Source organism: Vreelandella nanhaiensis (genome assembly GCF_003990185.1).
GTDB lineage: Bacteria > Pseudomonadota > Gammaproteobacteria > Pseudomonadales > Halomonadaceae > Vreelandella > Vreelandella nanhaiensis.
Genome location: NZ_RZHF01000005.1, coordinates 57,672 through 115,342 on the forward strand (window position 1 = coordinate 57,672; position 57,671 = coordinate 115,342).

Annotated in this window: 53 protein-coding genes, 2 tRNA genes and 1 riboswitch (2 of these 56 cut by a window edge); of the genes, 17 read left to right on the forward strand and 38 right to left on the reverse strand. The window is 53.5% G+C overall.

Annotation, left to right across the window (positions count from 1 at the left end; translation table 11 throughout):
• Nucleotides 1-167 carry the 5' portion of a GlsB/YeaQ/YmgE family stress response membrane protein gene (locus ELY38_RS03860; RefSeq protein ID WP_126951338.1) on the reverse strand. Its footprint begins 76 nt before the window's first position, so 167 of the gene's 243 nt are visible here — the first part of the coding sequence; it begins with the start codon at nt 165-167; the stop codon falls past the left edge of the window.
• Nucleotides 168-285: 118 nt separating this feature from the next.
• On the opposite strand from ELY38_RS03860, the gene ELY38_RS03865 reads away from it, so the two are divergent.
• The 3 genes from ELY38_RS03865 (at nt 286) to ELY38_RS03875 (ending at nt 3,740) form a co-directional block, all read left to right on the forward strand.
• Nucleotides 286-1,155, forward strand: a complete 870-nt coding sequence (locus tag ELY38_RS03865) for a D-hexose-6-phosphate mutarotase (RefSeq protein WP_127060192.1) — start codon at nt 286-288, stop codon at nt 1,153-1,155.
• Nucleotides 1,156-1,308: 153 nt separating this feature from the next.
• Nucleotides 1,309-2,697 carry a YcjX family GTP-binding protein gene (locus tag ELY38_RS03870; protein WP_127060193.1) on the forward strand — a complete coding sequence of 463 codons (1,389 nt, stop codon included), beginning with the start codon at nt 1,309-1,311 and terminating at the stop codon, nt 2,695-2,697.
• On the forward strand, nt 2,694-3,740 hold the full coding sequence (locus ELY38_RS03875) for a YcjF family protein (protein ID WP_127060194.1): 1,047 nt from the start codon (nt 2,694-2,696) through the stop codon (nt 3,738-3,740). The genes ELY38_RS03870 and ELY38_RS03875 overlap by 4 nt, the downstream gene beginning before the upstream one ends.
• Nucleotide 3,741: 1 nt before the next feature.
• Here ELY38_RS03875 and ELY38_RS03880 read toward each other — a convergent pair whose 3' ends face one another.
• Nucleotides 3,742-4,560, reverse strand: coding sequence for an HAD family hydrolase (locus ELY38_RS03880; protein ID WP_127060195.1), 819 nt, complete (start codon nt 4,558-4,560; stop codon nt 3,742-3,744).
• Between the two features lie 160 nt (nt 4,561-4,720).
• Between ELY38_RS03880 and ELY38_RS03885 the strand changes: the two genes are divergently transcribed.
• Nucleotides 4,721-6,661 carry an exoribonuclease II gene (locus ELY38_RS03885; protein ID WP_127060453.1) on the forward strand — a complete coding sequence of 647 codons (1,941 nt, stop codon included), beginning with the start codon at nt 4,721-4,723 and terminating at the stop codon, nt 6,659-6,661.
• 63 nt (nt 6,662-6,724) lie between these two features.
• Here ELY38_RS03885 and ELY38_RS03890 read toward each other — a convergent pair whose 3' ends face one another.
• The 3 genes from ELY38_RS03890 to ELY38_RS03900 form a co-directional block, all read right to left on the reverse strand.
• A complete protein-coding gene (locus ELY38_RS03890; RefSeq protein WP_127060196.1) occupies nt 6,725-8,350 on the reverse strand; it encodes a methyl-accepting chemotaxis protein in 1,626 nt (541 codons plus the stop codon).
• 184 nt (nt 8,351-8,534) lie between these two features.
• On the reverse strand, nt 8,535-9,752 hold the full coding sequence (locus ELY38_RS03895; RefSeq protein ID WP_127060197.1) for an extracellular catalytic domain type 1 short-chain-length polyhydroxyalkanoate depolymerase: 1,218 nt from the start codon (nt 9,750-9,752) through the stop codon (nt 8,535-8,537).
• A gap of 24 nt (nt 9,753-9,776) precedes the next feature.
• Nucleotides 9,777-10,193, reverse strand: coding sequence for a CopG family transcriptional regulator (locus ELY38_RS03900; protein WP_127060198.1), 417 nt, complete (start codon nt 10,191-10,193; stop codon nt 9,777-9,779).
• A 369-nt stretch (nt 10,194-10,562) separates the two neighbouring features.
• Here ELY38_RS03900 and ELY38_RS03905 point away from each other — a divergent pair, with 369 nt between their 5' ends.
• Both ELY38_RS03905 and ELY38_RS03910 read left to right on the forward strand, forming a co-directional pair.
• The gene (locus ELY38_RS03905) at nt 10,563-11,681 is read left to right on the forward strand and encodes an N-acetylglucosaminyl phosphatidylglycerol synthase (RefSeq protein WP_127060199.1); all 1,119 of its coding nucleotides are present in this window, start codon (nt 10,563-10,565) and stop codon (nt 11,679-11,681) included.
• Complete coding sequence (locus tag ELY38_RS03910; protein WP_127060200.1) at nt 11,665-12,711, forward strand: glucosaminyl phosphatidylglycerol flippase; 1,047 nt, start codon at nt 11,665-11,667, stop codon at nt 12,709-12,711. Before ELY38_RS03905 ends, ELY38_RS03910 begins: the two co-directional genes overlap by 17 nt.
• Before the next feature lie 107 nt (nt 12,712-12,818).
• Here ELY38_RS03910 and sucD read toward each other — a convergent pair whose 3' ends face one another.
• The 9 genes from sucD to sdhC form a co-directional block, all read right to left on the reverse strand.
• Entirely contained in the window at nt 12,819-13,691 is an 873-nt protein-coding gene (sucD, locus tag ELY38_RS03915; RefSeq protein ID WP_087106259.1) for a succinate--CoA ligase subunit alpha, read from the reverse strand.
• Nucleotides 13,691-14,857, reverse strand: a complete 1,167-nt coding sequence (gene sucC, locus ELY38_RS03920; protein ID WP_106373464.1) for an ADP-forming succinate--CoA ligase subunit beta — start codon at nt 14,855-14,857, stop codon at nt 13,691-13,693. Before sucC ends, sucD begins: the two co-directional genes overlap by 1 nt.
• Before the next feature lie 146 nt (nt 14,858-15,003).
• The gene (lpdA, locus tag ELY38_RS03925; RefSeq protein WP_127060201.1) at nt 15,004-16,440 is read right to left on the reverse strand and encodes a dihydrolipoyl dehydrogenase; all 1,437 of its coding nucleotides are present in this window, start codon (nt 16,438-16,440) and stop codon (nt 15,004-15,006) included.
• Between the two features lie 126 nt (nt 16,441-16,566).
• The gene (gene odhB / locus ELY38_RS03930) at nt 16,567-18,132 is read right to left on the reverse strand and encodes a 2-oxoglutarate dehydrogenase complex dihydrolipoyllysine-residue succinyltransferase (RefSeq protein ID WP_127060202.1); all 1,566 of its coding nucleotides are present in this window, start codon (nt 18,130-18,132) and stop codon (nt 16,567-16,569) included.
• A gap of 39 nt (nt 18,133-18,171) precedes the next feature.
• Nucleotides 18,172-21,003 (reverse strand): 2-oxoglutarate dehydrogenase E1 component, encoded by a 2,832-nt coding sequence (locus ELY38_RS03935; protein ID WP_127060454.1) that lies wholly within the window; start codon nt 21,001-21,003, stop codon nt 18,172-18,174.
• Nucleotides 21,004-21,325: 322 nt separating this feature from the next.
• Nucleotides 21,326-22,036 carry a succinate dehydrogenase iron-sulfur subunit gene (locus tag ELY38_RS03940; protein ID WP_127060203.1) on the reverse strand — a complete coding sequence of 237 codons (711 nt, stop codon included), beginning with the start codon at nt 22,034-22,036 and terminating at the stop codon, nt 21,326-21,328.
• 27 nt (nt 22,037-22,063) lie between these two features.
• Nucleotides 22,064-23,836: a succinate dehydrogenase flavoprotein subunit gene (gene sdhA / locus ELY38_RS03945; RefSeq protein WP_127060204.1), complete on the reverse strand. Its 1,773-nt coding sequence runs from the start codon at nt 23,834-23,836 to the stop codon at nt 22,064-22,066.
• Between the two features lie 3 nt (nt 23,837-23,839).
• Nucleotides 23,840-24,187: a succinate dehydrogenase, hydrophobic membrane anchor protein gene (gene sdhD, locus ELY38_RS03950; RefSeq protein WP_106373469.1), complete on the reverse strand. Its 348-nt coding sequence runs from the start codon at nt 24,185-24,187 to the stop codon at nt 23,840-23,842.
• On the reverse strand, nt 24,181-24,558 hold the full coding sequence (gene sdhC / locus ELY38_RS03955; RefSeq protein ID WP_127060205.1) for a succinate dehydrogenase, cytochrome b556 subunit: 378 nt from the start codon (nt 24,556-24,558) through the stop codon (nt 24,181-24,183). The genes sdhD and sdhC overlap by 7 nt, the downstream gene beginning before the upstream one ends.
• A gap of 500 nt (nt 24,559-25,058) precedes the next feature.
• On the opposite strand from sdhC, the gene gltA reads away from it, so the two are divergent.
• Nucleotides 25,059-26,345, forward strand: coding sequence for a citrate synthase (gltA, locus tag ELY38_RS03960; protein ID WP_127060206.1), 1,287 nt, complete (start codon nt 25,059-25,061; stop codon nt 26,343-26,345).
• 606 nt (nt 26,346-26,951) lie between these two features.
• Here the strand turns inward: gltA and ELY38_RS03965 are convergent.
• The 3 genes from ELY38_RS03965 to gltX form a co-directional block, all read right to left on the reverse strand.
• Nucleotides 26,952-27,027 (reverse strand) — tRNA-Glu (locus ELY38_RS03965).
• Between the two features lie 74 nt (nt 27,028-27,101).
• Nucleotides 27,102-27,177 (reverse strand) — tRNA-Ala (locus tag ELY38_RS03970).
• Nucleotides 27,178-27,306: 129 nt separating this feature from the next.
• Nucleotides 27,307-28,785, reverse strand: coding sequence for a glutamate--tRNA ligase (gene gltX / locus ELY38_RS03975; RefSeq protein WP_127060207.1), 1,479 nt, complete (start codon nt 28,783-28,785; stop codon nt 27,307-27,309).
• A 287-nt stretch (nt 28,786-29,072) separates the two neighbouring features.
• Between gltX and ELY38_RS03980 the strand changes: the two genes are divergently transcribed.
• Nucleotides 29,073-29,597 carry a helix-turn-helix domain-containing protein gene (locus ELY38_RS03980; protein WP_127060208.1) on the forward strand — a complete coding sequence of 175 codons (525 nt, stop codon included), beginning with the start codon at nt 29,073-29,075 and terminating at the stop codon, nt 29,595-29,597.
• 19 nt (nt 29,598-29,616) lie between these two features.
• Here ELY38_RS03980 and ELY38_RS03985 read toward each other — a convergent pair whose 3' ends face one another.
• The 3 genes from ELY38_RS03985 to ELY38_RS03995 form a co-directional block, all read right to left on the reverse strand.
• On the reverse strand, nt 29,617-30,189 hold the full coding sequence (locus ELY38_RS03985; protein WP_127060209.1) for a hypothetical protein: 573 nt from the start codon (nt 30,187-30,189) through the stop codon (nt 29,617-29,619).
• A gap of 127 nt (nt 30,190-30,316) precedes the next feature.
• Nucleotides 30,317-31,048 (reverse strand): oxygen-insensitive NADPH nitroreductase, encoded by a 732-nt coding sequence (gene nfsA, locus ELY38_RS03990; RefSeq protein ID WP_127060210.1) that lies wholly within the window; start codon nt 31,046-31,048, stop codon nt 30,317-30,319.
• 78 nt (nt 31,049-31,126) lie between these two features.
• Complete coding sequence (locus tag ELY38_RS03995; protein ID WP_127060211.1) at nt 31,127-31,393, reverse strand: DksA/TraR family C4-type zinc finger protein; 267 nt, start codon at nt 31,391-31,393, stop codon at nt 31,127-31,129.
• 341 nt (nt 31,394-31,734) lie between these two features.
• Here ELY38_RS03995 and ELY38_RS04000 point away from each other — a divergent pair, with 341 nt between their 5' ends.
• Nucleotides 31,735-32,502, forward strand: a complete 768-nt coding sequence (locus ELY38_RS04000; protein ID WP_127060212.1) for a class I SAM-dependent methyltransferase — start codon at nt 31,735-31,737, stop codon at nt 32,500-32,502.
• 70 nt (nt 32,503-32,572) lie between these two features.
• Here the strand turns inward: ELY38_RS04000 and ELY38_RS04005 are convergent, their stop codons facing one another.
• Complete coding sequence (locus ELY38_RS04005; protein WP_127060213.1) at nt 32,573-34,255, reverse strand: methyl-accepting chemotaxis protein; 1,683 nt, start codon at nt 34,253-34,255, stop codon at nt 32,573-32,575.
• A 160-nt stretch (nt 34,256-34,415) separates the two neighbouring features.
• A complete protein-coding gene (locus ELY38_RS04010) occupies nt 34,416-35,477 on the reverse strand; it encodes an NAD(P)-dependent alcohol dehydrogenase (protein WP_127060214.1) in 1,062 nt (353 codons plus the stop codon).
• 204 nt (nt 35,478-35,681) lie between these two features.
• Here ELY38_RS04010 and ELY38_RS04015 point away from each other — a divergent pair, with 204 nt between their 5' ends.
• A complete protein-coding gene (locus ELY38_RS04015; protein WP_127060215.1) occupies nt 35,682-36,575 on the forward strand; it encodes an AraC family transcriptional regulator in 894 nt (297 codons plus the stop codon).
• 33 nt (nt 36,576-36,608) lie between these two features.
• On the opposite strand, the gene ELY38_RS04020 is transcribed toward ELY38_RS04015, so the two are convergent.
• Nucleotides 36,609-37,034, reverse strand: a complete 426-nt coding sequence (locus ELY38_RS04020; RefSeq protein WP_127060216.1) for a VOC family protein — start codon at nt 37,032-37,034, stop codon at nt 36,609-36,611.
• A 130-nt stretch (nt 37,035-37,164) separates the two neighbouring features.
• Between ELY38_RS04020 and ELY38_RS04025 the strand changes: the two genes are divergently transcribed.
• Nucleotides 37,165-38,040, forward strand: a complete 876-nt coding sequence (locus ELY38_RS04025; protein ID WP_127060217.1) for a LysR family transcriptional regulator — start codon at nt 37,165-37,167, stop codon at nt 38,038-38,040.
• 92 nt (nt 38,041-38,132) lie between these two features.
• Here ELY38_RS04025 and mqo read toward each other — a convergent pair whose 3' ends face one another.
• Nucleotides 38,133-39,836: a malate dehydrogenase (quinone) gene (mqo, locus tag ELY38_RS04030; protein WP_127060218.1), complete on the reverse strand. Its 1,704-nt coding sequence runs from the start codon at nt 39,834-39,836 to the stop codon at nt 38,133-38,135.
• Nucleotides 39,837-39,978: 142 nt separating this feature from the next.
• Between mqo and ELY38_RS04035 the strand changes: the two genes are divergently transcribed.
• On the forward strand, nt 39,979-40,197 hold the full coding sequence (locus ELY38_RS04035; RefSeq protein ID WP_127060219.1) for a DUF3820 family protein: 219 nt from the start codon (nt 39,979-39,981) through the stop codon (nt 40,195-40,197).
• A 3-nt stretch (nt 40,198-40,200) separates the two neighbouring features.
• On the opposite strand, the gene ELY38_RS04040 is transcribed toward ELY38_RS04035, so the two are convergent.
• The 7 genes from ELY38_RS04040 to ELY38_RS04070 form a co-directional block, all read right to left on the reverse strand.
• Entirely contained in the window at nt 40,201-40,542 is a 342-nt protein-coding gene (locus ELY38_RS04040; RefSeq protein WP_127060220.1) for a hypothetical protein, read from the reverse strand.
• A 153-nt stretch (nt 40,543-40,695) separates the two neighbouring features.
• The gene (locus tag ELY38_RS04045) at nt 40,696-41,058 is read right to left on the reverse strand and encodes a ribbon-helix-helix domain-containing protein (protein ID WP_127060221.1); all 363 of its coding nucleotides are present in this window, start codon (nt 41,056-41,058) and stop codon (nt 40,696-40,698) included.
• A gap of 112 nt (nt 41,059-41,170) precedes the next feature.
• A complete protein-coding gene (locus ELY38_RS04050; RefSeq protein WP_127060222.1) occupies nt 41,171-41,740 on the reverse strand; it encodes a DJ-1/PfpI family protein in 570 nt (189 codons plus the stop codon).
• A gap of 125 nt (nt 41,741-41,865) precedes the next feature.
• Nucleotides 41,866-42,357, reverse strand: coding sequence for a metallophosphoesterase family protein (locus ELY38_RS04055; protein ID WP_127060223.1), 492 nt, complete (start codon nt 42,355-42,357; stop codon nt 41,866-41,868).
• Between the two features lie 12 nt (nt 42,358-42,369).
• A complete protein-coding gene (locus tag ELY38_RS04060) occupies nt 42,370-42,999 on the reverse strand; it encodes an SDR family oxidoreductase (protein ID WP_127060224.1) in 630 nt (209 codons plus the stop codon).
• Nucleotides 43,000-43,137: 138 nt separating this feature from the next.
• Nucleotides 43,138-45,243, reverse strand: coding sequence for a methyl-accepting chemotaxis protein (locus ELY38_RS04065; RefSeq protein WP_127060225.1), 2,106 nt, complete (start codon nt 45,241-45,243; stop codon nt 43,138-43,140).
• Between the two features lie 311 nt (nt 45,244-45,554).
• The gene (locus ELY38_RS04070) at nt 45,555-46,169 is read right to left on the reverse strand and encodes a flavin reductase family protein (RefSeq protein ID WP_127060226.1); all 615 of its coding nucleotides are present in this window, start codon (nt 46,167-46,169) and stop codon (nt 45,555-45,557) included.
• Nucleotides 46,170-46,271: 102 nt separating this feature from the next.
• Here ELY38_RS04070 and ELY38_RS04075 point away from each other — a divergent pair, with 102 nt between their 5' ends.
• Together ELY38_RS04075 and arfB are read left to right on the forward strand one after the other, a co-directional pair.
• Nucleotides 46,272-47,219, forward strand: coding sequence for a D-2-hydroxyacid dehydrogenase family protein (locus tag ELY38_RS04075; RefSeq protein ID WP_127060227.1), 948 nt, complete (start codon nt 46,272-46,274; stop codon nt 47,217-47,219).
• 70 nt (nt 47,220-47,289) lie between these two features.
• The gene (gene arfB / locus ELY38_RS04080) at nt 47,290-47,718 is read left to right on the forward strand and encodes an alternative ribosome rescue aminoacyl-tRNA hydrolase ArfB (RefSeq protein ID WP_127060228.1); all 429 of its coding nucleotides are present in this window, start codon (nt 47,290-47,292) and stop codon (nt 47,716-47,718) included.
• 7 nt (nt 47,719-47,725) lie between these two features.
• Here arfB and ELY38_RS04085 read toward each other — a convergent pair whose 3' ends face one another.
• The 6 genes from ELY38_RS04085 to ELY38_RS04105 all read right to left on the reverse strand — a co-directional run bounded on the left by ELY38_RS04085 (nt 47,726) and on the right by ELY38_RS04105 (nt 53,423).
• Nucleotides 47,726-48,778: a proline racemase family protein gene (locus ELY38_RS04085; RefSeq protein WP_127060229.1), complete on the reverse strand. Its 1,053-nt coding sequence runs from the start codon at nt 48,776-48,778 to the stop codon at nt 47,726-47,728.
• Nucleotides 48,775-49,956, reverse strand: coding sequence for an alcohol dehydrogenase catalytic domain-containing protein (locus ELY38_RS04090; RefSeq protein ID WP_127060230.1), 1,182 nt, complete (start codon nt 49,954-49,956; stop codon nt 48,775-48,777). The genes ELY38_RS04085 and ELY38_RS04090 overlap by 4 nt, the downstream gene beginning before the upstream one ends.
• A 167-nt stretch (nt 49,957-50,123) precedes the next feature.
• A complete protein-coding gene (corA, locus tag ELY38_RS04095; RefSeq protein WP_127060231.1) occupies nt 50,124-51,092 on the reverse strand; it encodes a magnesium/cobalt transporter CorA in 969 nt (322 codons plus the stop codon).
• A gap of 33 nt (nt 51,093-51,125) precedes the next feature.
• Complete coding sequence (locus ELY38_RS19310) at nt 51,126-51,278, reverse strand: diguanylate cyclase domain-containing protein (RefSeq protein ID WP_246009064.1); 153 nt, start codon at nt 51,276-51,278, stop codon at nt 51,126-51,128.
• Nucleotides 51,271-51,903 (reverse strand): GGDEF domain-containing protein, encoded by a 633-nt coding sequence (locus ELY38_RS04100; RefSeq protein ID WP_246009065.1) that lies wholly within the window; start codon nt 51,901-51,903, stop codon nt 51,271-51,273. The genes ELY38_RS19310 and ELY38_RS04100 overlap by 8 nt, the downstream gene beginning before the upstream one ends.
• 134 nt (nt 51,904-52,037) lie before the next feature.
• A complete protein-coding gene (locus ELY38_RS04105; protein ID WP_127060232.1) occupies nt 52,038-53,423 on the reverse strand; it encodes an SLC5/6 family protein in 1,386 nt (461 codons plus the stop codon).
• A riboswitch (TPP riboswitch) is annotated at nt 53,413-53,516 on the reverse strand. It overlaps the preceding gene by 11 nt.
• A 269-nt stretch (nt 53,517-53,785) precedes the next feature.
• On the opposite strand from ELY38_RS04105, the gene ELY38_RS04110 reads away from it, so the two are divergent.
• On the forward strand, nt 53,786-54,484 hold the full coding sequence (locus ELY38_RS04110; RefSeq protein WP_127060233.1) for a hypothetical protein: 699 nt from the start codon (nt 53,786-53,788) through the stop codon (nt 54,482-54,484).
• A gap of 82 nt (nt 54,485-54,566) precedes the next feature.
• Here the strand turns inward: ELY38_RS04110 and ELY38_RS04115 are convergent, their stop codons facing one another.
• A complete protein-coding gene (locus tag ELY38_RS04115) occupies nt 54,567-56,066 on the reverse strand; it encodes a CoA-acylating methylmalonate-semialdehyde dehydrogenase (protein ID WP_127060234.1) in 1,500 nt (499 codons plus the stop codon).
• A gap of 225 nt (nt 56,067-56,291) precedes the next feature.
• On the opposite strand from ELY38_RS04115, the gene ELY38_RS04120 reads away from it, so the two are divergent.
• On the forward strand, nt 56,292-56,681 hold the full coding sequence (locus ELY38_RS04120; protein WP_127060235.1) for a hypothetical protein: 390 nt from the start codon (nt 56,292-56,294) through the stop codon (nt 56,679-56,681).
• An 88-nt stretch (nt 56,682-56,769) separates the two neighbouring features.
• Nucleotides 56,770-57,671, forward strand: the 5' portion of a protein-coding gene (locus ELY38_RS04125; RefSeq protein ID WP_127060236.1) for a potassium/proton antiporter. 838 nt of this gene lie beyond the right edge of the window; only the first 902 of its 1,740 coding nucleotides appear in the window; its start codon is at nt 56,770-56,772; the stop codon falls past the right edge of the window.

Here is a 57,671-nt window from a genome sequence, read left to right on the forward strand (position 1 = left end):
AAACCACCAGCCTGAAGGCCTAATAGGCTGAACATGAAACCGCCCAGCAGCGCACCGACAATACCTACGCCGATGTTGCCCAAAATGCCAAAACCGCCGCCGCGCATGATGTTGCCAGCGATCCAGCCAGCCAAACCACCAATGATCAACCATGCAATAAAGCCCATAGTGCCTCCTTGATATCCACTTTAGTCAGGGTTTTACCTATTCGTCTTGCTTGTCCTACCATAGCACACAGCGCGACAATTCTGCCTAATTTGATGTCATCCCTTTTAAGGAAAACCCATGATTCCTGATTCTCTTGCCAACCTCATCGACCACACAGAAGGCCAGCAGACGGCTAACTGGGAAGGACGCGAGGTAGTGCTTTTCAATATGCCCTGGGGTGAGCTTGCGATCAGCCTGCAAGGTGCTCAGGTACTCCATTTCAAGCCCCAAAACGACACTGACTGGCTGTGGGTAACACCGACACCAGAAGCCCTGCCAGGCACCATACGCGGTGGCATCCCGCTATGCTGGCCCTGGTTTGCCGATGAGCGTTATGCTGATGAAAGTGTCGAGCGCAACGGCCCGTTCCATGGGCTGGCGCGCCAGGCAACCTGGCGTCTGGACGCAGTCGATGAACATGCCGAAGGCATCGAAGTACATCTTTCCCCTGCCCAACCCTTGCACAGCCAGCTTACCGCGCGCGTGGTCATCCAGGCCAATGCGCAGCGCTTGAATGTCGAGCTTATCAGCGAAAATATTGGCGATACCCCGGTAAAAACCAGCGGCGCACTACATACCTACCTTGCCGTTGACGAGGTCCACCAATGCCGCCTGGAAGGACTGGCCGGAGCGCGCTACCTGGATAAACTGCGTGATTTTGCCGAAGCCGAACAGCAGGGTACGCTTACCATACGCGGCGGTATTGATCGCATTTACCACAGTAACGAAGCGGTTTTACTTAACGATGGCGTGCGCAGCCTGCGTATTGGCAAGCAGTCAAGTGACTCCACTGTGGTATGGCATCCGGATACCCATCTGCCAAGCGATACTCCGGCCGATGCCGCGCGACATTTTTTATGCGTTGAGTCCGCTAACACACGCCTTGACCCGGTATGGCTGGTCCCTGGTGCCCAGCACCTTTTGGGAACCACTCTCAGCTGCGGTTAATGCACGGTTCATGAACTGTTGGTTATGCTGTTCGCGCTTCAGGCCGTCGTTAACGTCGGCCTGGAGGGGAACAGGTATAGCGGATTTGAATCCCGAGTATTAAAAAGCGCTTAACCGCTTATGGCTCTATGATGAGCAAAAAGGAGTGCCAGGATGCGCCAGCCGTTGAGCCGAGAAATAAGTAATTTATTGGAGCGAGGCCGAGATCGCCAGCTGCGTCTGGCCGTAACGGGGTTATCGCAAGCGGGTAAAACGGCATTTTTAACCTCGCTGGTGAATCAGCTACGCCATGCGGGAGTCGAGGCACAGCTGGATCTTTTACCCGCCGCTCGTGACGGCCGCCTGTTAGGCGCCCAGCGGCTGAATCAGCCGGACCTGGGCGTGCCGCGTTTTCCCTATGACCCAGGCATGGCCGCGCTGCGCGATACGCCACCGCGCTGGCCCGAGCCTACGAAAGGAATTAGCGAACTACGCCTTCAGCTACGCTACCGCCCTGCTCAAAGTGGCTGGTTTGCGCCGGATATCGCCCACCTGACGCTTGATCTGTTTGACTATCCTGGCGAATGGCTGCTCGACTTGCCGCTGTTGCAGCACGACTTTTACAGCTGGTGTCAGGCGCAACTACTGCTTGAAGGCGAGCAGCGGCGTGCGCTGTTTAGCGAATGGCTCGACGCGGTCGCATCTCTTGACCCCGCTTCCGAAGCCGACGAAGCACAATTGGCGCAGCTGGCAGAGATGTATGCACAGGGATTACGCCGCGCCAAACAGGCCGGCTTTTCTGATCTTCAGCCAGGGCGTTTTTTATTGCCCGGCGAGCTTTCGGGCGCCCCCGTGCTGCAGTTTTTCCCCCTACCGCACCTGGTTGCTCCAAAAGAAATGCTCGACGCCCTGCCCGACAGCAGTCTTTACGCTACGCTTGCTGCACGTTTTCGCTACTATCAGCAGCAGGTGGTGCGCCCTTTTTATCGCGATCATTTCAGGCGTTTTGACCGCCAGATTGTACTGGTCGATGTACTGGGCGCGCTTAATGCCGGGCCTGAGCGCTTTGAAGACCTGTCCCGCGCCCTGCGCCAGCTGATGCAGAGCTTTGATTATGGCAAGCGCAGCCTGCTGTCGCGGCTGTTTGCGCCCAAGATTGACCGCCTGGCCATCGCCGCCACCAAGGCAGATCATGTAACACCCGACCAGCACGGCCAGGTCGTGCAGTTGCTTGAAGCGCTTCTGGCCGAACCACTCAAAGACCTGCGCTTTGCCAATGTGCCGGTAAAAGCGCTCTCGCTTGCGGCCATTCGCGCCACTGAGGCGCGGGAGGTACTGCATAACGGCAAGCGCTCCCCGGCACTGCGAGGCACTACCCTTGAGGGGGAGGACGTTCTGGTCTATCCAGGTGATGTGCCGAGCCGCTTGCCTAACGCCGGCTTCTGGCAGCATCAGGGCTTTGACTTCCCAAGCTTTAGACCGATGCTGCCCTCCTCTGAGGCACTTTCGCATATCCGCATGGACGCTGCCATTGACTGGCTGATAGGAGATAAACTCGCATGACCGACCCGCAGCCACGGCGTAATTTCAACCTGGATGATACGCCAAAAGCCAGCGCTGAACATGAAGCTACTCTGCGCCAGCGTGAGATCTTCGCTGCTACCGATGACCATCAGTCATTGGTAACCACCGCTGAAGAACAGGCCCTGCCTGACGTCAGTCTGGGCACCCCACGCAAACGCCGCTGGGGGCTGATGTTTGCTTTGGCGGGGGGCGCTACGCTTGGCACCATCGAGCTTGCCACCGGTATTCCTGAGGCGCTTTCTCAATCCCAGTGGATGAGTATGGCCTGGCAGCTGTTTGGCATCAGCCTGATTGGTCTGGGCGGGATGTCACTACTCAAGGAATTGGGAAGGCTTAGCCGGTTGAAACGTCATGATCAACTGCGCAGCGACCTGGCTGAGCTGCCCCAGCGCTCGCCCCGCCAGGCAAAAAAAATGGCTGAACAGCTGCGCCAACAGCTTAAGCTGTCTGAAGATGACCCGCACTGGCAGGCTTTTCAGCGCGCCTGCCAGCCACATCATAACGGTGAAGAAATACAGGCGCTGTTGCGCCACCACCTGCTGGCCCCACGGGACCGCGAAGCTCAGCGTTTGGTGACACGAATGTCCGGGGAGACCGCCGTCATGGTGGCCATCAGCCCGCTAACGCTGGTCGATATGGCGCTAGTCGCCTGGCGTAGCCTAGCCATGGTGGACAGGCTATGCCGTTTGTACGGCCTGGAACTTGGCTACGCCAGCCGCCTGCGACTGTTTCGCAACGTACTACGCAACATGGCATTTGCGGGTGTCAGTGAATTGGCCGCCGACGCCAGCATGGATATGCTTTCCCTGCATCTTGCTGGCCGGATTTCCACCCGGGCAAGCCAAGGCCTGGCCACCGGGCTGCTTAGCGCCCGCCTGGGACTACGAGCTCAACGGCTTTGCCGGCCGGTCGCGTTTACACCTGAAGAGCAGCCCAAAATGGCCGATTTACGTCAGGACCTTTGGCGGCAAATCAAACGGCTGGATAAAGAGCCTGCTCCACGCTCTGGCCAGCAACGTTAGCCTAAGATTCAGTAGCAGCAGACACCAGACCAAACCGCTCACGCAGCAGTTGGGCCACGGCCGCTTCGCCATGATGACCTATCTGCTTCGCGGCACTTAAGCGCCCCGCCATCTCTGGATGCGAGTTAATCATGAAGTGCGCTTCGCCGACCAGGCTGAGCATTTCCACATCGTTCAGGTTATCGCCAAAGGCTAGGCAGTTTTCAGGCGCGATGGCAATTCGCTTGAGAAGTGCCGACAGCGCAGTGCCCTTATTGACGCCCCCGGCCATGATCTCCAGCGAATCACTGGTTGAGTAAGTAACATGCAATGAATCATCGCTAAATTCCCGAATCAGTGCCTCTATCTTGGCAAGCTCATCAGGGGCACCGCCATAAAGAATCTTGCCGATTCCCTGAGTCGGCATCTGCTCAGGCGGTACCACCTGATAGGCAAAGCCCGTGGCGGCGTGCATTTCCAGGTAGCTGGGCGCTTCGGCATCGATGTACCAAGCGTTATCCATGTAAAGACTTAGCCGCACACTATCGGGACGCAGTAGCTTAATCAGTGCCGCGGCTTGCTGGGGAGCTATGTGGTTGGCGTCCAGCAACAGGTCGTCGGGGACATGCGTATAGGCGCCGTTACTGCTGATCAGATGCGCGGGCACATCGAGCTGGTCTCTAAAAACACGCATATCGGCATAGTGCCTACCTGAAGCCAGCACCAGGTGATGCCCCAGCTTCACCAGTGTTCTTAATACGTCGATGGTATCTGCGTGTAAGCGATGGTCGCGCCCCAACAGCGTGCCGTCCAGATCAGAAACAATCAGCCGCGGTGTCATAGCATGCTCTCCAGAAGTGAAATAGCAGCTTAACCGATTCCCTCAGGGCGATGTAAGCTCTTGGAAAAGCACGCCTGCCAAGAACTTCCACGGCGGATAATTGGCGCAGCCTTCGGGAATCCGTATAGTGGCAAGCTACTCTCGCCAACTGATTGACCTCATGCTTCAGAATAATTCCCTGCTTGCTCAGCTCAAGCAACAGATTCGTGATACCACCCCGCGCGCCGAAGGGGTGATTAAAGCTACCGAGAAAGGTTTTGGCTTTCTCGAAACCGATAACGGTGAATCCTATTTCGTGCCGCCGCCCGCCATGAAACAGGTGCTGCACGGCGACCGCGTGGAAGCGGTGATTCACGAAAACGGTGACAAAAAGTCGGTTGAGCCCGAAAAGCTAATCGAAGCAGGCCTTGACCGCTTTGTCGCCCGGGTTCAAAAGCGTGAAGGCCGTCTGGCCGTGGTGCCCGATCACCCTTCCATCCGCAATGTGCTTAAGTCGCGGATCAAGAACACTCTGGATGAAGCCAGCATCAGTGACGGCGACTGGGTTGTGGCCCGCCTGGTCCGCCACCCACTTAAAGAGAACGATCGCGGCTTTTTTGCCCAGATTGATGAGCTGGTGGCCAAGGCTGATAACCCTACTGTGCCGTGGCGCGTGACCCTTGCCCGCCACGCGCTGGAGCAGGATTGCCCCGATGCCGGCAGCGACTGGCCACTACGTGATGAAGGCCTGACCCGTGAAGACTTGACCGCTCAGCCATTCTTTACGATAGACGGCGAAAAAACTCGCGATATGGATGATGCGCTGTATGTAAGCCCGCGCGCTGAAGGCGGCTGGCAGTTGAGCGTCGCTATCGCCGACCCCACGGCCTACGTGGAAGAGGGTCACGCCGCTGATCTGGAAGCCCGCACCCGCGCCTTTACGGTCTATCTGCCGGGGCAGAACGTGACCATGCTGCCCGAGCAGCTGGCCGACGACTTGTGCTCGCTGTTAGAAGATCAGGAGCGCCCGGCGCTGGCCTGCACACTGGACGTTAATGCCGACGGCAGCCTGGGTGACTACCGCTTTTTCGCGGCTAACGTTAAGTCCCATGCCAAACTCGTTTATGACAACGTCTCTGATTGGATCGAAGGCCAGGGCGACTGGGCACCTGCCGACAACATTGCCGAACAGCTGACAGCCCTGCGCGAGCTGACTGAAGCGCGTACCGCATGGCGTAATGAGCATGCCCTGGTCTTCAAGGACCGCCCCGACTACGTGTTTGAGCTTGATGAAGCGGGTAACGTACTGGCGATCAACACCGAAGAGCGACGCATTGCCAACCGCATGATCGAAGAGTCAATGATTGCGGCCAATGCCTGCTGCGCGGACTTCCTGGCAAGCCATATCGGTCACGGTATCTTTAACGTGCACCGTGCGTTTGAACCGGAAAAGGCCGAAGCCGCTCAGGAGTTTCTGGCAAGCCAGGATATCGCCGTTGAGCGTGAAGCACTAACCGATCTTGCCCACTACAAGGAGCTCAAGCGTGCTCTAGAGAGCCGCGATGACGCCTGGCTGGATGCCCGCCTGCGTCGCTTCCAGGGCTTTACCAGCATGTCTGCCCAGCCTGGCCCGCACTTTGGTCTTGGCTTGGCCGCCTACGCTACCTGGACGTCGCCGATTCGTAAGTATGGCGATATGGTCAACCACCGTTTGATCAAACGCGTACTGAAAAGTGAACAGGCCCCGGCTGAAGCAAGCCAGGCATTAACCGAGCAGCTCACGGAGCGCCGCCGTTTGAATCGTATGGCCGAGCGCGATGTAAAAGATTGGCTCTACGTGCGCTTTTTGACCCCAGCAGCCCAGAATCAGGATACGTTTGAGGCCGATATCATGGCGATCAACCGCGGCGGTATGCGCGTGCGCCTGATTGAGAATGGCGCCACAGCGTTCGTGCCTGCCCCCTTGATGCACAGCGATCGCGACAAAGTCGTTATCGATGACAAGGAAGGACGCATTCAGATCGAAGGTGAAGAGCGTTATAAGCTGGGCGGCAGCCTGCGCGTCGCGCTGGTTGAAGCTCGCGAGGAGACTCGCTCCCTGGTGGCCAAGCCAGCCGATTAAGGCGAGACCAAGCCATCAAGCAATAAAAGAGCGGCGCCCTTGGGGCGCCGCTGCTTAAGGGGCCTAGAATGGTCCCTGCTGTTCTATTGGGGATAAAGCCAATACCGGTTGATATCCTAGGCTCTTTTGTGCAGTAGCCTCATCTATCTGAAAGGCAGCCACCAGCTCGCGAAGTCGTCCGGCCTGCTCTTCCAGAGAAAATGCCGCATTTGTAGACTGCTGAACCAGCGCGCTGTTCTGCTGAGTAGTAGAGTCCATTTCGGTAATAGTCGTATTGATCTGCTCAATGCCACTGCTTTGCTCCCGCGTGGCAGAGGACACCTCGGCCATCAGCATGGCAAGGCGCTGGATCACCGCTTCCGTTTCACCAATGGTCATGGCTCCCCGTTCTGCCTGCTCGGAACATTGCTGTATTTTACTTCGCGTATCATCCAGCATGCTGCGAATTTCCCCCGCTGAAGCGGCACTTCGACTTGCCAGCGCACGAACTTCTGTCGCCACTACCGCAAATCCTCTGCCCTTATCACCTGCCCGGGCCGCTTCCACGGAGGCATTCAGGGCAAGGATATTGGTCTGAAATGCAATGGCATCAATAGTTTCGACGATCTTGTTCATACTGAGCGATGCGGCCGCCACTTCGCGCATCAATTCCACACTACGCGCCACTTCTTCGCCACCACTTTGCATCTGCTGGGAAGCGTTACAAGCCAGCGTATCAGCCTCTTTGGTTGAATCGCTGTTCTGGCGAACCGTTGCCGTCATTTCCTCCATACTCGAAGCCGTCTCCTGCAAGGCAGCAGCTTGCTGCTCAGTACGCGCGGCGAGCTCCTGCCCACCTTGCGCGATCTCATTGGCTCCGTTCAGCACACTTTCGCTCGAATCACGCAGTGAAGTGACCAAGGTATTGAGCTCTTTGCTCATTTTAGCCATAGAAATTAATAGCCGTGTCGTTTCATCACGTCCGGTGGCGACGATATCGTGCCGTAAATCTCCCTCCGCCACGCGTTGGGCAACCTCAACCGCTCGCCGTAAAGGCAGAACAATACTGCGCGTGATTGCAACTGCCAGTGCCACTGCTATCAGTAATGCCACCCCTGCAAAGAGACAGAGCTGCCAAAGAGCCAAGCGGTACTTGGCATCGATTGCCTCGTTTGCAGATTTGACCCCTGCATCAGCCATCGCACTGATTTCATCGGCCAGCTCCTCAAGCAGGTAAATACTCTCTTTATGCTCGCTAAAAACCCGGTTGGCCTGAGCAGTGTCGGTAATAGCGCCTTGCTCAATCTGGCGGTAAACCGTCAAGAAGCCTTCTGCATATCCCTTCAGGGCGCTCTGTGCTTGTTGATACAAGGTGTTTACGCTATTTTTATCAGCAATTTGGTCTCCGGCTTGGAATGCAGCCTCAATTTCCTCGACTGTCGCCGACCAGCTCTGTAAGTAGGCTGCTACCCGTTCACGGCTCTCGATATTAATAAAGATATCTTTTTCATAGCGTCGTGCCTGAAGGGCAAGGCGCTGAATTTCCGCCGCATTGTTGACCAATGCCACGTCCGTTTTCAAAGTTCTTTGAGCCGTTTCTTTGGTAACAGTAATTCCTACTACCCCGGCTATTAAAGTGCCTAGCAGAAACAGGGAGACAAGGCCAAAAGCCAGTGCCAAGCGCGTACCAATCTTGAACCGTGAAAGCATGAAAACTTCCTAAAAAGTGAAGAGTGGTATGGTTGTCGGCCTAATCGCCTTAAACTTTAGTTCTGTATAAACATAAGTTATTAATAATACTTATGTTTAAGAAACCATATGCTAATTTCAGTAAGACTTGGTGGCCGGTGATAGCGCTGTTTTGTATCGACTATTGGACTTCCTCGCCCTTATCTCAGCTTTTATTAGGCTGGCAGTGCTGCAAGAAAAAGCGCAGCATTTCTTTCGTTGCATCAGGCCCTTTGGGGTCGGTATAGCTTCCTTTTGTGCTTCCTCCGGACCAAGCATGGCCTGCGCCGTGTATGCGCCACTGCTCCAGGCACGCTTTGCCTTCTGGGCTGTGATGGATGGTACGCGTATAGGTATGCCCATTGGCTACCCGCCCCTGCTCTATATTGATACCGGCAGGTCTTGCATCCGCCCTGGCGGTCTTGCTCACTGATTGCGAAGCCGTGTACTGAGCGGCCACGCGCTCAGCATTGCTTGGGTGTACAGTCGTGTCACGGTCACCATGAAAGATAATGGCTGGCACCGCTGATGAAAAGCCACTCTCCCGCCTCCCAAACGCTGGCGTACCCCCTTGCATTGCGCCTAATGCATCGGGCAAGCTCTTGGCCACGCCATGGGGCAGCCCCGAGTGAACCCCCACTGCTGCAAAGAGCTCTGGGTAAGTCATCGCCAGGGTTGTCGCCATGGCGGCCCCTGCTGAGAGCCCCGCCACATACACCCGTGAGGCATCAAGCCTATGGGTTTGTATAATCTGCCGGGCCATGCCTGCCAGAATCTCCGGTTCCCCCCCTTCACGCTGCTGGTCTTCAGCCTTGAACCAGTTCCAGCATTTGGAGCTGTTGGCACTTATCGGCTGGGCCGGATAAAGCACGCAAAATGACTGTTCCTCAGCCAATTGATTCATATTGGTCCCAGCCGCGAAGTCATCAGGGTTCTGCGTACAGCCATGCAGCATGATCACCAGAGGTATCGCCTGGCCTTGATAGTTACTCGGCATATACAGCTTGTAATCTCGCGAGCCCGCTCGATTGCTGAAACTACCTGCGGTAAAGGCACCGGGCCTTGCTTCTTCAGAGTGGCCAGGCGTATGGCTAGGCTGCGCCATGCCTTGAAAGCTGGACCATTTACCGCGCCAGGCAGGTGCCTGTTGGGTACACCCAAAGGGGGAAGATGCTGTCTCAGGTTTCACGGTTGAAACTTCTTCCTCCACAACCTGGCAGGTACTTTCATACACATCACCTGCCCAGGAAGAGGCTTTAGATGCCTGCTGGCTTTTAATGTCATCCCCACCGCCCTGAAGCAGCGCCATAGCCTCAATCAATTTTCCGGCGCGGGTAAGCCGCGTTGCTTCTTCCATTCGTTTGGTCATAGTGGCATCGATCATTATCAAGGCCCCCTCTTCAATACATCAGTGGATACGATCTGCCAGGGCGGCCTTAACCGCGGGGCTGGCATGCAGGGCGCCTAGCACTACCACCGACTCAATGGTGGCAAGGGCAAGCTCGGGTGATACGTCATTAGCAATACTGGCCATGCCCAACACCTGAATTTGCAACGATTCTCCCGCTGCCTGCAGAGCTTCCAGGTTCTCGCGGCTGTAGTGTTCAAGCCCCAGCACAAAAGCCTTGCGGGTTACGGTTTCTTTAACGACCTCAGAATGGGTAGCCAGCTGATTACGAATGGCCGTACGAATCAAATCGGTTCGATTGGAATAGAACCCTTCCTGAACCAGTAGATCAATCTGCCCCAGGTCAATGACCCCCAGATTGATAGTAATCTTCTCGCTGGAGTCGCCAGACTTACGTCGCATTTCATGCACACTCATACTTACTTCCTCATTTTCAGTAGCGGCTCGCTTTCTGGTGAAAATCTTAAGCAGCCTCAACAACCATCAAAACAACATCCACAAACCATCCCAACACCATCCATATGGATGTTAATAATAGACTGTGCATATCAGGCGTCAAGATAAGAAAAAACTCTATTAATTGCGCAGGCATTAAAAGAGATTAAATAGAGAGGAAAAAATGGAAGGAAACAGGAAAAACAGTATCTAAAACTATAAATTACATAAACTTCACTGACGCTTTTAAAGTCAGTTCAACCGCGCTAATCGTTGTTAGTACTTGTCGTATTACTGACTTATTTCTACTTTATGATAAACCCATGACACCTTTATGGCTTGGAGGTTACTTTGCACATCGCCGATGTGACCATGTTTCATGCGCCCTCTAGTGGTGGCGTGCGCACCTATCTTCAGGCCAAGCATCGCGTTATGAGTCGGTATCCCGACTTTCGTGCCAGCCTGCTGGTTCCTGGCGCCGAACGCGATAGTCTGGGCGATCTTCATACCTTGCCTGCTCCAAGGCTTCCGCTTGGCCAGGGGTATCGTTTCCCCGTGCGTCGTGCACCTTGGCATCAAACGCTGGTAGATTTGAAGCCGGACCTTATTGAAGCGGGCGATCCCTATGTAACGGCATGGGCAGCCCTTTCAGCGGGCCAGCAGTTGGGTGTACCGGTGGTGGGGTTTTATCACTCTGATTTACCACGCCTGATGGGCGACCGCTTTGGCAAACAGGTATGTAAGCGGCTTGAACGTTACGTCGTGGACCTTTACTCACGCTTTGATAGTGTCCTAGCCCCATCTCAAGCCCTGGCTAACCAACTAATCGAATGGGGCGTTGTTAATGTGCGCGTGCAGCCGCTGGGCGTTGACCTTGAGCGCTTCCATCCCAGTGCCCATGACCCTCTCCTGCGAAGCTCGTTAGGTATCGCCCCCGATAAGCGCCTGCTGATCTTTGTAGGCCGCTATTCGCGCGAAAAGAATATCGATGTGCTACTGGCTACCATGCGTCAACTGGGTGACGACTATCACCTTTTACTGATAGGCCCAGGCATGCCACGCCAGGTACCTGACAACGTAACGGTCATTAATCGCTGCTGTAACGCTCATGAGGTCGCCCGGGCACTTTCCAGCAGTGATGCCTTCTTGCACGCAGGTACTCGTGAAACGTTTGGCTTGGTGGCCCAAGAAGCGATGGCCTGCGGCATTCCCGTTATTGCAGCCAATACCGGCGCCTTGGCTGAAAACGTTCCCTTGGGAGGTGGTATTCTTTGCGAGCCTCTTGACCCCAGCGCTATGGCGGACGCTTGTCGCGCTCTCTTCCGTCGAGATATTGCTGCCAGCGGCCATTATGCTCGCCGTCATGTCGAGCGTAATTTTAACTGGGATAAGGTGATCCGCGATCTGATGGATCATTATCAGGTGCTCCACCAGCCCGAGACACTAACTCATCATGCAAAAATCGGTTAAGCAGCGCCAGTGGCAACGATGGCCGCTGCATTTACTTTTCATTGTTCTGGCGCTGGCGGCGCCACTGTTGCTTACTCACTGGATAGGGGGAGATGCTGCCTGGAGTGCGCTGTCATCGTTTCCCTTTTCTATCTTATTGGCCATGCTTGCCCTGGCGGCACTGTGTTGGAACCTAAACGCCTTGCGGCTGCGGCTTCTGCTGAACGGGCGTGCAGGCCCTCTGAACCAGCGAAGCGCCCTAGGCATCGAGCTCGCCTCCAAATGTGCACTCTGCGCAACGCCAGGCGGTAGCGGTGGGCCTGCCGTTTTGCTCGCCCTTCTGGCACGCCGGGATCTCTCTCCTTCCAAAGGGGCCGGCGTCTTTTTGATCGATCAGGGGTTCGACTCACTATTTTTTATTGGCTTATTAAGCGGGCTGGTCGTATATACCCTGGCGGTTGATACGGGCTGGCCCTACCAAGCTTTGGTCCAGTGGTCGTTAGCGGGATTGCTGGCGGCAATTGTTCTGGTGTCGCTTTGCCTTTGGACATTGCCTCGCTGGCGCATCAGACCGTCTGGACGTAGGTCTCTCTTTGGACACACGTGGCAACGTAAATTGTTTCGCCGTTATTTACGGGCTCGGCAGACGTTCTTACGTACGCTCAAGCTTCCCAAACGGGTGCTCGGAACGGTATTAGTGCTGACGATGATGCATTGGTGCGCTCGCTACAGCCTGCTGTACTTAGCGGTAATGGGCGTTGGCGGGAATATCGATTGGCTCTGGACATTCTTCACCCAAATGCTGGGCATGGCGGCCAGCCAGTTTAGCTTCTTGCCTGGTGGGGCAGGTACCGCAGAGATTGGCGTGAGTGCCTTATTAATGCCATTTTTGACAACAGCCCAGGTTGGCGCTGCGGTGTTGATCTGGCGGCTGGTTTCTTATCATCTGTATATCCTGGCGGGCGCCCCGGTACTGCTATGGTTCGGTTTCAGAAGCCTGCGGCAGCGCTCTTTAGCGCTTGAATCAGGCCTTGGCCGCCCCGGCAACTAATAATTACCTAGCATGGCTGGCTGGCTGACTGGCGAAGAATACAAACGCGCAGGCATAAAAAAAGCACCCCGAAGGGTGCTTTTTGACGTGCTAGGCAGAATCGTAACTTACCAGCCAGTTACTTCTTTCAGCGCGTCGCCGATTTCCGCCAAAGAACGCACGGTTTTAACACCGGCATCTTCCAGGGCAGCAAACTTCTCGTCAGCGGTACCTTTACCACCAGAGATGATGGCACCGGCGTGACCCATACGCTTGCCAGGAGGTGCAGTTACACCGGCAATGTAGGAAACCACTGGCTTGGAAACGTGATCCTTGATGTAGGCCGCCGCTTCTTCTTCAGCCGTACCACCGATTTCACCGATCATGACGATCGCTTCGGTTTTCGGATCCTTCTCGAACATTTCCAGAATGTCGATGAAGTTGGAACCCGGAATCGGGTCGCCACCGATGCCCACACAGGTAGACTGACCGAAACCGTGGTCAGTGGTCTGCTTAACGGCTTCGTAGGTCAGGGTGCCCGAACGGGAAACGATACCTACGCGGCCCGGCTGGTGAATGTGACCCGGCATGATACCGATTTTACATTCACCGGGAGTGATAACACCCGGGCAGTTCGGACCAATCAGGCGAACGCCCAGCTCGTCGCATTTTACTTTTGCTTCGAGCATATCAAGGGTAGCGATGCCTTCGGTGATGCACACGATCAGCTTGATGCCAGCGTTAGCGGCTTCAAGGATAGAGTCTTTACAGAACGGTGCCGGCACGTAGATAACGCTGGCTTCCGCGCCCGTTTTCTCAACCGCTTCTTTAACGGTGTTGAAAACCGGCAGGCCCAAGTGCTCCTGGCCGCCTTTGCCCGGCGTAACACCGCCGACCATTTGCGTACCGTAGGCAATCGCCTGTTCGGAGTGGAACGTGCCCTGGCCACCGGTGAAACCCTGGCAGATGACCTTGGTGTTCTTATCGATCAGGATGCTCATTACTTGCCCTCCGCCGCTTTAACGACCTGCTGAGCCGCATCGGTCAGACTGGTAGCAGCGATAATGTTCAGACCGCTAGATGCCAGTTTTTCGGCACCCAGCTCGGCGTTGTTACCTTCCAGGCGAACGACAACCGGAACGTTGACACCTACCTGCTCAACGGCACCAATAATGCCTTCAGCAATCATGTCGCAACGAACGATACCGCCGAAGATGTTAACCAGAACGGCTTTGACGTTGTCGTCAGACAGAATGATCTTGAACGCTTCTGCTACGCGCTCTTTGGTCGCGCCGCCGCCTACATCCAGGAAGTTAGCTGGTTTGCCGCCGGAGAGGTTGACAATGTCCATGGTTCCCATGGCCAGGCCAGCACCGTTAACCATGCAGCCGATGTTGCCATCAAGCGCTACATAGTTAAGCTCCCACTTCGCTGCATCGGCTTCACGCTGATCTTCCTGAGAAGGGTCGCGCATGGCCTGCAGGTCCGGATGACGGTACAGCGCATTGCTGTCGAGGCCCAGTTTGGCATCGAGGCAGTGCAGATTGCCTTCGTCGGTGATAACCAGCGGGTTGATTTCCAGTAGTGCCAGATCCTTGTCATGGAACAGCTTGGAAAGACCCAGGAAGATCTTGGTAAACTGCTTGATCTGGTCGCCTTTCAGGCCCAGTTTGAAAGCCAGTTCACGCGCCTGGTAAGGCTGAGCGCCTACCAGCGGATCGATCTCGGCTTTGAGAATCTTTTCCGGTGTCTGTTCTGCAACCGTTTCGATTTCCACACCACCTTCGGTCGAGGCCATGAAGACCACACGACGGGTAGTACGGTCGACCACGGCACCCAGATACAGCTCGTCGGCGATATCGGTGCAGGTTTCAACCAGAATCTTGGCAACCGGCTGACCTTTTTCGTCAGTCTGATAGGTTACCAAGTTCTTGCCCAGCCACTGCTCGGCAAACGCCTTTGCTTCAGCCGGGTCCTTAATCAGCTTAACACCGCCTGCTTTACCACGGCCGCCTGCGTGCACCTGGGCTTTAACAACCCACATGTCGCCGCCGATCTTTTTGCAGGCTTCTACTGCTTCTTCGGGAGTGTCCACGGCAAAGCCCTTGGACACTGGCAGACCATAATCGGCAAACAGCTGTTTGCCTTGATACTCGTGAAGGTTCATCGATTCATGCCATTGGTTGCATGTGACTCGAACGATGGTCAAATCGCCTGATCTGACCATCCCTGTACTTTCGGCGGCTATTTTACAACACAGCCGAAAGCGATGCGCCACCTAGTGGTGGCGCTTGGTGGTTACCGCTGAACTTATTAACGCTTTTTACGATTGGCCATATGAATAGCGTGGCCTTCCACCGCCAGAGCGGCTTCATGAATAGCTTCTGACGTGCTCGGGTGGGCATAGCAGGTCAAGGCCAGGTCTTCAGCGCTGGAGCCGAACTCCATGGCGATAACGCCCTGGGCAATCAGCTCACCGGCGTGCTGGCTGACGATATGCATACCCAGAATGCGGTCTGTTTCGGCATCGGCAATAATCTTGGCCATGCCTTCAGGCGCATTGTTGGCAAGCGCACGGCCGTTGGCCGAGAACGGGAAGGAACCGGTTTTGACTTCGATGCCTTTCGCTTTGGCATCCTGCTCGGTCATACCTACCCAAGCCACTTCCGGCGAGGTATAGATAACGCTGGGAATGGCGTCGTAGTTCATTTCAGCCTTATGGCCAGCAATGATGTCAGCCACCATAACGCCTTCTTCAGATGCTTTGTGAGCCAGCATCGGGCCACGCACGCAGTCACCGATCGCATAGACGTTCGGCACGTTGGTACGGCACTGGTCATCGACAAAGATAAAGCCACGCTCGTCCAGCTCAACGCCTACGCCATCGGCAATCACGCCCTGGGTGTAGGGACGACGACCAACGCACACGATCAGCTTATCGAAGGTCATTTCCTGCTCGCCGTCAGCATCGGTGTACTTGACGACAACTTCGCTGTCCTTGACCTCAGAGCCGGTAACCCTTGCGCCCAACTTGATATCCAGGCCCTGCTTTTTAAGCAGCTTTTGGGTTTCCTTGGCGATCGCGCTATCAACCATCGGCAGGAAACTGTCCATGGCTTCAAGAACGGTAACCTCGGCACCTAGACGCTTCCACACACTACCCAGCTCAAGGCCGATAACACCGGCACCGATGACGCCAAGGCGCTTGGGTACTTCAGTGAATTCAAGCGCGCCGGTAGAGGTGACGATAAGGTCATCGGTCAGCGGTGTTGGCGGAATTTCAACCGGCACGGAGCCTGCAGCGATAACGATATTGTCAGCGGTGTAGGTAGTGGCATTGCCGTCATGGTCGGTTACTTCAACTTCGGTAGAAGAAGTAACTTTGCCTTTACCTTCCAGTGAGGTAACGCCATTCGCTTTGAACAGTGCGCTGATGCCACCAACGTTCTTGTTGATGACCGAGTTTTTGAACTCCAGCATTTTAGCGATGTTAGCCTTCGGCTCGTCGACCTCAATGCCCACTTCAGCAAAGTGGTCGCGCGCTTCAACAAACTTATGTGACGTTTCCAGCAGCGCTTTGGAAGGAATACAGCCTACGTTCAGGCACGTACCGCCATGAACGGTTTTACCTTCTTTATTGACCCATTTTTCAACACAGGCCGTTTTCAGACCCATTTGAGCTGCGCGAATGGCAGCAACGTAACCGCCAGGGCCAGCGCCAATAACGATCACATCAAACTTGTCAGCCATGTTGGCTCCTTTAGCTTGGTGCTTTCCTCCCGCTTAGAAACATCAGGAGGAAAGCTGTGTGCGACTGCATAACAATGGTGGCGCGTACGACAATATCAATACGCGAAGATACTTTACCTGTGTATCTTAGATGTCCAGCAGCAGGCGTGCCGGGTCTTCCAGCAATTCTTTAATCGTTACCAGGAATCGAACAGCGTCTTTCCCATCGATCATGCGGTGGTCATAGGAAAGCGCCAGGTACATCATCGGGCGAATTTCGACCTTACCGTTCACCGCCATCGGACGATCTTGGATCTTGTGCATGCCCAGAATAGCCGTTTGCGGCGGGTTAATGATGGGCGTCGACATCAGCGAACCAAAGGTACCGCCGTTGGTGATGGTGAACGTACCGCCCATCATGTCGTCCATACCCAGCTTGCCATCACGACCACGCTTACCGAAGTCGACAATCTTGCGCTCAACGTCAGCAATTTTCATGCTGTCGGTATCGCGCAGAACCGGCACGACCAGGCCACGGTCAGTAGATACCGCAACGCCGATATCCTGATACCCGTGGTAAACAATGTCGGTACCATCGATCGAGGCGTTGACATCCGGGAAGCGCTTGAGTGCTTCAGAAGCGGCTTTTACAAAGAAGCCCATGAAGCCCAGCTTGATATCGTGAGCTTTCTGGAAAGTATCCTTGTACTGCGCACGCAGGGCCATGATCTCGGTCATGTCCACTTCATTATACGTGGTCAGCATGGCGGCCGTTTGCTGGGCCTGTACCAGACGCTTGGCGATGGTTTGACGCAAGCGGGTCATCGGTACGCGCTTCTCGGTGCGCTCGCCTTCAGCAACCGGAGCAGTGGCTGCCTTGGCCGGTGCAGAAGAAGCCTTCGCCGCTTTCTTGGCAGAGCCATCTTTTACCGCTTTCTGAACGTCTTCTTTCAGAACGCGGCCGCCCTTGCCAGTACCTTCGATCTTGGCAACGTCAAGGTCATGCTCGGCAATCAGCTTACGCGCCGCCGGAGCGACAATCTTGTCGCCGATCTTCTCATCGCTGGCACCGTCGTCGGCAGAAGCTGCAGGCCTATTGTCAGTGGCGCTGGCATAATCGCTACCGCCGCCTTCGGTAAAGGTCGCCAGAATCGCTTCAGACTCTACCTGGCTGCCCTCTTCGGCCTTGATTTCGGCAAGCGCCCCATCAGCTGGTGCTACGACTTCAAGTACCACCTTGTCAGTTTCGATATCGGCAAGCACCTCATCACGCTTGACCGCTTCACCGACTTTCTTGTGCCAGGTAGCTACGGTGCCTTCCTGAATAGACTCAGGGAAGCTTGGAGCTTTAACGTCATGCTGTTTGCCGCCGCTGGCCTTTTGCTCTTCTTTCTTTTCGTCTTGCTGGTCAGCTTTCTCGGCTTTAGGCTCACCAGAAGATTTCTCTTCCTTTTTATCGCTGCCACCAGAGGCACTGCCTTCACCGATCTTGCCAAGTACCTGGTCAGACGCAACGGTATCGCCTTCTTCGGCCATTACGTCAGTCAGGGTACCTGCTTCCGGTGCAACGACTTCCAGCACCACTTTATCGGTCTCGATTTCAACAATCAGCTCGTCGCGTTCGACCTTGTCACCCGGCTTTTTATGCCATGCTGCCACGCTACCTTCGGCAACGGATTCCGGAAAGGTTGGCGCTTTGATCTCGATAGCCATTTCGTTTCCCTTATATGTTCTCTAAATCCGGTGGGCGCTTTATAGATTAAAAGCGTCTTCCACCAGCTGGCGCTGCTGTTCAATATGAACGGACATATAGCCTGCCGCCGGTGCGGCAGAGGCAGGACGTCCTGCAAATTTCAACTCGCGTCCCAGGCCATCCTTGAGCATATCGGCCACTGTACGCATGTGGTGCTGGCTTGAATACCAGGCGCCCTGATTTAAAGGCTCTTCCTGACACCAGACAATATCTTCCACATTGGTATACGCCTGAAGCACTTCCAGAAGTTCTTCTTTCGGGAAGGGGTAGAGCTGCTCAAGACGAATGATTGCCGTATCGTTACGCTCGTTTTCAGTGCGCCAGGCGGCCAGATCGTAATAAACCTTGCCTGAACACAATACAACGCGGGTGACGCTTTCCGCCGCCAAATCCGCCTGATCCGGCAGTACCATCTGGAACTTGCCATAGGCAAGATCGTCAAGGCTTGAAACCGCTTCCTTATGGCGCAGAAGTGACTTGGGCGACATGACGATCAGCGGTTTACGCAGCGGGCGAATGACCTGACGACGCAGCAAATGGAAAATCTGTGCAGGCGTTGTCGGTACACATACCTGCATGTTGTGCTCGGCACACATTTGCAGGAAGCGCTCAAGGCGTGCTGATGAGTGCTCTGGGCCTTGCCCTTCATAGCCATGGGGTAACAGCATGGTCAGGCCGCACAGACGACCCCACTTGCTTTCACCGGAGGAGATGAACTGATCGACCACCACCTGTGCACCGTTGAAGAAGTCACCGAACTGTGCCTCCCAAATAACCAGGTCATTAGGCGCTGTTGTCGAGTAACCATATTCAAAGGCCAGCACGGCTTCTTCCGACAGGAAGGAGTCATGGATAGTGAACCGCGGTTGACCATCGGCCATGTTCTGTAGCGGCACGTAGGTAGAACCATCTTTCTGGTTATGTACCACCGCATGGCGGTGTGAGAACGTACCGCGGCCAACGTCCTGTCCGGTAATCCGGATGGGGTGGCCCTGATCCAGCAGCGTGGCGTAGGCCAGGGTTTCTGCAAAACCCCAGTTCATCGGCATGCCGCCCGCCTGCATCTTGCGGCGGTCTTCGTAGATCTTGGAAACCTGACGCTGTACTTCGACCCCATCAGGAATCTCGCACATTTTGGCCGCCAGCTGTTGCAGACGCTTCATGTCAATTGAAGTATCGGCATCGCCGGACCACTCATGCCCAAGATACGGTGCCCAATCCACAAAAAGGGATTTGTTGGGTTCCTGCACCAGCGCATTGGCAACATGGTTGCCTGCCACCAGATCATCACGATACGTTTCCGTCATCGCCTTGGCGTCGTCTTCAGAGAGAACGCCCTCCTCAACCAGGCGCTTGGCATAAAGCGTACGCGAAGAGGCATGATCCTTGATCTTGGCATACATAAGCGGCTGTGTGCCTGACGGCTCATCCGCTTCGTTATGGCCACGACGGCGATAGCAAACGAGGTCGATCACCACGTCTTTCTTGAACTGCTGTCGGTAATCCAGCGCCACTTGTGTGACATGCAGAACCGCGTCCGGATCATCGCCATTAACATGGAAAATCGGCGCCTGAACCATCTTGGCAATATCAGTGCAGTATTCGGTCGAGCGTGCATCCAACGGGTTGGAGGTAGTGAAACCCACCTGGTTGTTGATCACGATATGCACGGTGCCGCCCGTTTTATAGGCGCGCGTCTGAGACATCTGAAATGTCTCCATGACTACACCCTGACCGGCAAAGGCTGCATCGCCATGCACGTTGATGGGCAGTACTTTATCGCCATCCGGATCGTTGCGGCGGTCTTGACGCGCGCGTACAGAACCTTCGACCACCGGTGCAACGATTTCCAAGTGTGACGGGTTAAACGACATGGCCAAGTGGACTTCGCCACCCGGTGACATGACGTTGGAGCTGAAGCCCTGGTGATACTTCACGTCGCCAGAACCACGTTCGATCACCTTCTTACCGTCGAACTCATCAATCAGGTCAGCAGGGTTTTTACCTAAAATATTGACCAGAAGGTTAAGACGACCGCGGTGCGCCATACCGATAACGACTTCCTTTGTACCGTAACCGCCAGCACGCTGGATAAGCTCGTCCATCATCGGTACAAATACTTCACCGCCCTCAAGGCCAAAACGCTTGGTGCCTGGATACTTTGATGCCAGGTAGTTTTCCAGCCCTTCTGCAGCGGTCAAACGCTCAAGCACATGCTTGCGCACATCGTCGCTGAATTTAGGTGCACTGCGTACTGATTCGAAGCGGCGTTGCAGCCAGCGTTTCTCTTCGGTGTCCACAATGTGCATGAATTCGCAGCCGATGGAGCGACAGTATGTCTTCTCCAGCGCATCCACGATGTCACGCAGCGGGGCTTTATCAATACCCAGGAAAAACGAACCGGTCTGGAACTCGGTATCAAGATCAGCTTTTGTCAGCTGGTGAAATGACAAATCGAGATCAGGGACGGGGGTGGGATTGCGCAGCCCTAGCGGATCGATGTCGGCCTTCTGATGGCCACGAAAGCGATACGCGTTGATCAACTGCAGGACTTTTACCTGCTTCTTGTTCTCACCGCTGTCGGCTGCCGCCGCAACACGTCCGGGGCGACTTTCTCGACCCAGCTGGTAGAACTGATCACGAATGGGGCTTAGTGGAACATCGTGGGAGGCACTGCCCTCACGCGGTAGCTGGTCAAAATAGCTACGCCACTCGTCAGGGACAGCATCAGGATCGTCGAGGTACTGCTCGTAAAGCGCTTCCACGTAGTGGACATTGCCACCACTAACGTGAGAGGAACGCCACATTAACTCCATTATGCCTTGTTGCATCTCTCGGTCACCCTGCACTGATGGGGTGGTATCGGCATCGCTGCAAAAACGCAACGACATCGCTATTGCCCTGCCGGCGGGGCGGGACATTTGCCGGCGGCGCCGACCTGAGGCCGGAAGCCCTACTTATCTGGTGTTTCTCAATCAGTTCATGCTCAAAAGCCGGTACGCACAGCACCGGCTTTTAAACTTGACTGGTCAAAGGTGCGACGCGTCGCCGCACCTTATGACAAACCCTATGATAACAAGCGAAGCGCCACGATTTAAGTAGTAAAACGCGACTTGTTGCGTGGCAATCGCATTTTATTTGCTCAAAGGGTACTTACGTTGCATCCGCAAGCAGCATTTCACGGATTTTACCGATGGCGCGCGTCGGGTTTAAGCCTTTCGGGCAAACTGCTACACAATTCATGATGCCACGGCAACGGAACACCGAGAACGGATCTTCCAAATCGGTTAAACGTTCACGGGTTGCTGTATCACGCGAATCTGCCAGGAAGCGGTAAGACTGCAGCAGACCGGCAGGCCCGACAAACTTATCGGGGTTCCACCAAAACGACGGGCATGAGGTTGAACAGCAGGCGCACAAGATACACTCGTACAGGCCGTCCAGCTTTTCACGGTCTTCGGGCGACTGCAGACGCTCAATGGCGGGCGCTGGCGTTTCATTTTGCAGGTACGGTTGAATACGCTCGTACTGCTTATAGAAAATACCCATATCCACAACCATATCGCGGATAACCGGCAGGCCCGGCAGCGGACGCAGAATCAGCTTGTTGTTTTTCACAACGTCTGACAGCGGCGTAATACACGCCAAGCCATTTTTGCCATTCATGTTCATACCATCAGAGCCGCAAACCCCTTCACGGCAGCTACGGCGGAACGCCAGGCCACTATCCTGCTCTTTCATCAGGTGCAGTACATCCAGCACCATGACGTCGCGCCCTTTAGTATCAACTTGAAACTCCTGCATATAAGGTGCGGAGTCGGTTTCCGGATTATAACGGTATACGGATACCTGAAGATTGGACATTATAACTCCCTCTCGTCAATACGGAGCTTAGTAGGTACGAACCTTGGGTTCGAACGTATCAACAGTTTTTGGCTTAAAGTTAACGTCGCGCTGCTTCAGCTCTTTGGTAAGCGGGAAGTAGAGCGAGTGTTTCAGCCAGTTGACGTCATCACGGTCCGGGTAGTCGTAACGCGAGTGAGCACCGCGGCTCTCTTTACGCTCAAGGGCAGCAATTGCCGTTGCTTCGGCCACTTCCATCAGGTTATCAAGCTCTAACGCCTCTACACGGGCAGTGTTGAAAGCGTTGGATTTGTCAGGCAGGTGGGCGTTGGCAATACGACCGCGCAGGTCGGCAAGTTTTTGAACACCTTCGACCATGTTTTTCTCTTCTCGGAATACACCGAAAGAGGTTTGCATGATGTTCTGAAGTTCCGCTTTCAGCGCCGGAATACTCTCACCACCTTCAGACTCGTTCCAACGGGTGATACGCTTCATGGCGGATTCGATGTCAGACTCGGAGGCATCCAGGTACTCGATACCTTCGTTCAGCGCGCCTTCAATAAACATGCCGGCCGCACGCCCAAAGACCACCAAATCAAGCAAAGAGTTTCCACCGAGACGGTTAGCACCGTGAACCGACACACACGCCGCTTCACCACAGGCAAACAGACCGTTGATGATCTGGTCGTTGCCGCTTTCGTCCTGAAGAATCGCCTGACCATGGATATTGGTCGGAATACCGCCCATCATATAGTGACAGGTCGGTACGACCGGAATCGGATCTTTCGCCGGATCAATATGAGCGAAGGTTTTGGAAAGCTCAACGATACCCGGCAGGCGCTTGCTCAGGACTTCTTCGCCCAGGTGGTCAAGCTTCAGGAAGACGTGATCGCCCTTCTCACCACAGCCGCGGCCTTCGAGAATTTCCATAACCATGGAGCGCGCAACAACGTCACGACCCGCCAGATCTTTCGCGTTAGGCGCGTAACGCTCCATGAAGCGCTCGCCGTCTTTATTGATCAGGTAGCCACCTTCACCACGGCAACCTTCCGTGACCAGCGTGCCCGCACCATAAATACCGGTCGGGTGGAACTGCCACATTTCCATGTCCTGCATCGGGAAACCAGCACGCAGTGCCATACCGATACCGTCGCCTGTATTGATCAAGGCATTGGTAGTCGATGCAAATATACGGCCAGCACCGCCGGTTGCTAGCACGGTTGCCTTGGATTTAACGTGAACGACTTCGCCGGTTTCGATACACATGGCGATACAGCCCACCACGTCACCGCTGGCATTCTTCACCAGATCAACCGCGTACCACTCATTCAAGAACGTTGTGTTGTTCTTCAGGTTGTTCTGGTAAAGCGTGTGCAGGAGTGCATGGCCGGTACGGTCAGCCGCCGCACAGGTACGTGCTGCCTGGCCGCCTTCACCAAAGTTCTTGGACTGGCCGCCAAACGGGCGCTGGTAAATACGACCGTTATCAAAGCGGGAGAACGGCAGGCCCATGTGCTCAAGCTCAAATACGGCTTTAGGGCCTTCAGAACACATGTACTCCGATGCGTCCTGGTCGGCGATATAGTCGCCGCCTTTAACGGTGTCGTACATGTGCCAGCGCCAATCATCTTGGGGGTCGGCGGAGGCGATAGCACAGGTAATACCACCCTGAGCAGAAACGGTGTGGGAGCGTGTCGGGAACACTTTGGAAAGAACGGCTGTCTTCTTACCGGACTTGGCAAGCTCCAGAGCAGCGCGCAGGCCAGCGCCACCGCCACCAATGATAATGGCGTCAAACGTCAGGCTACGAAGGTTAGACATGTATCAAGCTCCCCACAGAATTTGAATGCCCCACACCAGGTATACGAAGATGGCCAGAATGATCAGCGTCTGGGCACCTACGCGCAGGCGAGTGGACTTGAGATAATCGGTAGTTACGGTCCACAGGCCAATCCAGGCGTGCGCTGCGATAGAGATAAAGGCTAGCAGCGAGAAGATCCGCATCCACGTTTGGTTAAAAAGGCCGCTCCAGGTGTAGTAATCAAGATCTGGATTAAATAGCAGGTAAGCAACCATAAAGACCGTATAAACGGCCAGCACAACCGCAGAAACGCGCTGCATCAACCAGTCAGACAGTCCGCTGCGGCCAAAACTTGTGATGTTGGTTACCATACCCAGACTCCTGCCAGAATAATCAGAACCGCACTGACCACTACGGTGATCTGTGCTTTTTGTATGCTACCTTCTAGCGTCACACCAATATCCGCATCCATTAACAGGTGCTTAATCCCTGCCACGAAATGGAACGCCAGAGCGGACAGCAGACCCCAGGCAACAAACTTGGCCAATAGGTTATTGGCCAGTGCATTGCTAACTGCATCGAAGCCTGCAGGAGAGGATAGTGACTTGCCCAACGCCCAAAAAGCGAATACCAGGCCAACGAACAGGATGACACCCGTAATACGGTGGGTGATCGACGTCAGGGCCGGCAGTGGGAAGTGTATCGTAGTTAGATCTAGATTTACGGGTCGTTTGCTATTCACGGCTTATACACACTCTCTTGGCCCGCTCTGCGACAGGTCGGGCATAGCCCGAGCGGGCAGTGGTTGCTGGAAGGGGCTCGGCCGTTTGCCAAGTCAAGCACGACCACCTACCTCCCGGTCGCGCGCCGAGGATTATAAGAACCTTCGCCCCTGCTGACAAACCGAACTCGGGCCTAACTCGACTATGGTGCAAAAAAAAACGGCCAACCCGAGTCGATTTTGCGATGCAGCATCGATATAGTGACAGAGCTTAGATCATTTGATAAGCCTGTTAAGAAGTCGTCAAAGCTCTAACACTTCGCTACTATGATCAGTATCGTCCATATACAAATATTATTCACAAAAATAACCTCTGCATAACCTTGTTTGCATTCACCATGCCTAGCGTTTTGCCCAATTGACAAAATGTCGCACGCTTCTATAGTGGGCAAACCTTTTCGCCGGCGCGGTAAGCGAAACAATGACTTTACGTCCCAACCCGAATCCGAAAGGAGGCCAGCATGGCTGACAGGAAAGCAACACTGACGGTAGACGGTCTCGACAAAACGATCGAGCTACCCATGTACTCCGGCACTCTTGGCCCCGACGTTATTGACGTTCGCGGCCTGGGGGCCGAAGGCCTGTTCACCTACGACCCCGGCTTTATGGCCACCTCTTCTTGCCAATCTGCCATTACCTATATCGATGGCGGTAAGGGCGTACTGCTACACCGCGGCTACCCCATCGACCAACTGGCAAAAGAGTCCAACTTTGTTGAGATGTGCTATACGCTGCTCTTTGGCGAATTGCCAAATGATGAGCAGTATGCTGATTTCGCTGCACGCATTCGTAACCATACGATGGTGCATGATCAGATCAACAACTTCTTCAAAGGGTTCCGCCGTGATGCGCACCCAATGTCCATTCTGTGTGGCGTAGTTGGCGGCCTGGCGGCGTTCTACCATGACCATATGGACATCACCAAGGAAGAAGATCGTACGATTAGCGCTATTCGCCTGATCGCGAAAATGCCTACCATTGCCGCCATGTCGTACAAGTACAACATCGGCCAACCGTTCAACTATCCGCGCAATGACCTGAGCTATGCAGAGAACTTTCTCTATATGATGTTCAGCAACCCTTGCGAGGAGTACAAAATCAATCCGGTTTACGCGAAAGCCATGGATCGCATCTTCATGCTGCATGCCGACCATGAGCAGAATGCGTCCACCTCTACCGTACGCCTAGCAGGTTCGACCGGCGCCAATCCGTTTGCATGCATCAGCGCAGGTATTGCCGCACTTTGGGGCCCGGCGCACGGCGGTGCCAACGAAGCCGTACTGATGATGCTTGACGAAATCGGCGACGATTCCGAAGAGAACATTCAGCGGTTCGTTGACAAGGCTAAAGACAAGGAAGACCCGTTCAAGCTAATGGGCTTTGGTCACCGCGTTTACCGCAACTTTGACCCGCGTGCCAAGGTAATGAAAGAGACCTGCGATGAAGTACTGGCCGAACTGGGCCTGGCCGATGATCCGCAGCTCAAGATTGCCAAGCGCCTTGAACAGATTGCGCTGGAAGATGAATACTTCATCGAACGCAAGCTGTACCCGAACGTTGATTTCTACTCAGGCATCATTCTCAAGGCCATGGGCATTCCCACCAATATGTTTACGGTCATCTTTGCCGTATCACGCACAATTGGCTGGATTTCCCACTGGAACGAAATGCTCAGCGAAAGCTACAAGATCGGTCGTCCGCGCCAGCTGTACACAGGCCACGATCAGCGCGATTATCCGAAGAAGTAATTACTCGACGACTTAATCGTTCAGAAGGCCACCTACGGGTGGCCTTCTTGGTTTATAGCTGCCATTAAGCTGATTCCGCCTGCCTTTCGTCCTAGCGCTTTTTACGCCCCATTAGCACCCAGGCTATAGCCTTGCCTCCTGACACTTCTACAGGACTCTATAGCCGCGACAGTCCTTCCACCTTCATGCCTGCAGTAGACGAAAGCACCACTTAAAAAAGCGGCTTGAGACCGTCAATAAGGCTTGACATTCCTGCCAGCTGGCTTAGAAAAATGTTTTCCACACTATCTGTGGATAAGCTTGTTTATAACCACTCGAAAACGTCCCGCAATCGCCATGAACAGTGACCTAGCCTTAAATTGGTTATTTTTTGATCTTATATAACGCATTGATTTTAAAAGAAATAAGCTATTTCGAATATTTTTTCGAGAGGATATAACGAGTTGTGCACAACTCGCTTAAAAGATCACAAAAAGTGGACAAGTCAAGCAAAAATCCTCGCAAAAAGGGAGAATTCAGCTTGCTTTCAGAAAGCATCAGGCAGGCAAAACACAGCAAATGAATGAGATCATTGCTGTATTAAAAATAGGAGAGTATGCAAAGTGATGGCGTCCCATAGGGGGTTCGAACCCCTGTTACCGCCGTGAAAGGGCGGTGTCCTAGACCACTAGACGAATGGGACGTTTAAACGATCAGCCTACCGGCTATTAGCCAGTAACCTCATTGCAATGATTAAAAAACGAATCATAACAATCGTGGTGGAGCCTAGCGGGATCGAACCGCTGACCTCAACACTGCCAGTGTTGCGCTCTCCCAGCTGAGCTAAGGCCCCACATGTCTTGAAGACGGAGCGTATAGTACTGATTACCCTCGCCTTCGTCAACCCTCTCGATCACAGGAAAACGCCAAATACATAATGAGTACAGAAAATGGCGTTTTCCAGGGCGATCAGCTTAGCGATTTACAGGTCACGATACTCTTTCTCGAAGCGTTTCGCCTGCTTCTTGGAAACCCCACCCAGCACATCCATGGCGCTGCGCAGGCGCGCTCGGGTTACATCCGAGCCCAGAATCGCCATTGCATCCATTACTGACGTACTGGACGCACTTCCGGTAATGGCGATAAACACAGGAGCCAGAAACACCTTCATTTTTAGCTCGAAGTGGGCTGCAAGGCTCTTTACCTCTTCAAGCAGCGCTTCTTTATTCCAGGCCGGCACGGCTTCAAGACGCCATACCAAGAACTGCAGCAGTTTTACCAACTCCTCTTTCTCAACTTTGACACTATTGAAGTCATCTTCGCTCAGTTCAGGCAACCCTGAAAAGAAGTGCCCGGCGAGCGGCATTACCTGCGAAAGCGTTTCTACACGTGGGCGCACCTGGGGCAGGATCTGCTTGACATACGCCTCATTGAACGCCCATTCGCGCAGCGCGTTTAGCAGTGCGTCATCGTCAAGATCTTCGCGAATATATACACCGTTGAGCCACGTCAGCTTTTCAAGATCAAATACCGGCCCACCTAGCGATACGCGCTGAATATCGAACTCTTCCATCATATCGGACAAGCTAAACTTTTCGCGCTCATCGGGCATCGACCAGCCCATGCGCCCCAGGTAGTTAGTAACCGCCTGAGGTAAAAAGCCCATCCGACGATAGTAATTAATCGAGGTGGGATTTTTGCGCTTGGAAAGTTTTGATTTATCAGGGTTACGCAGCAGCGGCATATGGCACAGCTCGGGCATTTCCCAGCCAAAGTACTCGTACAGCAGCTGATGCTTGGGCGCCGAGTTGATCCATTCCTCGCCACGCAGTACGTGGGTGATACCCATCAGGTGGTCATCAACCACATTGGCTAGATGGTAAGTTGGCATGCCATCGGACTTAAGCAGTACCTGAGCATCAACCTGTGCCCAATCGACTTCAATCGTCCCGCGCAGCATGTCCTTCACGACACAGACGCCTTCGCTTGGCACATTCATGCGCACGACGTAGGGCCAGCTTTCTTGCTCACGGCGAGTCACTTCTGCATCATCCAGCGCTAAATCGCTAGGTTTGAAGGCCAACTGCAAGCCGGCTTCCTTACGCGATTCGCGCAGCGCATCCAGCTCTTCGGCAGTGCGATAGCATTTAAAGGCGTGACCGGCATCCAGGAGTTGCTGAGCATATTGGGCATAGATTTCCCCACGCTCACTTTGGCGGTATGGGCCGTGTGGTCCGCCTACGTCTGGGCCTTCATCCCACTCAAGCCCCAGCCAGCGCAGGGAATCCAGAATCATCTTTTCGGATTCAGGCGTTGAGCGTACGCGGTCCGTATCTTCGATACGTAAGATAAACTGCCCGCCATGCTGACGCGCAAAGCATAGGTTAAACAGCGCAATATAAGCCGTACCAACGTGGGGGTCACCCGTGGGGGAAGGGGCTATGCGAGTGCGAACGGTCATCAAGACATCCTTATAGCGAGAAAGCGTAGCAATATTATACCTACCCTACGCGCAACCAACAGCGCCATGGAAGGAACGTCTTACGTATAAAAGCGTCAAAGTAAACATAATAAGGTTATAGATTTCAGGATGCGCGGTTTTACACAATCGCTTAGAATTGTGTTGTCGTCAAAATTGGCGATTGTGCATAAAAAAGAGCTTTAAATGCATCCAGAATGCCTCTATCACCGTACAAGCGGTAAAAGTTAACTTAACGAGCTGATAACGCTCATTTATAGGAAATCGAAATGGAATCGCTAGGCTCACGTATAAAGCAATTGCGGCTTAGGGCCAAGCTTAACAAGGCTGCCCTGGCGCGCAAAGTTGGTGTGTCTGATGTCACCATTTCTTACTGGGAGTCTGGAGCTATCAAACAAATCGGTCATGAGCGCCTAGTCGCGCTTGCCGAGGCGTTGGATTGCTCGCTGGCTACCCTGTTAGAAGGTGATACTGCCCCTCAGCTATTGACGTTGACCCATACTGGTCCCCTCCCCTGGGAACAAGTACAGGCAACCACGATAACTGTTCCTCACTACCTGTCTTTGAATATTGATTGGAAAGCACCGTGCATCATGGCTACCCCCGGCCCGGATACGGACTTTTCACCAGTCGCGGCTAATGATCTGCTGCTACTTGGCCCAACACATGTATTCCATAAAGCTGGGCATTATCTCATTCAACGCGATGAGCGCTTTGTTCTTGAGCATTTTGCAAAAGCGCCTTCTGATACGGCAATTCATGCGGTACTGCTAGCGCATTGGCGTTCTGTCTAAAGCATCTCTCCCCTATCGTTTAATGAACTTCCACCTGGTCACGTGTACGTCTTGGTTCATCCCCCACCAAGAAACGGCGTGAGTAGGTGGCCACCTGACCTAACCCATGGCGGGATTGACTGACTAGTTCTCCCGCCAAATGCTCGCCCTTTTCACCAATACGCTTCTGTACGGCGACAGGCTGAACACTCGCTTCAGAGAGCTGTACGCGAACCATGTATCCACCATCCGGCAAGCCACTTCCCGAACCAAACGGCCCTGCGCTAAAGCGACCATCGCTTACCGCGGTGCGCGACTGCCAACGAACACGGCTCAACTCACGTTCGACAACAATCTGTACCTGAGCACTATCAGGCAAATTAGTCTCGCCCTCCACCATCAAGCGGCGGTCACTGCGCAGCGAAACGGAGGTGGAAATCATCACATTCAAGGGTTCGGCCTGCTCTTCTACAACGACCGACGCATCCACTTGAGCGGGAGCAGGTGTCTGCTCTGACGATTCATGTGGTAGCTCTTCTTCCGAGCCACCGCACCCTACTAGCACCAACAAAGACACCAGTATCAGGCTAAAGCCTGTGTGTAGCTTATGCATTATGCTTCCTCGACAACGGCAACTTACAGGTTATCACTGCAACCTGTTGGCCACAGTGAATCAGACCGTTCACGAAGTAAAGTTATGTCAAAACAGGAGCAAGAGCGAGGGTTACGCCTCTAGGCGCTTACTTCATTTCAAAGCCTCGCTCAATCAGAAACTCGCGCATATGGGGCCGCAGTTTGCTATCAAAGAGTGGCGTAAGATTATGTGACCAGTCAGTATTTTTATTGCTGCTACTGCGCGACTGATAGTAAGCCTGCATGGTGGTATCAAATGCCTCGACCTGTTCGCCGTCGTCACTGTAATAGTCTTCTTTTAAAATGGCCTCGACCGGCAAGCGGGGCTTAACTTCAGGCTCATGCTCCGGGTAACCCAGACACATTCCGAATACGGGATAGACCTGTTCAGGTAGTTTCAATAGATCGCTGATGGCCTGGGGGTTATTACGAATACCGCCGATATAACAGATACCAAGCCCTTCTGACTCAGCCGCTGTGGCGACATTTTGTGCCATCAATGCGGTGTCCACGGTGGCAACCAGAAGTTGTTCGGTCATACCACGGATGACATTGGCGCCGGTCCGCTCTGATGCTTCGGTGGGACGCTTCATATCCGCGCAGAAGACCAGAAAGTCGGAGCAGCTGGCTATATAGCTTTGCCCACCCGCCAGCTCGGCAATCTGCTCTCGGTTGGAAGGGTTCTTAACATGAATGACGGTGTAGGCCTGAACATGACTGGACGTGGCCGCTCCTTGCCCTGCCTGGATAAGCTCGACCAGTAATTCATGCGGAATAGGGCGGTCACTGAATTTGCGAATGGAGCGGTGGGATTTCAGCAGCTTGATGACGTCGTTCATGGTACCTCGCTTATCTAAATAACGAACTTGACGCTTTACCTAATGAGGGCAACTTTACTCAATGCAAGTAAATCCCTACTAGCGCAGCTGGCTATCTTTACTCCCCCGTCGATTATACCCGCTGACATTTGACTGTTTTTTATCCTGCTCGCTCTGACACGCTATACACAGCCGAACGCCGGGCACAGCTAGGCGGCGCGGTTCAGGAATGGGTGTATCGCACTCTTCGCAGTACCGACGACTTTCCCCGCGGGGAAGCTGACTACGGGCTCTCTCAACGGCATCATCCAGCGTTCTTTCAATCTGCTCCTGCTCGGCGCCATCCTTTGCCCACCCCCCGGCCATCACTACTCTCCTGTTTAATTGGCTGTTTATCAAGAATAGAAGTATTTGAACAAGCGATAAAGCACCGGTTGACTGAAATCCTGCGCCGTAAAACAGTCATCTATGCTGCCGCCATGGTGCTCACCTTTTGCAGTCACCTGACGAATCTGCATCAAACGGATAAGAATGAAGAAATTAAATAAATCAAGCTAATTGCTACTGACCATTGTGTTTTCATTGGTCGTATCATGCACCGTTTGTCGGGATAACGCCTTATTCTTCGGCAAGAGAAGACGTTATGTCGCTCCGGACTATACTCTTTATACTCCCCATGCAAAATATAACGATGCCAGGAAGCCACCATGGATAATATTACGCCTCACGCGTCTGGTCAGAAGTGGAATGCTGGCCACTATGCTGAAAATGCTCACTTTGTACCTCAACTAGGCCACGACGTTGTTAAGCTTTTATCTCCCCAACCAGGCCAGCGTATTTTGGATCTAGGCTGTGGCGATGGCGCACTAACCGAGCGTTTGGTCCAACTGGGCGCCGATGTATTAGGCGTGGATAGCTCAGAAGACATGGTGGACGCCACCCGCAAGCGTGGTATTAATGCTCGCGTTGTCGATGCTCACGAGCTTCCTTTTGACCATGAGTTCGATGCCGTTTTCAGCAACGCCGCGCTTCACTGGATGCTTGATCCTCAAGCGGTTTTGGCTGGTGTAAAGCGGGCGCTAAAGCCGGGTGGCCGGTTTGTGGCAGAGTTTGGGGGGCACGGCAACGTGGCGGCTATCTGTACTGCCCTGATTGCTTCACTGCAGTTTCGGGGGATCAGTGCTCGCGGACGTCATCCGTGGTACTTCCCAACCACCGAAGAGTACGCCAGCATCCTGCAAACTGTAGGATTCAAGGTCGATACAATTGAATTGATCCCACGGCCCACTCCCCTGCCCACCGGCATGGCGGGCTGGCTTGAAACCTTCGCCAATCCCTTCCTGAGCGGCCTGGAGGAAGATCTACGCCACTCAATTATTGATAATACCTTAATGCTACTTTCTCACAGCTTGAACGATGGTCAGGGTAATTGGACCGCCGATTACGTACGCCTGCGCGTATCCGCTCATGCATAAAGCTGTGCGCCCACCACCTGCCAATGCGCGTTACGGCTGTAGAGACTAACAGGTGGTCGACAGGGTCGGTTTAGAACTCATCCCAGTCATCAGTTTCCTTGACCAACACCTTCCGCGAAGGGTTAGCGCCAGAAGATCTATCCATTTGCACGGTATGTGGAGCAGGTAGCGGTGAGGTAACTAATGTTTTTTGATGAGTACTACCTGCCTGCTCATCAAGACGAAAGGTAGCCATTAGCTCTGCCAGTTGGCGCGCCTGGCCTTCAAGCGCGCTAGCCGCGCTGCTGGTTTGTTGCACCAGTGCCGCATTTTGTTGAGTCACCGAATCCATTTCTGTCAGTGCAGCATTAATTTGTTCAATACCCCCATTTTGCTCCCGGCTTGCGGTGGATATCTCGCCCATTAACGTTGTCACCTGCCCGATTGCCTGCACCGTTTGTGAAATGGTCGCGCCACTGCGTTCTGCCTGTTCAGCGCCACTATTGATTTGTGAAGTCGTCTGCTCAATCAGGCTACGGATCTCTTTTGCCGAAGCGGCACTACGAGTAGCAAGCGAGCGAACCTCACTGGCCACCACTGCAAATCCACGCCCCTGCTCACCGGCTCTGGCCGCTTCCACCGAGGCATTGAGAGCCAGAATATTGGTTTGAAAAGCAATCGAGTCGATAACGCCGATAATATCGTTAATGCGGTTTGCACTGGCTGCTATTTCACGCATCAGAGCTACCGTGCGTTGAACCTCCTCTCCCCCCGCCGTCGCTGACTGGGAAGCCGCTGCCGATAGCTGATCAGCGGTTTGCGCTGTCTCCGCATTTTTACTGACGGTGGTTGACATCTGCTCCATGCTGGAAGCCGTTTGCTGCAGTGCAGACGCCTGCTGTTCGGTGCGTGAAGAGAGATCCTGGCTTCCCACCGAGATATCGCCTGCACCATTAAAGACGCTTTCACTACTGCTACGTAAGGAAAGCACCAGGGTTTTCAGCTTGGCTTGCATGTCAGCCAGCGCGCTAAATAGCTGGCCTACTTCGTTACGCCCGCGTGCTTCAATACGGTCGGTCAAGTCCCCATCTGCAATAGTGGCGAAGTGAGCAATGGCCTGATTAAGTGGGCGTACAACGCTGCGCATCATGGCCATGCGGATAATGATGGCGGCAGTCAATGAAAGAATGAGCAAAGCGATCGCTATCGCTCCGATGGTTTGGGTGAGGTTTTCCACCTGCTCGATTACACGCTGCCCCCGCGCTTCGGTATAGGTGATAAACTCATGCATGGCTTCGTCTAACTGTACACCGCTTTCGCCTAATGCTTCCTGGCGGCGCTGCACCTGAAACGGCGGCGCATCCAGCAGGGGGACAATGCCTTCAGTGATAAACGCTTCATAGCTCAGCACGATAGCCTCACGGTAGCTGGCAAGCTCGCTTTCCACAGGTACTGGCAAAGCTCTGAATTCGTCAAAGTTCGCTTGGGCCGCCGCCACGGCCTCAATGGCTAACTGCAGGTTTTCATGACCTTTTTCAGGATTCCCCTGAGTGCTGTAGCTTGCAAAACGATCGAGAAAAGTTTGCGCTCTTAGTGCATTTACCTGGGTGCGGTTAGCAAGATTGGTTAACCGCACATTGATATCGGCCAACTCTTCAAGGGCTCTGCCGCTGGTATGGTTAGCATAAAACCCCAGCCCGCTGATCAACCCGATCATGAGCACCATCAAGGCTAACGCCGCCGTTAAACTCCACTTAATTGAAAGATGTCTCATCCTATTGATCCCTTTGTTTTTTATGATTCGCTTATAGGTATCGGCCGGAGTAAACCAAGCTGAAGCAATTTGCGGGGCGCTATCGACCTATGTATAACAAGAAGGCATAAAAAACCCACCGTGGCCGAGGCCACGGTGGGTAGATAAATACCCGAGCTGTTTAAACAGCGGTATTCTTAAGCGTTGCCATATCAATCACGAAACGATAGCGCACATCGCCTTTTGCCATACGCTCGAAGCCTTCGTTGATATTATTGATATCAAGCATTTCGATATCGCAGGTAATACCTTGATCAGCGCATAGCTTGAGCAGCTCTTCGGTTTCCGCAATACCGCCAATCAATGAACCTGCCACTACACGGCGCTTGAATACCAGATTGAAGGCTTCAATAGCGGGTTCAATAGGCTCCAGCAAGCCGACAATAATGTGCGTGCCGTCGTATTTAAGCGAAGCCAGGTAAGGGTTTAGATCGTGCTGTACGGGTACGGTGTCGAGCATAAAGTCGAAGTTTTCAGCCACCGCATCCATCTGCGCCTGGTCGGTGGACACCACAACGTGGTCGGCACCATTACGCTTAGCTTCTTCCACCTTGGAGTCGGAACGAGTGAAAACCGTTACTTCGGCGCCCAGCGCCTTGGCAAGCTTAACGCCCATATGTCCTAGGCCGCCCATGCCAATTACACCGATTTTATGCCCCTTTTTGACGCCGTAATGCTTGAGTGGCGAATACGTCGTGATACCGGCGCAGAGGATCGGCGCCGCGGAGGCTAAATCGATCCCTTCAGGCATTTGCAGTACAAAGTGCTCACTGACCACGATAGAGTCGGAGTAGCCACCCTGAGTCGTCGTGCCGTCTTGGCGATCTTCACTGCCATAGGTCATGGTAAACCCTTCCAGGCAGTACTGTTCAACGCCATCTTTACAGGCACTACAGGTGCGGCAGGAATCTACCATGCAGCCAACGCCGACCAGGTCGCCTGTTTTGAAACGCGATACCTTGTCACCAACAGAGGTCACACGGCCAACAATTTCATGGCCTGGCACTACCGGGTATTGACTCATCCCCCAATCGTTACGGGCAAAGTGCAGGTCACTATGGCATACGCCGCAATAGAGAATTTCAATTGCTACGTCATCGGGACGTGGCTGGCGACGTTCAAAATTAAAGGGGGCTAAGGGCTTGTCGGCAGCAAAGGCCGCATAAGATTTTACTTGGCTCATAGGTAGGACTCCTTGTCTTACATGAAAGCATGTATTTCCTCACGCGCGAGGATTGACTCTCATTATTGGCTTAATCCGCCAAGATAGCGATGAACGAAGCTCCGTAATTTTTGCCTATTACTCCAAACCCACGTAATAAAATAACAATAAAAAGTAAAAAAACGTTATGATTCTATAAAATCCACCATTATTAAAGAGTTCCCTATGCCCCTTACGGCTCAGGTTGGCAATACACTGGCTGACGTCATTTATCCCCTTGTAGAAAACGATGGGATGACCGAGACGCGGCTGCCGGGTGTGTCACTGCTGTGCTTAAGGCGTCATCAAAAGCGCACTCCGCTGATCTATGAGCCTAGTCTGATCATCATTGCTCAGGGGCGGAAGCTAGGCTACTTGGGTGATCGCGAAATCCATTACGACCCAGGACACTATTTAGTTCAGACGCTACCCTTACCCTTTGAGTGCGAAACCTACGGTGCTCCTGAGGCTCCTTTACTGGGTATTTCAGTACGCCTTGATCCGGCGCTGTTAAGCGAAATGGTCACGGCAATGGGCGATACGGGTCATCAGGATAAGGCACCCTTGCCAATGGCATCAGTAGCAATGACTGATGGCATGCAAGAAGCTGTTTTTCGCTTGGCGCGTACTCTGCATGAAACAATTGAGTGCAACACAATGGGTGCTGCGCGGATTCGCGATGTGGTCTTTGAAGCGTTAAAAGGAGAACAGGGCCAAGCGCTCAGAGCGCTGATATTAGGGCATGGAAACTACTCACGTATTGTGCGGGTGCTCTCCCAACTCCACGCTCACTTCGCCAATGACATCAGCGTAGAGAAACTGGCGGAACAGGCCAATATGAGTACATCGACGTTTCATCAGCACTTCAAACAGATTACTCGGTCATCACCTACCCAGTACGTAAAACGGCTACGTTTGATCAAAGCGCAGCAGCTACTTTTACAAAATAATCATAACGTTAACCAGGCCGCATCGGCCGTAGGCTATCGCAGCGTGCCTCAGTTCAGCCGGGATTATAAGCGCTATTTTGGCGAGTCCCCCCTGCAGCATCGCCGTCATGAACAGATGCTGCAGAGGTAATTAAGGCTTATTTAGCAAGCTCGCTTGGTAAACTTACTTAGCAAAAATCTGGCTCTTGTCCTTAAAGGCCTTGAACTCCAGCGCGTTACCGCAAGGGTCGAGCAGGAACATGGTGGCCTGCTCACCCACTTCGCCTTTAAAGCGCACGTAGGGCTCGATGACAAAGACGGTGTTGCGTGACTTCAAGCGCTCGGCCAGCTCTTCCCACTCGTCCCATTCCAGAATCACGCCAAAATGCGGCACCGGTACATCATGGCCATCCACAGGGTTAGTGTGAGCATTCTCCTGGCTAGGCGTTTTAGGGTGGCCATGAATGACCAACTGGTGGCCAAAGAAATTGAAATCGACCCAGTTTTCGCTGGAGCGCCCTTCTTCCAGCCCAAATACATCATTGTAAAAAGCGCGGGCCAGCGCCACATCATAAACAGGGATGGCAAGGTGGAAGGGGGAAAGGCTCATGATGATCTCCTGCACTCTATCGTTATAAGGTAACCGGTATAAGGTCTCAGTTAGTAATAGCCATCGTAGGCCGGTGCATGGGAAAATAAAATCAATATCTTTTTGGCCAAATCACAAAAATTATTTATCAATGATACGCGAGTTAAAAACCCTGACCGCCATCGCTCAGGAAGGGACCTTTGCGGCAGCAGCTCAAAAAAGTGGGCTGACCCAGGCCGCGGTGAGCGCACAGATGAAACGCCTGGAAGAATCGCTGGGTATCTCCCTATTCGTACGTAAAGGCCGTACAGCGGCACTAACGCCCCAAGGGCAAGCGGTATTGCAGCAGGCCTATACGCTGTTGGCGCTTTATCGAACGCTTGGCGAAGCCAATACTGGAGCGCCTGTCAGCACGCCCGTCAATATCGGGGCGATTGCTTCTATCCAACGCTCGCTACTGCCCGATGCGCTGGCGCGCTTTCATCAAGCCTACCCCGATTGCCGCACGCGGGTACTGCCCGGCCTTTCCATGGGATTGGTCAATCAGGTGGATGCAGGTGAGCTTGATATGGCGGCTATTATTCGCCCGTCTTTTTCGCTGCACAGCGATTTACGCTGGACGACGCTTGCCCATGAACCTTACCGGCTGATAGTACCGACCTCTATTGAAGGTAATGACTGGCGTGAATTGCTGGCCCGCGAGCCTTTTGTGCGCTACGACCGTACCTCGTTTGGAGGTCGTCAGGTCGACCGCTTTTTACGCGGCCAACATTGTCATGTGCGTGAGCTGTGTGAGGTGGACGAACTGGATACCATTATCCAGCTGGTTGCCAACGGCGTGGGCATTGCCCTGGTACCGGAGGTGGCTGCTCTGCAGCCCTGGCCAGCAGCAGTGCGCGCTATCGCGCTGGATGAACATACGTTCCATCGCGATGTAGGGCTGATTCATCGCGCAAGCAGCCAGTTGAGTGCCCCGGCCCGCGCCCTTGCCCAGTTGATTTGTGAAGCTGCCAACCCTCATTATTGAATAAAAAAACGCTAGCCCCTTAAAAGGGGCTAGCGTTATCAATCACGCCTGATATGACACGTCGGTACACTCAGGCTTGAGTAGGTAAAACCTTACAGAGCAACTTCTTCTGTTTCAGCGTCTTGACCTTCGCTCTGTGTATCAGCATTTTCGTCAGCACTGCTTTCATCACCGGCATCAGCGGCCTCTGATTCAGGCTGAGCGTTTTCAACTTCTGTTTGAGCGTCGGTGCCTGTTTCAGCAGCATTCACCGGCTCGTTCAGCTTAAGTGTTTTTGCTGTATACGCCCGCATTTCACGCAGCAGCTCCGGGTTTTCCGAAAGGCGCTGACCGTAAGACGGTATGATTTGCGTGAGTTTTTCCTGCCACGCATCGCTTTGCACCCGCTCAGTGAATACATTCTCCAACAAATGAAGCATGATGGGAGCCGCGGTTGATGCACCTGGTGAAGCTCCCAGAAGTGCTGCAATTGAGCCGTCCTCAGAACTTACTACTTCGGTACCAAACTGCAGGAGGCCGCCACGCTCAGGATCTTTCTTGATAATCTGAACCCGCTGACCGGCTGTCCACAGCTTCCAGTCATCGCTGTTCGCTTCAGGATAGAAACCCTGCAGCGCTTCAAAGCGGTCTTCTTCAGACATCATGACCTGCCCCACCAGGTAGCGCACCAAGTTGAAATTGTGCATGCCCACCTGAGCCGTCGGCCAGACATTGTTAAATGTCATAGAGCCAAACAGGTCGGTCCAAGAGCCTTCTTTCAAGAACTTGCTTGAGAAGGTGGCAAACGGGCCAAAGAATAGCGCAGGCTCGCCATCCAGGTTACGGAAGTCAAGGTGCGGTACTGACATGGGCGGGGATCCTTCACCAGCCTTGCCGTACACCTTGATCGGGTGCTGGGCCACAACCTCAGGATTGGTGGTGTACAGGAACTGGCCACCCACCGGGAAACCTGCATAGGCATCAGCCTCAGGAATGCCTGATTCCTGAAGAAGCGGCAGGGCCGCACCGCCAGCACCAATAAACACGAACCGGGCATCAACGGTGGTTTCATCACCGCTTTCCAGGTTTTTGACCGTCACGTGCCAGGTATCGTCGTCATTACGCTCAAGGCCACGTACTTCACTGTTAACCGACAGGGTAAAGTTATCGCTAGCGCCCAGGCCTTCGATCAGCTGGCGAGTCTGGGCACCGTAATTGACTTCGGTACCTATTTGCATGCGAGTCGCAGCAACGGGCTCGTTTTCATCACGACCTGCCATGACAAGCGGCATCCACTCGGCAATCTCTTCACGATCTTCCGAGTATTCCATGCCTTCATATAGCGGGTTTTCAGTCATGCGAGCATAACGTTCGCGCAGGAAAGCAACATCGTCTTCCCCCCACACCAGCGCGTAATGCGGTACCGAATTGATAAAAGCTTTTGGATCGCTCAGGATTCCCTGGTCGACCTGATGAGCCCAGAACTGACGGGAAATTTCAAACTGTTCGGTAACTTTAACCGCACGCTCAATTTCAACGTGGTTGCCATCGCCCGGTGTATAGTTCATTTCCATAAAGGCAGAGTGACCGCTGCCTGCATTGTTCCAGGCGTTGGAACTCTCTTCCGCCACCTGACCCAGGCGCTCGTAAAGATGAATATCCCAATCGGGTTCTAACTCTTGAAGATAGGTACCTAGCGTGGCGCTCATGATACCGCCACCAATCAATACAACATCAACAGGCTCATCCGCCGCAATGGGCATCGCTGCCATCGCTAGAAGCGGCGTGCAGAGTAATAAACTTAAATGCTTATGCATCTCATATCCTGACGATACAGAAATAACTTGCCGAAGCTGTAAATGCTCGGCATCGAGGGGGTATTATTTGTCGACCAAAGTCTAACAAAATTACATCTTTTCGGAAACCAGCACGATAGAAAAACCCAAAGGGAAGTAAGACATGAGACCTGAAGACCTTGAAAAACTGGTAACCCGCACGATGCCATTCGGCAAACACCAAGGTTTGCTGATTGCCGACCTGCCCGGCCCGTACCTTAACTGGTTTGCGCGGGAGGGTTTCCCATCAGGCGAGATTGGCCAGTTGCTGCAACTGATGCAGGAAATTGATCATAACGGGTTAAGCGGTTTGCTGGACCCGTTACGCAAGCCTTCTCAATAAAGTTTACGCGTTGACGCGGGATACCAATGCTTGCCGATATTCAGTGCGATAAGCTTCTGCATGTTGTCTGGGGTCAGCAGGAAAACGGCCAAGCGCCACGGCCAGCTCAAAAAAGCCAGCGGCGGGCATATTCTCGCCCCGGCGGCTTACTACCAGTGCGGCGATAAATGGCTGACGGGAAGCAGCATCATCGCGCATAAGCTGCTCTAGCGCCTGAGCGACACGCTGTATTGTTCCTGGAGGCGTTAATCCCAGTGATGCAGCCACTTGCTGATACGTCATTGGTAGCGCTTTTTCAGGTGCTGCGGTTAGCAATTGGCGTACAGCTGTTGCTATATCTGCCATGAAAATCCTGTTAGTTACTACATCCGCCACTATCCAGTGATGGCCTTCATTATCATCGCAACCGCTACTCGCTATAACGTTCGAACGGCAGTTATCTGTATGCCATTAAACCATACGGCCCTCTCGGCATTGGAGAGCTAGCTATTAATGCATCTAATGCATCTGGTTGCGCTTGGGACGGCTTTCACGCGCTAAAATCCCCTCAGCATCCAGGGTTGCGATAGGCACCCCATGCTGAGTGGGGATATCTCCCGTCAGTTGGAGCGCTTGATAACGTAGCGCGCAGACGCGTAAAAACGAGGTGAAGTTACCCAAGTCATGCCCAGCGTCGATAGATTCATGGTACAAGCGGGTAATCAACTGAGCAGTATTCATACCATCTCGCCTAGCGATTTCTTCCAGAATGTGCCAGAAGTAGTGTTCCATTCGCACGCTAGTCACCATGCCATCGATGCGCAATGAATGCGTAGCGCTGGACCACAGCTCAGGATTGGCGTGAATAAAGAGTTTACACATGGGCGTGATCTCTTAACGTTCAGATAAGCCGTTAGCATAGCGGGAAAATACGCTACGCGCCCAATGCCTGTTAGGCGCGTATGCTTCGCTTGATATGATTACGTTCCAGTGCTCACTTGTTTAGCAGCGCCATAAACTGAGCAAGCCAAGCCGGGTGCGCTGGCCAAGCGGGAGCCGTTACCAAGTTGCCATCCGTTACTGCCTCACTTACCTCTATATGGACGAAATGGCCTCCCCCCAGTTCGACTTCCGGTTGGCAGGCAGGGTATGCAGAACACTGCCTTCCTTCGAGCACTTTTGCGGCCGCTAATAATTGTGCGCCATGACAGATTGCAGCAACTGGCTTATTGGTCACAAAAAAGTGCCGCACCATTGTTAACACCTCTTTGTTTAAACGCAGGTATTCCGGGGCACGCCCACCGGGTACCACCAAGGCGTCATAATCGGCGGGATTGATACGCTCAAAATCGGCATTGAGTGCAAAACGATGGCCAGGCTTTTCAGAATAGGTTTGATCGCCTTCGAAATCGTGAATCGCCGTGGCCACGGTTTCACCCGACGCTTTTCCAGGACAAACGGCATCGACCTCGTGGCCGACCGCCATCAATGCCTGAAAGGGAACCATAGTTTCGTAATCTTCAGTAAAGTCGCCGGTAATCATCAAGATACGCTTGCTGCTCATCTCCGTACTCCTTATTGTTTTATCATCAAGTACACGCTGAGCGTGTAACACAAGCCTAACAAGCGCTTTTTCTTCAAGGGTAGTACGTCATTACTACAATGCTTACTATGGCCAAAAACGCGCCATCAAAGCGGCAAGTGCACAATGGCGCGCTTTATCTGATGCTCTTCAAGCCATAATTTGCCGAGCGTAATGGGTAGCTTGAAGCGACGCTTACCCGCCGCCCCTGGATTGAACAACAACTGATCGCCCTGCCACTCATTACGCGGTTTATGGGAGTGGCCGTGTAACACCACATCACAAGGCGTGGCGTCATTAAAGTCAACCAGGCGATGCACCATATGTAGCCGCCATCCATTGACGGTAAAGTTTTGTACCTCAGGCAGCTGTTTGGCCCAAGGGGCGGTATCGATATTACCTTTAATGGCATACAAGGGCGCTATCGATGCCAGACGGGTAAGTATTCTCTCATCGCCAGGTGCTTGCCCCACATCGCCCAGATGCAGAATCAGCCCACATTCCTCTAGACAGATAAGGGCATCATCTCGCAGCAGGCCGTGCGTGTCGGCGATAATACCTATCGGCAAGACGATATCTATCGCGTCATTTATCGTCATTAGGCATCATCACTAGCTAATGACATCGCTGATAGGACGCTCGCCGTCCAGCAGCAAATATTCTTGATTAACGATGTTGGGCATTTGCACCACATGAAGCAGTGCGCAAGCTACATTCGCCCGAGAGATTTGGTTATCCCCGGCCTCTTCAAAGGAACTTGCAAACCGCTGGCTGGCCGCTTCATCGCTAAGTCGCCCCGGTTTAAGAATTACATGGGGCACACCGCTTTGACGCAGGTGGGCGTCAGCTGCGAATTTTGCCGCCATATAGGGGCGCATGTTTTCCGGCGCATCTAACGGTTGCTCGGCACGCATAGCGCTCACCATGATGTACCGGGAAAGCCCGCGCCGGCTGGCAATGTCTGCTGCGCGAATCGCCCCGAAGAGATCAATCATCAAGGTTTTATCAGGGCCAGTATGCGGGCCTGAACCGGCGGTAAACACTACGTTATCGCAGCCGTCAAAGGCATGCTCCAATTCGCCTTCCAGATCGGCCACTACGGTGGAAATATGACGCTTATTAAACCATTCGGCCTGATGCTCATCGCGAATCATTGCCTTGATAGGTGCACCCGCCTGCTGGGCAAGCTCGCAAAACTGCTTGCCAATCTGGCCGTTGGCACCAATCACCAATGTCGTCATTTTGCCCCCTTGTAAGTGCTTGGCTTGAGCTATGACTTATTGATGTGTGCAGGCACCGTCTCTATAAATCAACCCCTGAAACGCAAAACAGCGAACGTGCCATGGGCACGTTCGCTGAGCAAGGATCAAACGATAGTGTTAAGTTAGCTGGGCAGGTGCCTCTTTCTGTGGCAAGGAAAGCGCTTGGTGGCCCGCGTTATCACTTACCCGAAAACGGCTGACCAGCGTATGCATGTCGCCGGCCCGCTCATCCAGCTCCTGGCTTGCGCTTGAAGCATCCTGAACCAGTCGTGCGTTCTGATGAGTTACCTGGTCTAACTGGGAGATCGCCTGATTGATCTGCTCTATGCCCGTGGACTGCTCTTGCGTTGCATCGGCAATTTCCGTTACGTAGCGGGTTACTTCTGAAAGGCTGTTGATGATCTCTTGTAGGTGCGCACTGGACGCATTAACCAGATGCTCGCCCTCGCTGACCTTGGCAACACTATCGTCCACCAGATGGCGAATCTGAGCCGCTTCGTCGGCGCTGCGCCCGGCCAGCTTACGTACTTCTTGGGCCACAACGGCAAAGCCACGCCCCTGTTCCCCTGCCCGAGCTGCCTCGACAGAAGCGTTAAGTGCCAGCAGGTTGGTTTGAAAGGCAATATCATCAATCGCTTTGATGATTGAAGTAATTTTCTGGCTCGCTTCGCGAATATCGCTCATGGCCGTCGTGGTGCGTTTAACCACATCACCCGCTGAACGGGCTCGCTGATCCACGCTTCCGCTGGCACCTTTTGCCTGATCCGCGTAGTCGGCCGTTTGTTTCACGGTGGAGGTGATCTGTTCAAGGCTTGAAGCCGTTTCCGCCAAAGATGCTGACTGCTGATCAGTACGCTGGGATAGATTTTCGTTACCCGCAGCAATTTGTCGGCTGCTGGCGGCAATGGCTTCCGCGCTTTCGCGGATTTGGGCTACCATGCTCTCAAACGTATCCATCATGCGGTTAAAAGCTTGAGCCGTCTGACCCACTTCATCATTACGTTGTAGCGCAAGGCGCATGGAAAGATCTGCATTTTGTCCAGCCGCGCCGCTAATGCTTTCCATTTGTTGGCGCATGGCCACCAGCGGTCCCAAAACACGTACTAGCGTACGCCAACCAAAGATAGCCAGTAGAGCGACAACCCCAAGCGTTACGCCAATCAATAGCGTTAATCCGGTAGCGGCCAAGGCTTCCGCCCGATTAACGGCGCTATCCGCCTGAGCAACGGTATAGCTTTCTACCTCGCCTAGCGCTAACTGCATTTGCTCCATGGCACTTGCGACATTGGCAAGCGCGGTCTGAACCTGCTCACTAAGTTCCAACTGCTGTTCACGCAGCATGGACACCGACATGGGCCCGGTTAGCATAATGCCTTCAAGCTCGTCGACCACCTCGGCCAGCGCATTAACCATACGCGCCTGATTTACATCAGAATTAGGAGCGTCAAGAATAGCCGATAAAGAACTCCGTACCTGGCTAAACTGGCCTTGAATAAATTGCTGGCGCAACATGGAAAGAGCACCGCTATTGGGTGCCTGCACCATTTGATGACCATACCCTGCCAACAGTGCCAAGGCGGTACGCACATCCGCACTGTAACGGCCAATATTTGAGCCCTGAACAAACAAGCCATCCAATATCGTGGTAGGGAGCGTGGTCATTTCATCTTCACGCCACGCTTCCATAAGGTCTCTTTGCTCGCGCTGATAGCGCTGCTGATTGAGCACAGAGACATTGGCGATCTCTTCAGCGCTACTCATCGCACTACTGATAAACATTTCCATGTTACTCAACTGAGTCGCCATTTCGGCCTTCAAACCAAGCTCCACCTGGCGTAACATTTCAAGTTCGGCATCACCGTCGAGTAGCGAGCTATAGTAATTATCAAGTGTTGCCAGCTGCGTCTCAGCGCCCTCTCTTTCAAGCGCTTCACGGGCATTAATAAAGCGTTGATTAAGAGTCTCTTCAGAGACTATGTTTTCCAAAGCCGACTCGTTTTCTGCTGCGAGGAGTTCGTTATGGCGTTGGCCATAGGCGGCCATGGTGAGCACCAAGCGGCGGCTGGCATCCTGTAGGGGGAGTACGTCACCGGTAATATAGTGCTGAGAGTTGATCAGCCGCTGGTTGGTGAACCAGCCGGTCGCGGCAAGGGCAACCGCACCCAGCATGGCCATAATAAAAAGGCTAATTAGCATGGCGCGGATACTTAAAGTCTTTTTCATTATACGTGTTCGCTTGTGTCTGAAGGCATGCAGGTAACGTCTGATTTTTTTGAGAAAAAGCACATTTTCAAGCAGCTGAGGATAACCTTGAAGCGCTTAAAACAGGCACTATTCCCCAATAAAATTTCAGAAATTAACAACTTGGGCGTATGAAACGCTACTTCTATAAAGAATGCGCAACAGTAGTATCGGCAGAAATTGCCGATACTAAAGCTTATTTATACTTAGACTAATTTAGTAACTTCTTGTATTGGTCAAATAATCCTCAATAACAAAAGCTTACAAATTCCCTGTTAGTAATACATTAATCGCTAAGCTGGCCGCTCGATAGTAAAACGATCCGTCGCGCGTACGTAGTCATTACCTGCCAAGCGCCCAATAGGTTTTAAAAGGTCAATATCCACATGCCGACCATCCCATATGTTCTCATCAATATGAATGGAAACTACCTGCGCTAGAACCAGCGTACCCGCCAGCGGTTGATCGCCAAACCGAATCAGCTCATAAAGCTTGCAGCCAAAGGCAACCGGGGAAGCCGCAACTCGTGGCACCGCGATGCCCGCCATGGGGGCTTTTTCCAAGCCTGCCAATGTAAACTCATCCTCCTCTCTGGGCAGGCTGGCACTGGTAGTATTCAGGGCTTCGATAAGCGCTTCACTGCCAATATGCACCACGCATTCAGGTAACTCCTCAAGATTGCGCACAGTATCTTTGGGCTGCGCATTGCCATCCAGCAATGGTGCAAAGGCTAAAACGGGCGGGTTAACGCTTGCCACATTGAAAAACGAAAACGGCGCGAGATTGGCATGCCCGTTTAGATCTTGAGTAGCCACCCAGGCAATCGGCCGGGGGCAGATACTTCCCGAGAGCAGCCGATAGATAATTCCGGCACTTAACGGTGATTCGTCCAATAGATAGTCGCTCATGCGTTGCTCCTTGATTGCCGGGCTAGAGAGTAGTATCACTTTATAACAGCACTTTCTCGATGCTGCTTTTTTGGTTATTTCATACCTACCAAGGACCTGCCAATGAAGATCGTGATTTCCGATGATTATCAGAATTGTGTGCGCCAACTGGATGCCTTTGAAGCGCTCAAAGGTCATGAGGTAACGGTTTATCACGATACGCTTACCGACCTGGACGCGCTGGTTGAACGTTTCCACCCAGCCGATGCGATAGTATTAATTCGCGAGCGCACGCCTATTACCGCAGACCTGCTTGATCGCTTACCCAATTTAAAGGTGATTAGCCAAACCGGCGGCGGAGCAGCCCATGTAGACTTGGACGCCTGTCGTCGCCATGGAATAACCGTCATGACTGGCAGAGGATCACCCTACGCAGCGGCAGAGTTAACCTGGGGGCTGATACTATCCGCCATGCGCCACCTTCCTGAGGAGGTGGAAAACCTCAAGGCCGGCCGCTGGCAGCGCACCCTTGGCACCGGCCTTAAAGGCCGCACGCTAGGCATTTTTGGCTACGGGAAAATTGGTAGCCTGGTAGCCCGTTACGGTAGAGCCTTTGAAATGGACGTTCTAGTGTGGGGTCGTGAAGGCACAAGAGCACGAGCACTTGATGCTGGCCTAACGATGGCCGAAAGCCAGCATGATCTTTTTCAGCGTGCCGACGTGCTCAGCCTTCACCTGCGCTTGAACGCGGACACCAAAGGAATCGTCACGTCAGAACATCTTGCGTGCATGAAGCCCAGCGCCCTTCTGGTCAATACCAGCCGTGCACCACTCATCGAATCCGGCGCGCTGGTTGGCGCCCTTAAGGCGGGCAGGCCAGGGCGTGCAGCGGTCGATGTCTTCGAAAGCGAACCGGTCTGTGACGACCCGCTGCTTAAACTGCCCAACTGCGTGGCGACCCCCCACCTAGGCTACGTTGAAAAAGATAGTTATGAGCTCTACTTTGGCGATGCCTTTAGAAATCTCGTCGCGTTTACTAATGGTGAACCGGTCGATAACCTCGCTGCGTAGTCTGATTCTCGCGTCGCCCTCCGGGCCAGTTGTGCTAGCCTTATTACTCACCCGTAACACAGAGGATTGGATGCTTACTATCTCCACGCATGTAACTTTGGCCGACTGGGAAATTGATATTAGCCAGATCCGCGCTCAAGGAGCGGGCGGTCAGAACGTCAATAAAGTGGCCTCAGCGGTTCATTTGCGCTTTGATATCCAGCGCTCCACCCTGCCGGCGTTTTATAAAGAACGTTTGATGCTGTTGAACGACCAGCGCATCAGCAAGGAGGGCGTGGTAATTATCAAGGCCCAGAGCTACCGCACGCTGGAGCTTAATAAAGAGGACGCCCTCGCCCGCCTTAAATCACTTATAGTAAGCGCGACCAAACAGCAAAAGGCGCGCCGCCCAACAAAGCCGACCAAAGGTTCTCAGCGCCGTCGGGTGGATCATAAAACCCGTAAAGGCAAGACCAAGTCACTACGAGGCAAGGTCTCCGCTTCAAGCACCACGGATTAAACCCTTCTTAACTCGCCTTGGCGGGATGGCGATCGCTCAGGATATGATGCAGCTCGCCACAGGCCACCAGCGGATCATCGCAGTTAATCACGATATCGGAATGGGCCAGTACATAGCTGCGCCCGGTAATCGTGTTTTCAACCACCTGATAAGCGCCTTCCTGGTGGGTTCCGGTAAAGGTGCCGATAAACCCAGTTTCTCGCAGCGATATCGTTTCGAGCTTATCGCCTACGTTAAGGCGGCCTTCGTAGTTCATCAGTGCCAGCCGGGCGGAGGTGCCCGTACCGGTAGTGCTTCGGCAGATTACACCGGGATGCACATAGGTGGTCGAGCGTGATCGTACATAGCCTTCCCCCACCTGCTCTTCCGGCCCCATAAAGTGAAGAAACGGTAAAGGTCCCACATCACCCAGCGTATAATGAGAAAAGCCGCGCTTGGCCTGAATGGCCTCCACAATTTTATGAGCGCACATTGAAAGCGCCTGCTCTTCCTCACGAATCAGCTTGAAGCCAAGCTCGGTGGCATCCACCAATGCATAAAAGCCGCCACTGTAGGCAACCGAGTAGGTTACCTCTCCAATCCCCGGCACCTGAATAGTATCGCGGTAGGTATCAATGTAGCTTGGCAGCCCTTCACAGGTCACCGATTCCACCACCCCGTTATGCACACGCGCTTCAATCTGAACCAGACCTGCCGGGGCCTCCAGAGCAAACCGCTGAATGCCCTCCTGCTTGGGCACTATGCCGCACTCCAGCACGGCGGTCGCGGTGCATAACGTATTGGAGCCTGAGTAGATCGGATACCCCATTACCTCCATGATGATATAACCTGCCACTGCCTCAGGGCGGGTAGCAGGTACCAGCAGGTCGACCGACATTTCAGGAATGCCGTAGGGCTCTTCAAGCAGCAGCCGACGCAGGCCATCGGCATCGTCGCGCAGATACTCCATCTGTTCACGCACCGTAGCGCCTGGCAGCGTATCAATACCGCCGGTCACGATACGGCTTACGTCGCCGCCTGCATGGGTATCCATCAGTTGCAGGGTATGGATATTCTTCACGCGTCAGGCTCCTGAGTAGAGGTGAGAGCAAAAGGGGCACCGTGAGCTTCCCACTGGGCATCCGGAACGATTACGATCTTACCCAGGTAATTACTGTCCCGATTCACAAAGTAGCGTTCGGCGGTATGCAGCTCGGAAAGTTTGAAGGTGGCGTGAAGGACAGGCTTGAGCTCGCCGCGACAAATCCAGTCAATGAGCTGCTCGGCTTCTTCTCGGGTACCGTGGGAAACGCCAAAAATCTGCACCTGATAGAGGTAGATACGCGTCCACATGATCTCACTGAGATTACCGCCGCTAGCACCTGCAATGGAAAGGCGCGGATAGGTGTGACGGCTCTGCATATCCACAATCATGGTATCGATAAACAGATCGGTCATTTCACCGCCAACCAGATCCATGACCGCATCAATCGGCTGGCCGTTAGTGGCTTCGAGTACGCGATCAACAAAGGTCGACAGGTTGCCTCGATCAATCACCGCCTCGGCGCCTAGCGCGATCAGGGCTTCTGTTTTATCTGGCTGGCTGACCGCGTAAGGAATAGCACCCACAATCCGGCAGAGCTGGATCAATGCCGTGCCCACACCGCCGCTCGCGCCGCTTACCAGCACACGCTCCCCCGCACTTACCCGTGCCGAGGTCATCATATGGTAGGCCGTCTGGTACGAGCACATGCCCATGGAAGCCAGTTCGGCATCACGCAGCTCTGGGTTGGGCACATGGTGAAATTGATCAGCCGGTACGGCAATATATTCGGCATACCCCCCGTCAGCGCCGTGCCCATAATAGTCGGGCGTCAGGTTGATATCCCGGCGCTCATCGGCGTAGATATTGAAATCGAGCAGGCCACGCTGACCAATACGCTCGGCATCCACGCCCTCACCGACCGCTACAACCCGGCCAGCCACATCGGCTCCCTGAATACGCGGGAACGTCAGCGTTGGCGTTTTCCCCATGGCAAAGGAGGTGACATCGCCCTTCTCCTTTGTGGGATAAAGTCCTTCACGGGCTTTACGGTCCGTGTTGTTTTTTGCCGTTGCGGTTACCTGAACAAGCACCTCGCCCGCACCCGGCGTGGGCGTCTTGGCATCTTCGCGGTAATGCAGTTTTTCGACATCACCATGTCCAGTCAGCAGCATGGCAGCCATCGTAGTGGGAATGGCAGTAGCAGATTCGGCCATTGGCAGGCTCCTTGATAAAGGAATAAAACCACTGGCCGACCATAACAAACTCTTGGAGTGACTCAAATGCCAATTAATTTAGAACTATTTCTACCTACAACTATTTTTATCTATAACTATCTCTACCTACCGCTATCCTCTACCTGCAGCCCTCTCTACCCGTTAGCTTAGAACCATCCCCTGCGCTTAAACAGCCAGATCAGTACACCAGCAACTCCCACCATGGCCCCCCATACAAAAAAGTAGCCGTAGCGATAGCCAAGTTCTGGCATATACTCAAAGTTCATGCCGTAGATACCGGCAATAAACGTCAAGGGAACGAAGATGGCGGTAATCACCGTCAGCACCCGCATGGTGATATTCAGCTGGTGCGATGAAATCGAAATATAACCATCGACTAAGTCACCACAGATATCGTAATACATCTGTGTCAGGGTATAGAGCCGTTCAAAACGCTCGGCCACATCGGTAATGGCATGCAGCGTTTCACTGTTTTCACGGGGCAGATGATTGTAATCGTAAGCTGTCAGCTCTTGGGTAATGCCTTTATGGTAGTTAAACACCCGTCGCATCTTGACCAATCGAGAGCGGTAGGTGGTGATCTTGCGCATCAATACGTCATTGCCGTTATCCAGCAATTCATCTTCAAGATCGCTTAACTCCTGCTCGAATTCGAGCAGGCTATCAATATAGTACCCTGCCGAGGTGTACATGATTTTAAGCGCTACCTGCTCGGGCGAGAGGGCCAGGAGCGTTCTGCCATGTTCGTTAAAAAGCCGCTCAATGCTCATAGCCACACCTGAGTGCAGCGTCACTAAAAAGCGTTCACCAATAAAAAAGCATACTTGCTGAGGGACAAAGTTAAGCTTGGCGTCAAAGGAAGAAATACCGCGATAAATAATCAGCGTATGGTTATCAAACTCTTCAATCTTGGGCGGATGACGCTCTTTTTGGGCATCCTGAATCGCCATCGGATGGCATTCAAAGCGTTCAAGCAGCTGTTGTACGCACTCGTCGGTTTCACCCTGCATATCAACCCAGATATGACTATCCGGAGCTGCAAGCCATTGCTCAAACAGCCGCTCATCGCCCTCCTGGATTCGCCCATCAGGTGTTGTCAAAATACTGCGAATCATAGTCGTCCCTGTTTAATTAACGTAATGTATGACTCAGGCGATGCGCACTTGGGCCTTGCCCGCCCGTTTCGCCTCGTACATGGCAACATCGGCTCGCTTGATCAGCTCTTGCGCCGTCTCAGGCGCACCCGGCATATACATCGCGACCCCAACGCTAGTACTGACTTCAAGCGTGATTTCACCCATCACCAATGGCGTGGCCGTGGCTGTCGTTAACTTTTTTGAAGCCATCCAGGCCCATAAACAGTACTGCCAATGACTTTTGCAAGCGACGGGCACGCGCCATAGCATCTGGCAGTCGCTCATCCAATGCGCGGCGGTTGGCAAGCTTGGTGAGCACATTTTCACGGGCCTGCTGGTCTCTTAACCGCTCAAGCTGATGGCGCTCACTAATATCGTGCACAAATAGGCTGCGCCATTGGCGGCCATGGAAAGTAAGTGTTTTAAAGCGGATTTCAACAGGCAAGAGATGACCGTCGAGGCGGCGCGCATGGTAGGTAACCGGCACGGTTTCAGCCTCACTGGGCACCCCATCAGGTAACATAAGCTGATTAACCGGCTTCCCCAGCGCCTGCTGGCGCGACCAGCCGAACATGGTGGTCGCTGCCAGGTTCCAATCCAGTACGCGGTTATCGGCATCAATGCTGATATAGGCATCATACGCCGTTTCGATCACCAGCTTTAGCTCGTGGGTGCGCTGTTCAATTTGCTGCTCAAGGCTACGATGAAGCTTGGCAAGGGCTTTCTCGGATGCCTCTTTCTTTTTCTGCTCGCGAATCAGGCGTTCGCGAAGCTGAATTTCATCGGTCACGATATCGGCTAGATCCTGGAGCGTAGCGAAATCCTCGTCGCTGAGCTTTCTCGTTTAACGGTATGGGATAACTCATTTAACTCTTCACGCAAGTTGTCAGATAATTTCACTTCTCATAGCGCTAACTATTTTTATTACTGTGCAACACGTTGATGCTTTCCTAAGTACGCCAGCATAACGCTGATACTCGTCGATGCCACCAGCGCCCCTAAAAATGGCGCGAGCGTAGGCACACCGCCAGGAAAGGTCGCCGCTATAACCCCTGCCTGCAGTTCACCGTGACTTGTCCAACCGGGCAAAATGGCGCCCAGCAATCCCGCAAGGCCGCCTCCAATTGCCGCCAGGGGAGTCATGCGTTGCCACAGGCCTAACAGCACGGGCATGACAGTAGCCGCGCAAAGCAGGTCCGCAATCAGAAAAAGCCGCAGCACCGATAATCCCTGTAAAGCGATAATAATCACCGGCACCATCAGGACCACGGTTGTCCAACGTGCGCCGGTTAGAGAAACGCTAGGCTGCTCGCTGCGTGACGCCAATAGTGATGCAATACCACTTTGTAAGGTGTCAACGCTTGAGGCAACCAGCGTTACCGCCAGTACCAGCGCAACCACGCCCACCCAGGCAGGTGCATTTTCCAACAGAGCAAAAAAGGGCATCGGCGGTTCACCCAACGGCACGCCGCTGGCGGCTGCGACCATGCCCAAGCCACCAATCAGCATGATCACGCCCACCGTCATGGCGCCGCCAAGCCACGCTCCCCGTCCCAGGCTTTGATCATCCCGGGCAGCCCATACCCTCTGCCAATACCCTTGGTGAAATATATTCGCAGCGGTTACGGCAATCACCAAGGTTAACGCAACACTCAGTGCACTGGAGGCAGGTATTGCCGGTAGCGCGGCTTGTTCGGGCATTGCAGGCAGACGCCAGAGTGTTACCCCGGCAACGGTAAGTAATAGGGCAAACAATAACCATGCCTGCCAACGGTCGGTAGCAAGGCTTGCCCTAAGGCCGCCTTTTACAGTGTAAAGCAGCGTGGTGAGCGTTACACCAATAATGACCCAGCTGGGTGGCACCTTGGAAAGTAGCGACGTAATGGCGCCAATAGCGGTCAATTCAGCTGCCAGAAAACATGCCATGTAGCCAATTGATACCAGGCTTACCCAATATCGCACCCCACGCCCGTAGCACGCCTCGGCAAACTCAGCGATGCTGCGCCCTTCCGGCAGTGCTCGACGAATCATCGGCCCGTAAAGGCCTAATACCACTAGCGGTAGAGCAGAACCCAGCGCATAACCGGCAAGTGCGACAGGCCCTACAAACGCGCCAATTTCCGGCGGTGCGAACAGAATCCATGCCCCCATTCCAGATGCCACTAAGGAGAGGCCAATATTGGTGCTCGTTTGCGAATTACGCGCGGTGACATAATCATCCAGTGACCCTTTTCGACCTTGGGCCTTGAGACCTAAAAATGCAAAACAGCAAAGCGCTGCGCCAAGCACAGCTAACGTCAGGTATAGCATGTCGCGCTTCCTCCGCCGGTATGAACCGGATCAGGTTCCAGGGTCTGCAAACTGCATTCTCAGCCACACTGGGTAGCTCCCCTGGCGACAGTTGATTGGGCGTGCATCCTGAGTGAAAAACAGCCAGTCGTCAAAACCTGTCGCTGTGCCCGTATGACCGTTTTCCCATGCGTTAGATAACTGGGCGGAAACAGGCCTACTTCTGCTATGCATTAACCATAACCTTGCTTAGACTAATAAATGTTCGAAGATAAACAATAGGGGTATGGGGTAACGCCGACGCCGATTAACGCTCGCGTGATAATAAGCACCTATGCCAAAGGAGCCGTACTGCATACTTGGCTCACTTACAGGAAACCACCATGTCATACACCGAAGCCAAGGAGCATACTCAAGGTCGGCTTAACGCACTTTTTGCTGACCCCTACCGCGCCTTTGAAAATCAGACGGATGAGCGCCTGCTTCATGTTCATGTGATGTTATATATGCTATTGGCCCGCCCCATGTCACGCGGCAACATGACACTTCGCGTTATTCATGGCTGGGAAAACGGCGGCTTTGAGCCAGATGACCTGCAGCATCTTGATTATCCTTTGCACACGCTGGAGGATTTCAAACGCGCCGCCAGAGATTTTGAGCAGGCGGCGAAGCAAAACGCTCCGTTGCCCACCGAAAACTTATCTATTCTAGCCACGCCATTGGCTAATGCGATTGCCGAAGCTCAGGCTGAAGGCCAAGTAGTGATGGATGATATTAAAACGACCCCGGCGCGCTGGCCAGCCTTTGAAGGTGGGCTCGCTCTTTATACGCTGTTTAAGATGTACCATCGCCTGGTATATGGGGAAGACGACGTTTATCGCTGCTCACAGTGCCAAACACCCCATGGCCCACGTGAAATCCATGAATTTCATCTAGAAGAGGGAGAGTTCGCGCTTCTGGTTCCTTTAAGTAATGATGCCAATGCCAAAGAGGCGCCGGGACTACTGGTTTTGCATGAAAGTCAGCTTCAGCCGATTGAAAAGCTACTTGAGGAAAGCGTCAGCCTGCTACACGATTTTTAAGCGGTAGGCCCAGGCTGCGAACAACGTCTGGATTGCTAGCAACGCCCAAGCTTCGGCAAACGGAGCCTGAGCGTTGTCGAGTTTAACTTAACGAAATAGTGCTGTTGATACCGCTTGAGACATTTTCCGGCTCAAACCAGCGTGCGGTCACCGTTTTGGTTTGTGTCCAGAAGGCGATGGCCTGCTTGCCGTTAGGTCCTAGATCGCCGAGCTTGGAGCCTCTTGACCCGGTAAAGCTGAAATAAGCCACCGGCACGGGAATCGGTACGTTAATACCCACCTGCCCTACATCAATATCGGTTTCAAAACGGCGCGCCACCCAGCCAGAGTTGGTAAAGATAGACGTGCCATTACCGTTGGGGTTTTCATTGATAAAGGCAATCGCCTCATCCAGGGTTTCCACGTTAACCACGCACAGTACCGGGCCAAATATCTCTTCGCGGTAAATGGCCATATTGGCCGTTACGTCGGTGAACAGTGTAGGGCCGACGAAGTTGCCTTTCGGGTAGTCGGTTACCTGGCAGTTGCGTCCATCGACCAGCAGTGTGGCGCCCTCTTTCTCACCGGCCTCAATCAGGCGCACCACACGATCCCGAGCGGCGGGCGATACCAGCGGGCCTAAATCGGCATCCTGTTGCGTGCCGGGCCCCACTTTCATATTGCGCGTGCCCTCCACAATATCGTCAATCCACTGGCGCGCCTCACCCACCAGCACCACCACTGAGTTAGCCATACAGCGCTGCCCGGCTGCACCAAATGCCGAGCCCAGCAGATTATTGATCGCCTGGCTGCGGTTGGCATCAGGCATAACCACACAGTGATTCTTTGCCCCCATCATCGCCTGCATACGTTTGCCCGCCGCGGCTGCACGGTTATAGAGCAGCGCACCAACGTGGCTGGAGCCAATAAACGACAGCGCCTTGATAACTGGATGATCGGCAATCTGGTTGGCGACATCTGGGCCGCCGTGCACGACATTCAACACCCCGGCAGGTACGCCGGCCTCAAGGGCAAGTTCTACCAGACGCATGGTAGAACTGGGGTCCTGTTCGGAAGGCTTCAAGACGAACGTGTTGCCCGTGGCAATCGCCAGCGGAAACATGAAGCATGGCAGCATGATGGGGAAATTGAACGCGGTTATCCCCGCCCCCACGCCGAGCGGCTGGTGTAGGGTATAAACATCCACGTCGCTTGCCGCGTTTTCAGCCACTTCACCCAATTGAAGCGAGGTAATCGAGCAGGCATGCTCAACCACTTCCAAGCCTCGGCCAACTTCACCCTTGGCATCTGGCAACGTCTTGCCGTGCTCTTCAGTAATCAAGGCAGCCAGCTCATCGGTATTATCGCGAATCAGCGCCTGCAGTGTGAGCATGATGCGCATGCGCTTACCAAGCGGCACCTTACGCCACTCTTTAAAGGCTTTCTGAGCACTCGCAATCGCACGCTCAACCTCTTCCGGAGTACAAAAAGGAACTCGGGCGACGACTTCCTGGGTCGCCGGGTTAACCACGTCACGCCATTCCTGACTCTCGGACATGACGGCCTGACCATCAATGATCATGGGGATTTCGCGAACGGACATTACGCTACTCCTGCTAAAGATTGTGTTTATTATTGAGCCATTATCGATGTCTTTTTAAGGCATGAAGAGGGTATATCAGCTAGTTGACGTAAACGTCAATTAGCGATTGAGAGAAACTAGTGTCTCCAACAGATGCGCTAATAAAAATAACACCACGCTGCCTCAACCACTTGACCTGCCTTACCAATAAAGGATGATAAATCGTACGACTACGGAGATGGCGCTTTGCCTTATCAGAAACAAGCATTCACTGCGGTGATTTATCCAAAGCTGAGCCATGCCGGTCTATGCATTCTGACCCTGCTGCTCTGGTGTGCCACTCCGCCTTCGTCTTTTCCATTCGCAGCCGGCGCCAACAACTCATCTAACTATGCCGATCAACGCGAATCGCTGCTGCCGGTTGCAATGCAGGATCATTCACTACGGGTTCGCAGTAGCAAGGCGCTACCCGTTGACACCAGCGACCAAGGAGCGGGCGAGGCTGCTTTGCCTGCGCATGTGGCACCGGTTGATATAGCCCGCACAGGCGGTTGTGCCCTACCGCTTACGATCACGCCATGGGCAAATAACCCGTCCGGCTGCCTTCCCCCTATTCGCGCACCACCTGCTACCTAACGTGTTAATCGTACTGTCAGAATTTTATTACTACATGGCGCCACGTTTGATCGGGGCGCCCGTTTACATCGTTTGCTAGGAAGCGCTTATGTTTCAGGTGGATCAACTTATTTTAATGGCAGCTATCCTGCTGCTGATCGGAATTATTTCCAGCAAGCTATCAGCACGTTTGGGCATGCCGGTACTGGTTCTGTTTTTGGGAACAGGCATGCTCGCAGGAGAAGCCGGAATTGGTGGCATCAATTTTGACAACCCCGTTCTGGCTCATGCCCTGGGTACTATGGCGCTGGCCATGATCCTGTTTGACGGCGGCTTGCAAACACCAATGTCCTCTATTCGCATGGTCTGGAAGCCTGCTTCGTTACTGGCAACCCTGGGAGTACTGATTACGTCATTAATTACCGGCGTAGCGGCGGCCCACATTCTCGAACTACCGCTACTGGATGGTTTATTACTGGGGGCTATCGTCGGCTCTACCGATGCAGCCGCGGTTTTTTCCCTGTTGCGCAATGCAGGCATTTATATCAACAGGCGGCTTAAATCGACGCTTGAGATCGAGAGCGCCTCAAACGACCCCATGGCCATATTTCTAACCATTGGCCTGCTCGAAGTGCTGGTCAATGATATGCCGTTGGGGGTGGGCCTGTTAAAGCTCTTTATCATGCAGATTGGCGTGGGCGGTGCGGTGGGCTTACTGGTTGGCTGGGCATCTGTTCAACTGATTAACCGTATCCAGCTGGTCACCTCGGGGCTTTATCCGGTGCTGGTGGCGGCCTGCGGCCTTTTCGCTTTCGGTGTTGCTGCGAATCTTGGCGGCAGTGGTTTCCTAGCCATCTTTGTGGCCGGTGTGATGATTGGCAACCGCCCGATCGCCTTTCAACGCAGCACATTTCTCTTTCACGATGGCCTAGCGTGGATGAGTCAAATCGTCATGTTCGTGGTGCTGGGGTTGCTGATCAATCCTGTTTCTCTATTGGATGTCTGGCTTGA

Bases quoted from the DNA above. Each gene is read 5' to 3' on its own strand.
- ELY38_RS03865 (WP_127060192.1), top strand. From the start codon at position 286: ATGATTCCTGATTCTCTTGCCAACCTCATCGACCACACAGAAGGCCAG.
- ELY38_RS03870 (WP_127060193.1), top strand. From the start codon at position 1,309: ATGCGCCAGCCGTTGAGCCGAGAAATAAGTAATTTATTGGAGCGAGGC.
- ELY38_RS03875 (WP_127060194.1), top strand. From the start codon at position 2,694: ATGACCGACCCGCAGCCACGGCGTAATTTCAACCTGGATGATACGCCA.
- ELY38_RS03880 (WP_127060195.1), bottom strand. From the start codon at position 4,560: ATGACACCGCGGCTGATTGTTTCTGATCTGGACGGCACGCTGTTGGGG.
- ELY38_RS03885 (WP_127060453.1), top strand. From the start codon at position 4,721: ATGCTTCAGAATAATTCCCTGCTTGCTCAGCTCAAGCAACAGATTCGT.
- ELY38_RS03890 (WP_127060196.1), bottom strand. From the start codon at position 8,350: ATGCTTTCACGGTTCAAGATTGGTACGCGCTTGGCACTGGCTTTTGGC.
- ELY38_RS03895 (WP_127060197.1), bottom strand. From the start codon at position 9,752: ATGATCGATGCCACTATGACCAAACGAATGGAAGAAGCAACGCGGCTT.
- ELY38_RS03900 (WP_127060198.1), bottom strand. From the start codon at position 10,193: ATGAGTGTGCATGAAATGCGACGTAAGTCTGGCGACTCCAGCGAGAAG.
- ELY38_RS03910 (WP_127060200.1), top strand. From the start codon at position 11,665: ATGCAAAAATCGGTTAAGCAGCGCCAGTGGCAACGATGGCCGCTGCAT.
- sucD (WP_087106259.1), bottom strand. From the start codon at position 13,691: ATGAGCATCCTGATCGATAAGAACACCAAGGTCATCTGCCAGGGTTTC.
- sucC (WP_106373464.1), bottom strand. From the start codon at position 14,857: ATGAACCTTCACGAGTATCAAGGCAAACAGCTGTTTGCCGATTATGGT.
- lpdA (WP_127060201.1), bottom strand. From the start codon at position 16,440: ATGGCTGACAAGTTTGATGTGATCGTTATTGGCGCTGGCCCTGGCGGT.
- odhB (WP_127060202.1), bottom strand. From the start codon at position 18,132: ATGGCTATCGAGATCAAAGCGCCAACCTTTCCGGAATCCGTTGCCGAA.
- ELY38_RS03935 (WP_127060454.1), bottom strand. From the start codon at position 21,003: ATGCAACAAGGCATAATGGAGTTAATGTGGCGTTCCTCTCACGTTAGT.
- ELY38_RS03940 (WP_127060203.1), bottom strand. From the start codon at position 22,036: ATGTCCAATCTTCAGGTATCCGTATACCGTTATAATCCGGAAACCGAC.
- sdhA (WP_127060204.1), bottom strand. From the start codon at position 23,836: ATGTCTAACCTTCGTAGCCTGACGTTTGACGCCATTATCATTGGTGGC.
- sdhD (WP_106373469.1), bottom strand. From the start codon at position 24,187: ATGGTAACCAACATCACAAGTTTTGGCCGCAGCGGACTGTCTGACTGG.
- gltA (WP_127060206.1), top strand. From the start codon at position 25,059: ATGGCTGACAGGAAAGCAACACTGACGGTAGACGGTCTCGACAAAACG.
- gltX (WP_127060207.1), bottom strand. From the start codon at position 28,785: ATGACCGTTCGCACTCGCATAGCCCCTTCCCCCACGGGTGACCCCCAC.
- ELY38_RS03980 (WP_127060208.1), top strand. From the start codon at position 29,073: ATGGAATCGCTAGGCTCACGTATAAAGCAATTGCGGCTTAGGGCCAAG.
- ELY38_RS03985 (WP_127060209.1), bottom strand. From the start codon at position 30,189: ATGCATAAGCTACACACAGGCTTTAGCCTGATACTGGTGTCTTTGTTG.
- nfsA (WP_127060210.1), bottom strand. From the start codon at position 31,048: ATGAACGACGTCATCAAGCTGCTGAAATCCCACCGCTCCATTCGCAAA.
- ELY38_RS03995 (WP_127060211.1), bottom strand. From the start codon at position 31,393: ATGGCCGGGGGGTGGGCAAAGGATGGCGCCGAGCAGGAGCAGATTGAA.
- ELY38_RS04000 (WP_127060212.1), top strand. From the start codon at position 31,735: ATGGATAATATTACGCCTCACGCGTCTGGTCAGAAGTGGAATGCTGGC.
- ELY38_RS04005 (WP_127060213.1), bottom strand. From the start codon at position 34,255: ATGAGACATCTTTCAATTAAGTGGAGTTTAACGGCGGCGTTAGCCTTG.
- ELY38_RS04010 (WP_127060214.1), bottom strand. From the start codon at position 35,477: ATGAGCCAAGTAAAATCTTATGCGGCCTTTGCTGCCGACAAGCCCTTA.
- ELY38_RS04015 (WP_127060215.1), top strand. From the start codon at position 35,682: ATGCCCCTTACGGCTCAGGTTGGCAATACACTGGCTGACGTCATTTAT.
- ELY38_RS04020 (WP_127060216.1), bottom strand. From the start codon at position 37,034: ATGAGCCTTTCCCCCTTCCACCTTGCCATCCCTGTTTATGATGTGGCG.
- ELY38_RS04025 (WP_127060217.1), top strand. From the start codon at position 37,165: ATGATACGCGAGTTAAAAACCCTGACCGCCATCGCTCAGGAAGGGACC.
- mqo (WP_127060218.1), bottom strand. From the start codon at position 39,836: ATGCATAAGCATTTAAGTTTATTACTCTGCACGCCGCTTCTAGCGATG.
- ELY38_RS04035 (WP_127060219.1), top strand. From the start codon at position 39,979: ATGAGACCTGAAGACCTTGAAAAACTGGTAACCCGCACGATGCCATTC.
- ELY38_RS04040 (WP_127060220.1), bottom strand. From the start codon at position 40,542: ATGGCAGATATAGCAACAGCTGTACGCCAATTGCTAACCGCAGCACCT.
- ELY38_RS04045 (WP_127060221.1), bottom strand. From the start codon at position 41,058: ATGTGTAAACTCTTTATTCACGCCAATCCTGAGCTGTGGTCCAGCGCT.
- ELY38_RS04050 (WP_127060222.1), bottom strand. From the start codon at position 41,740: ATGAGCAGCAAGCGTATCTTGATGATTACCGGCGACTTTACTGAAGAT.
- ELY38_RS04055 (WP_127060223.1), bottom strand. From the start codon at position 42,357: ATGACGATAAATGACGCGATAGATATCGTCTTGCCGATAGGTATTATC.
- ELY38_RS04060 (WP_127060224.1), bottom strand. From the start codon at position 42,999: ATGACGACATTGGTGATTGGTGCCAACGGCCAGATTGGCAAGCAGTTT.
- ELY38_RS04065 (WP_127060225.1), bottom strand. From the start codon at position 45,243: ATGAAAAAGACTTTAAGTATCCGCGCCATGCTAATTAGCCTTTTTATT.
- ELY38_RS04070 (WP_127060226.1), bottom strand. From the start codon at position 46,169: ATGAGCGACTATCTATTGGACGAATCACCGTTAAGTGCCGGAATTATC.
- ELY38_RS04075 (WP_127060227.1), top strand. From the start codon at position 46,272: ATGAAGATCGTGATTTCCGATGATTATCAGAATTGTGTGCGCCAACTG.
- arfB (WP_127060228.1), top strand. From the start codon at position 47,290: ATGCTTACTATCTCCACGCATGTAACTTTGGCCGACTGGGAAATTGAT.
- ELY38_RS04090 (WP_127060230.1), bottom strand. From the start codon at position 49,956: ATGGCCGAATCTGCTACTGCCATTCCCACTACGATGGCTGCCATGCTG.
- corA (WP_127060231.1), bottom strand. From the start codon at position 51,092: ATGATTCGCAGTATTTTGACAACACCTGATGGGCGAATCCAGGAGGGC.
- ELY38_RS19310 (WP_246009064.1), bottom strand. From the start codon at position 51,278: ATGGGTGAAATCACGCTTGAAGTCAGTACTAGCGTTGGGGTCGCGATG.
- ELY38_RS04105 (WP_127060232.1), bottom strand. From the start codon at position 53,423: ATGCTATACCTGACGTTAGCTGTGCTTGGCGCAGCGCTTTGCTGTTTT.
- ELY38_RS04110 (WP_127060233.1), top strand. From the start codon at position 53,786: ATGTCATACACCGAAGCCAAGGAGCATACTCAAGGTCGGCTTAACGCA.
- ELY38_RS04115 (WP_127060234.1), bottom strand. From the start codon at position 56,066: ATGTCCGTTCGCGAAATCCCCATGATCATTGATGGTCAGGCCGTCATG.